We start from the raw sequence: 57,671 nt of genomic DNA, 5'->3' as shown, positions 1-57,671 counted from the left end.
CCTTTCATTCAGCAGGAAGTTTCTTTACAAGATCTCCCTCAGGTTCTTCCTACTTTATTAAAAGGACAAGCTCGAGGACGAACAATTGTGAAGCTATAAAAAAACGGAGAAACCCAGGTTTCTCCGTTTTTTTACGAACAGACGCATGTTATTATGCATCTATTTTTGCTATTAAATCCGTCACTAATTCTTTCATCGTCACATCGGCTAAGACTTGTTCCATGGCATCTTGAGAACGTTTTAAAATCAATTCAAGGACACTTTGAATATTGGCTCCTACAGGACACTCCACATTCGGATTTTCATGCATTTGAAACAATTCTCCTTCTTCCACAGCCGCTACCGCTCGATAAACGTCTAACAACGTTATCTCTTCTAAATCTTTCAATAGATAAGCTCCGCCAGCTCCGGCTTTTACGCCCACAAGTCCAGCTTTCTTTAACATCCCAATTACTCGTCTTATAACAACAGGATTTGTATTTACACTGCTAGCAATCCACTCTGAAGTACTAGGATGACTGCTATCTACTTTAATTAAAGACAGTATGTGAACGGCCACGGTGAATCGACTGCTAATTTTCATTACTCTCACTCCTATTTTGTTGTAATCATTATAGTTACAACATTTATGAAAGTCAAGCGTGCTTTTTTAGGAAAGAATGTCTTCTTCTACCGCCTCATAAAAACGCAGCGTTTTCTTGATTTCCATAGCTTCAGAAAATGCTTTCGTTTTCTTTTTATTCGCTTCTTTATGTTCATTCACATGTTCTTCTCTTGAAATCCAAGCTTGAAAGAACTGTTTTTCTTCCCACTTGGATACAAAGATATATTCGACTTTATCCGCGGAATCTTTTTTCCAGCATTCGAACGATAAATTTCCTTTGGCTTCCTCAATTTCTGTTTTGTTTTTCTTAGCTTTTTGCTTGAGCCGTTCTTCAAATTTCTTTTCCGTTTCAAAACTTGCGTTTACAACAAACATCTTATCTCCCTTTCTAAATGAAAATGATTCTCACCAAATTATTGCATAGTAATTTTATTTTTTCAATTTATATGGATAATAAAATTACAGAAGCACAAAAAGACCGCTATTTAAGCGGTCTCCTTTTTATAAATGTTTTCGATGCACTGTCTTCCCATCATACGTGAAGGCAATTGGCTTGCCTTCCATCATCGTTTCTAAATGAACCGGTCGGCCCCAAAGCTGATGAACGTACGGTACCACTTTTTCTAAGTATTTAACATCTAATTCAATTCCTTCATACCAGTGTTTTAAATAGAGCTCTCCATTTTTTAAATAGTCTCCATTGGTTACTGTGATGTAAGGAAATCCTCCGTTTACGCGCATATTAACAAGCTGATCTCTAACTTCTGTCCACTCTTTATCGACGATTTTATAGTCTTTTCCTTGTTTTTGGAATAAGTACATATCCTCCCGCATAACTAAATCTTTTGTTAAGTAATTGCGGATAAAGGAAATATCTGATTCAACCTCACGTACCTCAAACATCTTCTCTCTTCCTGACCCGGGCTCGACGCCCCGGCGAATCATATCTTCGGTTGGATTGTTGTAGCGTTCTTCAATGTCTTCAAAGATTTTCAATCCCAAATAATATGGATTGATTCCCGTCTTGGACGGCTGCACAACCCCTGCATTTAGCTTCGCGAATTCTATCGCTTCATCACTCGTTAAGTCCATTTCTCGAATAATGCGTTGATGCCAGAAAGAAGCCCAGCCTTCATTCATAATTTTTGTTTCAAGCTGCGGCCAGAAATAAAGCATTTCTTCTCGCATCATCGTTAAAATATCCCGCTGCCAATCCTCTAAATAAGGACTGTATTCTTCAATAAATAATAAGATGTCTTTTTCAGGCTGAGGCGGAAATTTTTTAAAAGACTTTGGAGGTTTTGGTTTTTTCTTTTCTTTATAATCCAAATTCCATAAATCATCATAAGGAGAAGTGATTTCTTCTTCCGATGATTCTACATCATCTATGCTCCAAGAAAGCTTGGCACGCATAAGAGACGGATCAATATGTTCCTGAATCGATAAGACAGCATCCAAAAACTTTTCTACTTCACGCTTACCGTGCTTTACTTCGTATTCTTTAATTCGATCAGCGGTCGCTGCCATACTTTCTACCATATCCCGTTTAGTGTTGGCAAAACGGCTGTTATTTTTAAAGAAGTCACAGTGAGCTAACACGTGAGCTACAATTAATTTATTCTGAATAAGCGCATTGGAATCCAATAAAAATGCATAACAAGGATCTGAATTGATAACTAATTCATAAATTTTACTCAATCCAAGATCGTAGTGTAATTTCATTTTGTAAAATTGTTTTCCAAAGCTCCAATGTGAAAAACGAGTTGGCATCCCATATGCACCAAACGTATAAATAATATCTGCCGGGCAAATTTCATAGCGCATCGGATAAAAATCCAAACCGAAACCGCTAGCTATTTCCGTAATTTCATCAATCGCACGGTATAATTGCTTATAATCTGCTTCTTTCACGACAGCTCCCCCTTTCACTCCTTACTTCAATCTATGTACAAACATGTCAATTCATGTGTTTTCATCAAAAAGAAGCTTTATTTTTTCAAGAAAAGGGGATTTTTATTTAGTTGTCTTAAATAATGGATGTAATGTAACTGTTACGCTTCGTTATTCTTTGCCTTTCTTATCATTTATCCGGTGCTGTACGTTTATTCTTCTTACATAATGACTACAACCTCTTTTAATTATGCACTGGTCTTTTGCCCAACATTTACAGCGTAAGAATTCCCGCAAATATCATACACTAATTTCAACTCCTCAAAAGGAGGAACGTTATTAATGGATGTAATTGATTATGATCGAGCTTTATATTACACACACCGTTCACAATGGGATAACTTATTAATTTTAATGGTTCGAACAGACGACGATTTTCTTTCAAAAAAGATTGAACATTTTTTGCACGCCTACAATTTTGAACGAAACTACCGCATCATTCAAGAAGAGCTTTATTCTTTACTACGCTACATTGATCATGCAACGGAATATTCGGAGCACAACCCGGAGCTTCTGGAAGAATCATTGTACTAGTATTTTTGATACACACACTTGGACAAAGAAGGGATGAATTCCCTTCTTTATTTTTTTATGTTGCATTAAAAATATGCATATTTCATTTCAAAAAACATCAAATAATATATGTAAACATATTTATTTTTATCGTTGACATAAAAGTGAATTCGACGTACAATCTTCAGTACATACGCTAAGATATTTCAGTACATACTGGGAGGAACATATATGAATACTAAAAGGTTTCGCACATTAGATTTAACATTAGCCGGTATGTTTGCAGCTCTTATGGCTATTGGTGCAAACATTACTTCTTGGGCACCTTTTTTACAAGTAGGCGGCGTGCCTCTTTCGCTTCAGCCTTTTTTTGTTATATTAGCAGGACTTTTACTTGGGAGCCGAATGGGTTCTATTTCGATGATTGTATATGTATTAATTGGCATTGCCGGCGCTCCGGTATTTGCTCAATTTAAAGCAGGAATTGGTATTTTATTTGGAAGCACCGGCGGCTTTTTGCTTTCTTATATTGTCGCTGCATTTATCACAGGAAAAATTATGGAAATGCGCGGCAAGCCGACTTTTTCTATCTTTTTAATTTCATCGCTAGTTGGTATTGCAGTTATTTATTTAATTGGTACTACGTATATGTATATAGCGGTTAACTACTGGCTTGAAGCTCCTGCAATGACATATGCAGCTGCTTGGAAGATTATGTCGTGGTTTGCTGTAAAGGATCTTATTTTCACTGTTCTTGGGGCTATGCTTGCTCCGAGAATTTATAAAGCTCTACGATCTTCTTCATATTTGTCAAATACCCAATCAAATAAAGTATCATAAAAGAAGCCTGCTCAAGTTTGAGCAGGCTTTATTTTTATACCGTTTTCACTTTATCTAGTACACGCTCCACTTCACCCATTACAGCTGTTTGTACAGCTTCTAAATGGGCAATGCTCGTTGCTTCATCTTCTGACACAACGCCAAAATAGAACTTCACCTTTGGCTCTGTACCAGACGGACGAAGGCAGAACCAAGAACCGTCCTCTAAGATATATTTTAATACATTTGATTTTGGTAATGTAATCTCTTCTACTTTTCCTGCTTTAATATGCTGGCGCTCACTTAATGTATAATCCTCTACAACCGAAACATTTAACCCTGCAATGTCAGTAGGAGGCTCATTTCTAAATGTAGCCAAAATATGCTGAATTTGCTCAGATCCTTCTTTTCCTTTAAGCGTTAAAGATTTCAGACCTTCACGATAGAAACCATATTTAGTAAACACTTGCTGAAGCGCTTCATATAGCGTCATGCCCTGCTTTTTATAATAAGCACAAGCTTCTACCGCTAGAATGGCTGCTTGTACAGCGTCTTTGTCACGAGCAAAGTCACCAATTAAATAGCCGTAGCTTTCTTCATAACCGAATTGGAATGTATACTCGCCCGTTTGCTCATATTGCTTAATTTTTTCACCGATAAATTTAAAACCTGTTAGAGTGTCAACAACTTGCAATCCAAATGAACGAGCAATTTGTGCGCCGATTTCTGACGTTACAATCGTTTTTAACACAACGCCATTAGCAGGCAGCACGCCTTTTTCTTTCTTTTGAGAAAGCAAATAGTGAAGCAATAAAGCACCGGTTTGATTTCCTGTTAATAACGCATATTCGCCGCTTGGATCTTTGACAGCAATTCCTAAACGGTCTGCATCTGGATCCGTTGCGATTAAGAGATCTGCATCAATTTCTTTTCCTTTACGAACAGCATATTCAAATGCAGCCGGCTCTTCAGGATTCGGAGATTTAACCGTCGAAAAATTCGGATCAGGAAGTTCTTGTTCTTCAATAACCGTAACATTTTCGTAACCGATGGATTGAAGCGCGTTGCGAACTGGCTTATTAGCTGTACCATGTAGAGGTGTAAAAACTACCTTTAAGTTTTTACCTGTTTCAGAAGCTAGCTCTGGGTTAATTAAAATCGTTTTTAGTTTCTCATTGTATGCTTCGTCAATCGCTGAACCAATCATTTCAATAAAACCTTTTTCTTTTAGCTCCGCTTCAGATTGAACAGCTAATGTAAGTTCATTTTCCACAGCATTTACAAAGCCAACTAGTTCATCAGCTTCTTTTGGCGGCAGCTGACCACCGTCTGGACCATATACTTTGTATCCATTATATTCAGGAGGATTGTGGCTCGCTGTAATAACAATACCTCCAAATGCGTTTAACTCACGCACTGCAAATGAAAGTTCAGGTGTTGGTCTTAGCTCTTCAAATACATACGTTTTAATTCCGTGACTTGCTAATGTTTTTGCTGCTTCCATCGCAAATTCAGGCGATTTGTGGCGAGAATCATATGCAATGACTACGCCTTGCTTGATAGCTTCTTCGCCAGCTTGTTTAATGTACTCAGCAAAGCCTTCAGAAGCTTTTCGGATTGTATACGTATTCATACGGTTTGTACCCGCTCCAATTTCTCCACGCATTCCGCCTGTTCCAAATTCCAATGTTTTGTAAAAACTATCTTCTAATTGTTTTTCATCACCTTTGATTGCATCCAAATTTTGACGTAATTCAGGATCTAAATTTGGGTGATTAATCCAAGATGTATACGTTTCTTTCCAACTCATAAAAAAAAAGCCCCCTTATATAAATGTAAATATGTATGAAAAGAGAAAAACGAGTAATCGTCTTTCTCTTTTTTTAACAGTCATATTATATTTCTTCGTCAAAATTTGACTTCCTGCTATTATATTATGGCTGTATTGACAAATTTTGAGGTACTTTTTTATTTTATCATGAAATACCTGTCATACGGTTAACTTTTTCATCTACTGGTACAACTGCGTCATGAAGGTGCTGTTCTAATTCATCGGTATAAGCTTTTGTTTGCTCAGGCGTCCACTTTAACTCTTCGGCCATATGAGCAATCACTTGTTTTTTCCAGCTTCTTACCCAGTTGATATCAAAGAATAAAGCGCCCGTACGTCGAATGAAGAAGTCCACTGGTTTTGAAACCATTTCTTCTTCTATGCCATATTGAATTTGCAAAAATACACTAGCTGGAAGGTCGCTGTTTTTTAGCTGATCCGGACGTTCAATCATGTAGCGGTATACTTTGTCTACGTTTGAGCCATAGCGTTTTACAAGCTTTTCAGCAGCGTCACGTGATAACCCTAGTTTGATGCCTTCTTTGACTTTTTGCTCTACAAACGTTGGGAACCCGCCTGAACCTCCTACATTACCTCCAGAAATCGGTAAATGTTTAGTTTGACAGCTTTCAAATTCGCGTCCTTCTGCTTTAAAATCTTCAGCTACGCGATTTACGACAATTTCAGCCATTTTACGGTACCCAGTTAATTTCCCTCCAGCGATTGTAATTAAACCTGATTCTGATGTCCAGATTTCATCTTTACGCGAAATTTCAGAAGGATCTTTTCCTTGTTCGTGAATAAGTGGACGAACACCCGCCCAGCTTGATTCTACGTCGTCTACTGTAATATCAACCGTTGGGAACATATAGTTAATCGCATCAATAACATATTGACGGTCTTTTACAGTCATACGCGGATGTCTAGCGTCTTCTTTATAGACCGTGTCTGTTGTGCCTACGTATGTTTTTCCATCACGCGGAATTGCAAATACCATACGTCCGTCAGGTGTATCAAAGTAAATGGCTTGTTTTAACGGAAAGCGCTCTTGATCAATAACTAAGTGAATTCCTTTTGTTAATTGAAGCTGCTTGCCTTTTTTTGAATTATCTTTTTCACGCAGCGTGTCCACCCATGGACCTGCAGCATTGACGATTTTTTTTGCATAGATATTATATTCTTTATTCGTAAGCTGATCGCGAACAACAGCCCCTACTACTTTTCCTTTATCGTAGATGAAGTTTTCCACTTTTGTGTAATTGACTAAATCTGCTCCTCTTGCGGCAGCTTCTTTAGCTACTTCAATCGTTAAACGTGCATCATCTGTTTTATATTCAACGTAGTAACCGCCGCCTTTTAACTCTTTAGATTTCACTAGTGGCTCGCGTCTAAGCGTTTCTTCTGCGCTAAACATTTTGCGGCGCTCTGCACGTTTTACTCCTGCTAAGAAATCATATACGCGCAATCCAATTGAAGTTGAGAATTTCCCAAATGTTCCACCCGTATGGAAAGGTAACAGCATCCACTCCGGAGTCGTTACATGAGGGCCATTTTCATATACAATGGCACGTTCTTTACCAACTTCGGCTACCATTTTAACTTCAAACTGTTTTAAATAGCGTAGACCGCCGTGAACAAGCTTCGTTGAACGACTAGATGTTCCTGCTGCGAAATCCTGCATTTCAACTAATGCCGTTTTCATGCCTCGATGAGTCGCATCAAGTGCAATACCTGACCCAGTAATTCCCCCACCAATTACTAATAAATCATATTGATTTTGTGTCATGTCTACCAATTTATTCGAACGTGTTTGACTTGAAAACATACGTCATTCCCCTTTCATTTTTCAAAGATATCAAAATTTTCCAATATACAAAAAGAGAGACCACAAATCACATATATAGTATGCCTACATATGGATCTGTGGTCTCTCCGATTCTCCAACCAATTTATTAACTTGAATACATTATATCATACATGCGTTTTTAATTAAAGGATTTTCATCAAATAATTACTTAAAAGCCATTGTTGCATGTACGGCTTTTTTCCAGCCGCTATATAATTCTTCACGTTGTTCTTCTTCCATATTTGGTTCGAAAGATTTTTCCATATTCCACTGCTGCGCAATTTCATCACAATCTTTCCAGTAGCCGACCGCAAGACCCGCTAAATATGCTGCCCCAAGAGCGGTTGTTTCATTCACTTGAGGACGCTCAACAGGAACATCTAACACATCACTTTGGAACTGCATTAAGAAATTATTTTTAACTGCTCCTCCGTCTACACGCAATGTTTTTAATGTAATTCCAGAGTCTGCTTCCATCGCGCTTAATACGTCTCTTGTTTGATAAGCTAATGATTCAAGCGTTGCACGGATAAAGTGTTCTTTTTTTGTACCTCGAGTTAATCCAAACATCGCTCCACGTACATCGCTATCCCAATAAGGTGTTCCAAGTCCTACGAAAGCTGGCACAATATATACGCCGTCTGTAGACTCTACTCGTGTTGCATAGTTTTCAGTTTCAGCCGCATTTTTAAACATTCTCAAACCGTCGCGAAGCCACTGAATAGCAGATCCTGCTACAAAAATACTGCCTTCAAGCGCGTATTCTACTTTGCCGTTGATCCCCCATGCTAATGTAGTTAACAAACCGTGATCCGACTTAACTGCTTTTTCACCCGTATTCATTAACATGAAGCAACCTGTTCCATACGTGTTTTTCGCCATTCCTTTTTCATAGCACGCTTGTCCAAATAAAGCGGCTTGCTGATCCCCTGCTGCTCCAGCAATTGGAATGTTTTGACCAAAGAAATGATAATCTACGGTATGAGCGTATACTTCAGAAGAAGGCTTTACTTCCGGAAGCATAGATTTTGGTACTCCTAAAATATCTAGTAGTTCATCATCCCATTTTAAATCGTAGATATTGAACATAAGCGTGCGAGAGGCATTTGAGTAATCCGTTACATGCGCTTTTCCGCCTGATAACTTCCAAATTAACCATGTATCAATTGTTCCAAATAACAATTCACCGTTTTCTGCTTTTTCTCGTGCACCTTCTACGTTATCTAAAATCCACTTTACTTTCGTTCCAGAGAAGTATGCGTCAATTAATAACCCCGTTTTGTCGCGGAACGTATCGTTTAATCCTTTTGCCTTTAATTCTTCACAAATACCAGACGTTTGACGAGACTGCCATACGATAGCATTATACACGGGTTTTCCTGTTGCTTTTTCCCATACTACGGCTGTTTCACGCTGATTCGTAATCCCAATTGCTTCAATTTGGTCCGCGTGAACGCCTGACTCAGATAAACAAGATGCGATAACAGCAAGGATAGAACCCCAAATTTCACTTGCATTATGCTCTACCCAACCTGGTTTTGGAAAGTACTGCGTAAACTCTTTTTGAGCTACATGCACAACTTCACCTTTTTTATTAAATAACATTGCTCGTGAGCTCGTTGTTCCTTGGTCTAAAGATAAAATAAATTTTTCCATATCAATATCCCCTATTCTCTGTATAGTGTCGTTTCTTTATTGTACATAGTTAGATGGTAAAGCGCATTCATTTTTTCGGTACTACTGCTGATTGAATTTGGGCTGCTTTTTGTTTAGAAACCGCGTAGATAACCGCTAAAACAATCACTGCAATACTTAAGACAATCCATAAGCTGTTAGACATTTTATTTAAGAATGCTGCTTGATAAAAGACTGCGCCAATTGATCCCCCTAATAGAGGCCCCACTACTGGCACCCAAGCATATTTCCAGTTCGAGCTGCCTTTACCAGGTATCGGCAAGATAGCATGAGCAATACGAGGTCCTAAATCACGAGCAGGGTTGATAGCATACCCTGTTGTTCCTCCTAATGATAAACCAATACTTACGATTAAAAATCCTACTACTAAAGGATTTAATCCATCTGTAAATTTATTTGCTCCAATTGCTAAAATTCCTACTACTAATACAAATGTTCCAATCGCCTCACTTAAAACGTTTGCAAATGGGTTCTCAATTGCTGGCCCCGTTGCAAATACGCCTAGTTTTGTACCAGCATCTTTTGTTTCTTTCCAGTGTGGAAGATAGTGTAAATAAACAACTGTTGCACCAAGAATCGCTCCAATAAACTGAGCTAAAATGTACATCGGTACTTGCGACCATGGAAAATCACCTGTAATAGCAAGCGCTACTGTTAGCGCTGGGTTTAAGTGTGCTCCACTCATATTACCAACCGCATATGCTGCCATGGCTACTGCCATTCCCCACCCCATTGTGATAACAATCCATCCTGAATTAGCAGCAAACGATTTTTTTAAATTGACGCCCGCACATACACCAGCGCCAAGGATAATTAGTATCATTGTTCCAATTACTTCTCCTAAAAATGCTTGCATATAAATACCTCCCCTTTGTATAAACACGGTTAACATTACAAGAAAATAAGAAAATCCACCATACATCCCCCTAATAAAATCATTAAAAGGCTATACCGTGGATCTCCTATTCTCCCTCACAACTATTAACTTATCTAGAAGTTTACTAGATTATGAAAGCGTTGTCAAACAGTTTTTTTAAGTTGAAATACTCCACAGTTCTCTATTTGATGTTGTAACAGCAGAAGCCCCGGCTCCTAAAGCATTACGAACTTCTTCTTCGGTTCGTATTAAACCTCCGGCTAACACCGGAATGCCTGTTTCAGCTTTGACTTCTTGGATTAAAGTGGGCACAATTCCAGGAAGAAGCTCAATATAATCGGGTTTTACTTTCTTCATTAACTCGTAGCTTTTCTTCAAAGCCGTGCTGTCTAATAAAAAGACCCGTTGAATGGCATAGATTCCTCTTTGTTTAGCTTTTAAAATGACGTTTGTTCTTGTCGAAATAATCCCCGCAGGCTTAAACTCCTGACACAAAAAATCAACCGCATACTCATCGTGCTTTAAGCCATGAATTAAGTCTAAATGAATGATTAGCTTTTTTTCATGCTTATGAACCTCTCTCATAATTCCTTTTAGCATGCCCACTTGATTGTCTAAAAGAACTCCGTACTCGTAATTGCTTACTAAAAAATTTTCCAATTGCTTCATATCTCGAACAGCGGGTAATACCGATTGTCCATGAAAACTCATGTTTTCCCCTCTTTTCCATGGTTAGTCCACAAAATTCATTGTAATAGTTTTTATTATGGCAAAAGTTGAAATAAAAAACACCATGCATTTGCATGATGTTTTTAGAAACTGCGTTATTTTTTATATTTAATATTGTAAACGTCATGGCGTCGATCTTTTAATTGACGAACCGTTCCTGATTGACGCTGGCGACGAAGAATTTCTAAATCTACATCTCCAATAACCACCATTTCAATATTAGGGTTACATTCTCCTACAATACCGTCTCGTGCAAATTCAAAGTCAGACGGTGCAAAAATAGCAGACTGAGCGTACTGAATATCCATATTTTCTGTTTCAGGCAGGTTTCCAACCGTACCTGCGATAACCGTATAAATTTGGTTTTCGATCGCACGAGCCTGAGAGCAGTATCTTACGCGCAGATAGCCTTGACGATCTTCCGTACAGAATGGTGTAAAAATAATATTTGCACCTTTATCTGTAGCAATACGAGCAAGCTCAGGAAATTCAATGTCATAGCAAATTTGGATCGCAATTTTCCCGCAATCTGTATCAAACACTTCAACTTTATCTCCTGGGCTAATTCCCCACCATTTTCTTTCATTAGGTGTAATATGCACTTTGTACTGCTTTTCAATTGTTCCATCTCGGCGGAATAGATAGGCAATATTAAAGATATCTCCATTATCTTCTTCGACGAAGTGGGATCCTCCAATAATATTTACGTTATATTTAACCGCTAAGTTAGTAAATAACTCAATGTACTCTTCCGTATATTCTGCTACGCGCTGAACCGCTTTGCTTGGAATCTTTTCATTCAAGAAAGACATGAGCTGAGTTGTGAAAATTTCCGGGAATACGCAGAAGTCGGCTTTTGCATCATAAGCAACATCTGTATAATATTCTACCTGTGTTGCAAACTCTTCAAATGAATTGATCTGTTTCATCATATACTGAACAACACAAATACGCACTGGGAATGATGTTTTAAAATGGCGTTTTGAACGGCGAACATAATCTACGTTGTTCCATTCCATCAGCGTTGCATACTTATTAGAAGCTAGGTCATCAGGAAGATAACCAGGGTTTATACGCATAAGCGTAAATCCGTTCATTAGCTGAAAAGATAGTACTGGATCATAAATTTTATGATGAATAACTTGCTCTACATACTCTCTAGGCGACATTTCAGCTGAATGCTTATGGTAATTAGGAATTCTTCCTCCGATGATGATACTTTTAAGGTTCAATTCACGTGCTAAATCTTTACGCGCTTCATATAAGCGGCGTCCTATTTTCATGCCGCGATACTTTGGATGAACCATTACTTCAATTCCATACAGATTGTAGCCTTCCGGGTTATGATTTGTAATGTATCCTTCGTCTGTAATATCGTCCCACGTATGCTGATCATCGTACTCATCAAAGTTCACAATCAAGCTTGAACAAGATCCGATAATTTCCCCGTCGTACTCTGCACATATTTGTCCTTCTGGAAAAATGGCCAGATGACTTTCAAGCTGTTCTTTTTTCCACGGATCCATTCCGGGGAATGATAGCTTTTGAAGTGCTAAAATTTCATCTATATCGTCCGGTTTGATGTTACGAATAATCATTTTTTTCTCGAATTTTGATAAGTCTATTGTAGACATACGCTCAAACAACCCTTTCTCTCTCTTCATTAGGCAATTAGTTTCCCTGTTTTTTATTATAATAAACATTATTAAAAATTCAAAAAATGAGGTTGAGACATAACGAAATAAATCCAATCTAAAGACGAAAAAATGGATACATTAGCTTGTGACACCACTGTTGACTTCCGTGCAAGACTTCGCTTTCCGCGGGCGGCCGCAGGAGTCTTCACCCTCCCATCAACTGCTAGAAGGAACGAAACAGATGAAATCTGCGTTCACCATAATAAAAAAAACGAACCAAGAATCAAAATTCTGATCAATGGTTCGTTTTTCACTTAGGCTAAAATACTTTTGTCCCAGCCTCATTTTCTATTTGCAAATATCTAATTTTATGGATGTTTTTTTATTAGGATAATTTTCAATAAATCCTGGTCCTAAAGAGACTTTAATGCCATCTATTTTATATACATTATAACGTTCACCGCGATTTAACGTACGAATCTTTACCCATTTTCCTTGTTCTTCTTTTAACAAAACCATCGGTGATTGAATCGTTACAAAACCAATTTGGCCTTTTGAGAGCTTTTTCGTTTTACAAAGATTCTGGGCAACTGGAGTACTGCTTATTTTGTATTTGTTTTTCATAGCGATTGAATCAAAACTTTGAGAATGAAATTGACCAATAACCACTTTTGTACCGGTTTGAACGCGGTCAAACAGCCAGCGTACCTCTTCATCATACATACGAATGCACCCTGAACTTGCGTAGGTTCCGATAGAACTTGGATTATTATTTCCATGAATAGCGTACGTGGTGCCATACGTTCCGCGCGCATTTAATCCTAGCCAGCGATCACCTAGTGGATTCCTAGGATCTCCTCCCCGAATGTTGTCTTTATAATAAGGCCGGTTTTTAATTTTATTCACAATGCTAAAAGTACCCTCTGGTGTATAACTCATCTGCCTCCCTGTCGCAACTTTGAACGTCTTTACTAATTTTCCTCCATTATAAAAAGCAAGGGTGTTAGTAGATTTATTAATGATAATAAGTTGATTTGCCGCCGCAGAAGCATTGCCTGTCAGACCCATCCCTGCGAGTAAAAAAACAAGCCCAACAAAAAAAACAGCCACCTTTTTCATTTATCGACTCCCCCAATTTCTCTTATATCTATATAAGAAAAGTATAGGATGAAAGGCAAACCATCAGAACACTTTTTACCTTATAAGTCAAAATACATTAAAATCTTTCACGCACCCCTTTTTACTGACAAGAAGCAATAAATGTACATAACAAAAAAACGGCCCTTTAAAGGGCCGTTTCATTTGTATTTAAAGCTTCACTTCAACTTTTGCATTTTTCTTAAGTTCTTCAACTTTTTTCTGTAATGCTTCTTGTTTCTTTTGTTGTTCAAGCTGCTGCTTAATTTGAGGCTTTACGTCTTCAAGCTTTGGCATTTGAGATTGTTCTTTACTGCCGCTTGCTTGACTTTGGCTTTGTTTTGCAAATTGATCGTAATAATCTTGAATTTCCTTATCTGTTACTTCAGGTGTTTGGATATCTTTATCTACGTACTGCTGATATTTAATGCTGTCAGCCAGCTCAGACTTTAATTGTGATTGAGTGATTCCTGCATCTTTTAAAGCCGCTTTGAACTGTTTATCTGTTTTGAACTGCTTTTTCGTTTCTTTTAACTTTTTATTTACTTCTTCATCAGTTGCTTTATAGCCTTTGTTTTCAGCTTCTTGCAATAGCAGCGTTTGACCTACTAAATTGTCAATTGTTTGCTGCTTTACTTGTTTAGCTGCTTCTTTAGAAGTTGGGTCTTGTCCCATTTGTTGGTACTGATTTTGTGATGTAGCCAGGGCTGCATTATATTCTTCACCCGAAACTTTTTTACCGTTTACAACTGCTACGGTTTTCTTTTCATCTACTTTTTGTTTATCTAATTTCTTCTGCATTTCTTTTGCTTGCTTTTCCTGCTTTTCCTGAGCCTCTTTTTGCTTCTCAGTTTGTGCAGTTTTTTGATCATCGTTCTTTGATTGCTTTGCATCATCGTTTGAACCACAAGCTGTTAAAGCTGCAGCAATTAACCCAATGAGCAATGTATACATCAGTTTTCTCATGATTAATCTCCTTTCATAATCCCAAACGATTATTAGCTATTCGAAAAAATCATCTAGGGGGCATTGTATATGATATAGGCGTAAAAAGAAACCATTTAGGCTAATTTTAAACATATGTAATAAGATTGAAACGTTTTGTAATCTTATGAAAGGTAAATGCTTTCGTTTATACGACCTGTCTAATCATAACATTATTTAGTATGATTTACATAATTTGCAGTAAGCTATTCATCGTACATTCTTTTCTTTAAAGCTTTCTTTACATTAAAGATGACAGTATTTGATCACATAATCAAAGATGACAGTATTTGATCACATAATCTCATCGTTTTTACATTGTCGCTCCCACTGGAAAGAGGTTCTTGGTCATTTGTACAACACTCAATAAAATGAGCCATCTCTCCAACAAAACCACGAAGGTAAAGATCTCGATAAGCTCCCGACATCGGTGAAGCAGAAGGTGTAAACACACGATCGTTTTCTTTTAATGATTTCCACGGTAATTCATCAAAAGTCTGGGATTCGTGAATAGTTAATGAATTTATTTCGTCAACAAAAGCAAAGCCATCGTCAAATGTCACTAATAAGTTTTCACTTTCTCGAGACCATGCTGTCATGCCAGTAAAATACAGGCTCCCTACAGTGCCATTGTCAAACTTCAGCGAAATACTATTTGAAATATATTCACCATGATTATTTCTGAACCCTGTCACGTGAACGACTTCGCCGAACAAGTGACGGACGAGATCAACAATATGTATGGCAGCAAGCTTCATAAACTGCTCTTCATCTTTACAAAAAGGGGTACTGTCTACAGCAAATCTTGCTTGAAATGAACGGACACTTCCTAGGCTACCTTCTTCAATTAATTCTTTTAACTTCATATAACAAGGCGCATAGCGCTTCATAAAACCTACCATAACTTTTACGCCAGCTTGCTTAGCAGCATCTGAAATCTCTTTCGCTTCTCTTTCATTCATCCCCAAAGGCTTGTCCACATAAACATCTTGTCCTGCTCGAATGCAATCCAGCACCAAAGCAGGATGATCTTCAGGCTGTGCCACAACCACTACTCCATCGCACTTTTCTTGCTTTAGCATTTTCTTATAATCATCGTACGGCGTACCGCTGCTCCCAAATCGTTGAAGAGCAGTTTTTGATCTTTCGATACTGCGTGTGGAAATTGCTTTAATTTCTGCTCCCGCTTCAATAACAGAGGGGTAAATGTTCGTTGATGCGTGAAAGCCTGCACCGATAAAACATAATTTTGCTTTTGTCATGTTTTCGCTCCTATTTATTTTTTGATGGATTTATACAAGTTTGACCATATCACAAGCTCTTTTTGAATGTCCAATAGAAGTCTGAAATATATGATTAAAAAGAGGCCGGTACAGAACTAAATGAATCCAACCTAAAGACGAACAAATCAGATACATGAACTGAACCGCTTATGACACCGCCGTTGATTTCCATGCAAGGCTTCGCTTTCCGCGGGCGGGCGCTGAGCCTCCTCGTCGCTTGCGCTCCTGCGGGGTCTCATCTGTCCCGCTTTTTCCGCAAGAGTCTTCGCCTTGCCCTTCAATCAACTGCTGGAAGGACGAAACAGATGAAGTTGTATTCACCATAAAAAAAACGAACCACTCATCAAACTTGCTGATCAATAGTTCGTTTTTCACTTAGGCTAAAATACTTTTCTCCCAGCCTCTTTAATTTATGTATGAATTATAAAACGATTCATACGAATACGTAATCAAATTGTTTTCTTTTGCAAAACACTCAATGGAAACAGGAAATAAAAACCCGTATTTTTTTAAAATTGCAATATTTTTTTCGAATTGCTCGCAGTCGCTTTCTTCAATCGGCCGATGTTGAATCGCTTCAATTACGGCAATTATTGTCTGAAGGCTACTAATGACTTGCAATGCTTCATCGAGTAAGCCATTATATAAATGGTCTGTACAATAATCTGGATTTAATAATTCATCAGGATTAAGCTTATCTACAGATACATACCGAGGTAACAAGTCATAGCGAAGCTGTTCAGTCAACTCTTCTATGTAATTCTCCATTTCTGGCGGAGCTGCTTGGGCAATTTTCATGGTTACCCCCCCTTTTTTCTCTTAACTTATGTCTCTTTATTTAGCATAACATAAACATAAAACGAGAACTTCAGGTAGTTATTTCCTCCTAATTATTTACAAGTTCTTTTTAAAGATTAAAGGATATTTACTAGTATGTAAGGAAGGGATTAAATATGAGTATACACGGCCAATGGCTAGAAGATAAAATCGCAAAAAATGATGCAGGGCAAACAATTGAAGATTATTTAAAAACGAAATGGCGTATTCCTAAAAAAACGCTGCATCAGTTTCGGATGAATAAAAATGTGCTTATAAACGGTGAACCTTTACCATGGAGGAACACTCTTAAGGAAAATGATAGAGTGTCACTCCCTTTTTTTGAAGCAGAACCTGATGAAATAACACCTTACAATGTTAATATAGAGATTTTGTTTGAAGATGAACACGTGCTAATTGTAAACAAACCAATAAACCTAAATACTCATCCTTCATCAGAGCAGGACCAAAAAACTCTTTTAAATGCTGTAGCTGCTTATTTTCAAAAAATAGGCCTCAAAACAAAGCCTAGACACGTTCACCGTTTGGACAGCGATACATCAGGTGCTATCTTATTCACGAAGCATTTTGTAGCAAGTTCTGTGTTTGACCAGCTGCTGGCTGAACGTAAAATTAACCGGACTTATGTTGCTCTTGTCCAAGGACTCATGAAACAAGAGCAAGGAATCGTTAATGAACCTATTGGACGCGATCGCCATCACGCTACGAGAAGAAGAGTATCTAGAACGGGACAAGCTGCCAAAACATCTTATCGCGTGTTAAAGCGCAATATGGAAAAAAATGAAACGCTTATTGAACTTTCGCTCGAGACCGGACGCACTCACCAAATACGTGTTCATATGAGTCACATCGGCCATCCATTACTTGGTGATACGCTTTATGGCGGAAAGAGATTAAAAGATCAGCAGCAAGCTTTACATGCCATTAAGCTTTCTTTTATACACCCGTTTACACATCAGCGCGTGTCAGCTGTTGCACCTCCAGATCAGCAGGTTTTTTTACCGTACAGCAACTTGTTTTCCTATTAAATAAAAAAGAGCGCCAATATGTTATTGGCGCTCTTTTTTATTTAATTTTAAATTGACGAATCAAGTTCGCCAATTCTTCACTAATCTCTTGCAAATGTTCAGCCGATTGAGAAACAGTAGAAATAGCTCTAATTTGTTCTTCTGTAGAAGCCGTAATTTCTTCCGTTCCTGCTGCTGATTGCTGTGCAATAGCTGCTATACTTTGAATGGCCGCTACCACGTCTTCCTTATGCTCATCAATGCTGTCCATGCTGCTTGTTACATGTTCGACAGCCGCTGCCACCTGCTCAATGGTAGTAGCAATTTCACGAAAAGCTTGTTCTGTGTCTCCTACCACAAAGTCTTGAGATTTTGAAAGTTCTTCTGTCCGGTTGCATTCTTCACGAGCAGCCGCGACTTCCCCTTGAATCGCTGCAATCGTGTGGCGAACTTGTTCAGTAGCCTGAGAGGACTGTTCAGCAAGTTTTCGTACCTCTTCAGCTACTACCGCAAATCCTTTGCCATGTTCTCCTGCACGAGCTGCTTCAATACTAGCATTTAGTGCAAGTAAATTTGTCTGATCTGAAATGCTATTAATTGTAAAAATAATAGATTCAATTTCTTTCATCTTACTTGTTAACTCTTCCATTACCGTTTGAACACCGTGAATCGTCTGAGATGATTCGGTAGTTTGGTTGCGAAGCAGCTGCATTTGTTTTAAGCCTTTTTCATTGATGGTTACAGCTTCAATCGTCATTTTATTAATCTCGGCGTTTTGTTCAATGACTTCTTCAATTTGTGAAGATAAACTCATCGTTTTGTGATTAGTAGAGTCAGCGTCAGAAGCCTGCTGAGTGGCGCCGCTGGCAATCTCATGGATAGCCCGGCCAATTTCTTCACTGGATGCAGTTGCTTCTTCAGATACAGCACTCAAGTCTTCAACAGACGTTTTTACTGTCTCAACAGACGTCTGAACCGTGCCAATCAATGTTTTCATTTTAGCTACCATATCGTTAAATAAATGAGTAAGTTCACCAATTTCATCTTTTGACTTCGTCTGAACCTGAACTGTTAAATCGCCAGCTGTTACTTTGGCTACTTCGTTTTTCAAGCGGCGAATTGGATTCGTAATGATTCTTGAGAAAAAGATGGTTAACACCACTGATAATAAGATGCCAATTAACGCAATCCAGACAATCACATTCAGTAAATGATGAGCGCTTGAGAGCATTTCATTATAAATAAAGGCGTTTCCTATCTTCCAATTCGTTCCTTCGAGAGTATCATATGCCATCACTCTCTCTTCACCTTGAAAGGTATACTTCATGAAATCTTTATTCCGGTCTGCTTCGTACATTTTTTTCATAAATGGCTGATTCATTAAATTTTTTCCAGCTTCTGTTGGATGAACGAGCGCTGTGCCATTTTGATCAAATAAAAATGCATATCCACCGTGATTTACTTCTGCTTTACCTACAATGTTTTTTAATGCATCTAAGTCTAAATCAGTAGCTATAACGCCCAGCACATTTTTAGTATCTGGATCTAAAATAGCCTTTGCAATCGTCACAACCGTCTTTTTCGTTGCTGCATCTTCATATGGATCCGTGTAAATTACTTGATCAGGTAATGCCATTGCTTGTTTGTACCAAACTCTTGAAGTCGGGTCATAACCTGATCCGTACTCTTGCTTAGGAACAGAATACATTCCCTTATTTTTAGTGCCTATGTATTCAAGTGCCAGGTTTGGATATTTTTCTTTAAACTGCGTAAACTCTTTTTGAACCGTATTCCATGTAAAATACGGATTTTTCTCTTGGTTTGTTTGATTTCCTTCCTGCTTAACAAAATTAACAATTACGTCATTTTCACTATACGTCAGCAAAGAACGACTATACATGTCTAAGTACGTATGAATCGTTTCTTTTAACTCTTTCACTTGACTTTGAGACTGAATCTCTACATCTTTTTCTATTTGTGTTTTGGTAAATTGATAAACAGCCCCTGAAACAACTAATAATAAAATAGCTATAAAAATACTAAAAAATACTACGAGCTTTGCACTTAACCTCTTCATTCCCTCACCCTTCTACAAAAATCTTTATATTACTAATAACGGCTTTTCATTTTCATTTTTGAAGAAGTTTTTGTGATTTATTTCAAATTTCTCCAAAAATAAAACCAGCCCATCCTTTCATAACGAAAGAACGTGCTGGTTTTATTTTTGCTTTTCGTATGCATCAGGTTCAATATGAACAAGCGTATCTTTAATCTGATGCTCATCGTTCATCATATGTTCAATTTGATCAGCAATTTCATGGCTTTTAATAACATTTAAATGGGGATCTACTTTAACAGTTACATCAATCACGACTTGATTACCAAGCTTGCGCGCTTTCACATCTTCTACTTCTTTTACACCTTCTACAAGCCCAATGCTTTCTTTGTAGTGCCCTAACTTTTCTTCATCAAATCCGTCCGTTAAGGAGTGAGCCGCTTCTTTAAAAATCTCGATGGCTGTTTTACAAATAATAATTCCCACAGCAAAAGCAGCTACCACGTCCAGCCAGGGCAGGCCGAATTGTGAGCCGAAAATTCCCACAACAGCCCCTATACTCACAAGTGCATCAGACAAATTATCTTTAGCAACCGCATATAAAGACTGGCTATCAAGTTTTTTAGCAAGCTTAATATTATACCGGTAGACACCACCCATAACAGCAGCCGCTCCAAGACCTACCCAAGCAGCCAGTAAATTAGGCGCTTCAGATTTGTCCATAAATAATGACTGACCCGCGTCGACCAATACTTCTAGTCCGATGACCATCATGATAAAAGAAGCAATAAGTGAAGAGATATGTTCCGCTCTGGAATGTCCATAGGGATGATCATTATCGCGAGGTTTTTTAGAGATTTTTAAGCCGACTAAGACGGCAATTGATGCAATAATATCTGTAACATTATTAAGACCGTCGGCTTTTAAAGCAGAGGAAGCGGTGACACCCGCAATAATAAGTTTACATGCTGATAAAAAGATATATGATAAGATACTAACCCAAGCGCCTTTTTGGGCTTGCTCATAGTAGTTCTCCATCCCTTCCACTCCTTTATTCAAAATAAGCAAACTTAGTGTAACAAATGGATTTCGTGTGGGTCTATAGAAACATTATTGGCTGTTAACATACAAATAGAGAATGTTAAACTCTTTAGCTTTCTGCAAAACAAGTTGCCTTTACTCAACACTTTAAACGTTTAAGATCTTTCTAAATGTGGCACTTCATGTAGAAGAACCCTTTTTTAAATCGCCCTGTAAAATTGTTTACTATTTTTTTAAGGGTGTGATTTTTATCACAGCCGAGGGTATTTATTCTTGTTACACTAACATTGTGAAAAACATCACAAAATAAAATTCAAAGGATGATACAAATGAAAACACAATTTACACCAAAGACACGAAAAGTTGCCGTTATCGGAACTGGTTTTGTTGGCTCAAGCTACGCTTTTTCAATGGTGAATCAAGGTATTGCCAATGAATTAGTGTTAATCGATATGAACAAAGAAAAAGCAGAAGGCGAAGCACGCGATATCAATCATGGAATGCCATTTGCCACACCGATGAAAATCTGGGCTGGAGATTATAAAGACTGCGCTGATGCTGATTTAGTAGTTATTACAGCGGGCGCTAATCAAGCTCCAGGGGAAACGCGCTTAGATCTAGTTGAAAAAAACGTTAAAATTTTTGAATGCATTGTAAAAGATATTATGAACAGCGGATTTGACGGCATCATTTTAGTGGCAACAAATCCAGTTGATATTCTCGCACACGTTACACAAAAAGTATCAGGATTACCAAACGAACGAGTAATTGGTTCAGGAACGATTCTTGACACAGCTCGCTTCCGCTACTTGTTAAGCGACTATTTCGAAGTAGATTCTCGCAACGTCCACGCTTATATTATGGGGGAACATGGAGATACGGAATTTCCTGTTTGGAGCCACGCGCAAATTGGCGGTGTGAAGCTCGAACATTTTATCAATACTGCTGCTATTGAAAAAGAGCCGGATATGCAGCATCTATTCGAACAAACACGCGATGCGGCTTACCATATTATTAATCGAAAAGGAGCGACTTATTACGGAATTGCGATGGGACTTGTACGCATAACCAAGGCTATTTTAGATGATGAAAATTCTATTTTAACGGTATCTGCTTTATTAGAAGGACAATACGGTATTTCTGATGTGTATATCGGCGTGCCGGCTATCATTAATAAAAACGGCGTGCGCCAAATTATTGAATTGAATTTAACTCCTCACGAACAGCAGCAGCTCGAGCACTCTGCTAGCATTCTTAAGCAAACTCGCGACAGAGCTTTTGTGTAACATCAAAAGATTTTTGCGGGGGACTCCCCCGCTCCCTTGTTTTAAATATGTAGTAGAGGTGTATGAATATGACGTGGACTCAAGTATATAATCCGTTAAATAATATTTGGCTTTCTGCACTAATTGTACTCATCCCCATCATCTTTTTCTTTATTGCTTTAACTCTTTTGAAATTAAAAGGACACATTGCTGCTGGTATTACGGTACTTCTTTCTATGATTATTGCTATTTATTTTTATGATATGCCTGCCTCAATGGTCTTAGGAGCCACAGGCTATGGGTTTTTGTATGCACTTTGGCCCATCAGCTATATTATTATCGGCGCGGTGTTCTTATACAAGCTAACTGTCAAAAGCGGACAGTTTACTACCATTAGGCAATCTATTATTTCAATAACCGATGACCCCCGCTTGCAAATGCTGCTTGTTGCTTTTTCCTTTAATGCTTTTTTAGAAGGAGCAGCAGGATTTGGAGCTCCAATTGCCATTACAGCAGCGCTTCTAGTTGGACTTGGATTCAAACCGTTAAAAGCAGCGGCGCTATGCTTAATTGCTAATACAGCTTCAGGAGCTTTTGGCGCCATGGGGATTCCTGTCATTGTCGCAGGACAAGTATCTGGCATTGATCCAAAAGAAATTGCTCATTTTCTTGGCACGCAGCTTCCGATTATTTCTTTTCTTATCCCTTTTTTACTTGTCTTTATTATGGATGGGATAAAAGGATTAAAAGACGTATGGAAAGCAACGAGCATCACAGCCATTTCCTATGCACTGACGCAGTATTTAACTGTTACATACATCGGCCCTGAACTTCCAAATATCACATCTTCTATTGTGAGTTTGCTTGCTCTTGCTTTTTATATTAAAAGAACAAGCCCGGCAGCAGCTAAAAGCTTCAGCCTGTCACCAAAACAAATTTTAAAGGCTTGGTCTCCTTTTATTCTATTAACGATACTCGTTACGGCTTGGAGCATTTCTTTTGTCAAAACGGCGCTTGAACATCTGAACCTGCTTATTAACGTCCCATTTTTACACAATCACGTAATTAAAGCAGCGCCTTTAGTAAAAGATCCTACGCCTTACGCTGCTGTCTTAAAAATAGACTTATTTGCAGCAACAGGTACGGCAATTCTTATCGCTTGTATCCTTTCAGTTTTCTTGCTTAACGTATCGGCAAAAGTGGCATGGACCACTCTTTTGGAAACCGTAAAAGAACTATCAAGACCTATTATGACGATTATGATGGTCATTGCTTTTGCTTTTATTTCAAATTATTCAGGACAGTCCTCTACACTTGGATTGGCACTCGCTACATCAGCTGCTTATTTTCCATTTTTATCTCCATTTCTTGGCTGGATTGGCGTATTTCTAACGGGGTCTGTCGTATCGAATAATGCGCTGTTCGGCAACTTGCAGCTAACTACTGCTCAGCAAATTAATGTCTTGCCAATTATTCTCGTAGCGGCTAATACTGCCGGCGGCGTAATGGCTAAAATGCTTTCTCCTCAATCAATTGCTGTCGCTGCTGGAGCAGTAGGTTTAGCCGGAAAAGAGGGTGAACTGTTTAAATACACGCTCAAATACAGCATGGGATTTTTGATACTAGGAGGATTTGTTACCTTTTTATTGGCTTGGTGGTTATGATAAAAAAACTGCTAAAAATCCTGTTATTACCTTGTTTCTTTCATTTAAACAAACGTTTGATTATATAAAAAAGTCCCCAGTTAGCGCCGGGGATTTTTTTATTCTGAAATAAGTAAACCTATATTGCCAAATTGTTTTCCTTTATCTAATCGTTCGCAAGCTGCAGCTGCCTCTGACAGCGGATAGAATCTATCGACGATTGGTTTAATTTGATGTTTCTCTATAAAATCCATCATGTCCACAAATTCTTCCTGACTTCCCATAGATGTGCCAAGTATATTGAATTGAGGATAAAAAATAGTTCTTAGAGGCAATTCAACTTCATTTCCAGAACTCGCACCAAAATTAACAATTCTTCCATTTGGCTTTAGTATTTCAAAATACGTCGGAAATAAAGCTGCCCCCACACTATCAAGTATGATATCTACTTTTCTATCGTTGATTTCTTCTTTTAGGTTACTTCCACTGTCTAATGCATAATCAGCTCCGTACTCTAGGGCTTGCTTTCTTTTTTCATCACTTCTAGAAGTAACCGTTACGTCAGCTCCGATAGCTTTTGCGAATAACAAGCCATAAGTCGCGACTCCGCTCCCTATACCAGGAATAAGTAGATGTTCTCCTTTTTTTAACTGTCCTTTTGTAAAGAGAGCTCTATACGCAGTTAAAGCTGATAATGAAAGAACTCCCGCTTGTTTCCAAGATAGATAAGGCGGCTTTTGCACAACATTATCCGCTTTTATGATTACATACTCTGCAAACGTTCCATTCGATGGACCACCTAAAATTTTAGGCGTAAACGGAATGTCCTCTATACGATCCCACTCCAGACTTGGATTAATGATCACTTCTATTCCAATTTTTAAACCTTTTACGCCTTCTCCCACTTCTTCTATAATACCTGCACCGTCTGAACCGGGAATAAACGGCTTATCTCCTTTGCCTCGATTATTCATAACAAATAAATCTCTCCGGTTTAAACCTGCTGTTTTTAACCTTACTTTTACTTCTCCTCTTTCAGGGGGCATCTCCTGAAGATTTCTGTAATTCATGCCTGCTATACCGCTTTTCTCACTATGTATAATGACTTTCATGATTTCGCCTCCTCTTAATCTACTCTACTAAAAAGCTCAAAACCGCAAAAGAAATATGCCCAAAAAAAGGAAAATAAACTTTTAAAATCGCTTTTTCACCGTTTTATCTTTATTTTTCTGTATCCTAAAAGTATTCAGCTTCTTTTATTACATATTTGTTACAAAAAATATTATTTGTAACAAAACGAATATAAAATAGAAAAATCGGTTTAAAAATCCTGATAAATCAACATTTATCCGCAATTTATTTACTATATCTACTTCAAAAACTAGTAAAAATCTAAAAAAATTTAAGAAAAAAAGACAAAACACTTTCTTTTATTACAGATTTATTGTAATATAAATGTAACAAAAGAAATATAAAACACATAATTGTTACATAAATAAGGTTAATTAATTAGGAGTGAGTTAGAAATGAAAAAAATTGGACTAGTTTTATCATCAATCGCTATTTTCTTTACACTAAGCACTGGAGTTACAGCACAAACAACATCTCCAACACTAACGGATGCAAATGCTGTCAAAATTGCAGCTAGTGCCAGCAATCATTTCTGGAGTGCTCTGCACGGTTATAAAAACAAACCATGTACAGAACGTACATTTGAATATAAAGGAACTGAGTACGTGTACCTTTGCCCTGAATTTGATACAAAAGCTGAGCTATCAAGCTACTTATCTGAGACATTTACAAATAGTGCAGTAGAAAAAGGATTAACAAATTACGGCTATATCACATATAACGGTAAACTTGCACATCCAATCGGCGACGGATTCAGCATGTTAGAGTGGTCAAAAGCAAAAACAAAGCTTGTGTATCAAACAGCAACAGTTCGCTCTTATGAATTCACAGTTCCAACTGTAGATGGCGGCAGTGTAAAACGAACTGTCACATTCTATAAATCTAATTCTCAGTGGAAAGTAAATAAATTTGACGCTGTTCAATAATAAAAAAAGCAGGCCTGCTTGAGCAGACCTGCTTTTTTCTTTTTGATCGATAACATAAATAAAACTTCTACTTACAGCGCTCTAATAGCTGTAAATAGAAGTTGAGATCACAAGTTTAAGTAAATCAAATTTTGTCGAATCCTGTAGAAACAGTGATAAGTTACGTTTTATATTACAGGCTAAACCGCTTGTTGTCAACATGATTTAACAAAAAGATAAATCGACATATACTAAACATATCAAAGACTTTTTGATATCGCAGTTGGCAGACATTATTCTATACATATATCAATGCAAGCAAGAAAGAAGCGCTCTTCATTTCCCATTAAAAATAAAAACATTAGCTTGGATTTTGTTCATGTTCCTTTGGGTTATCATGTACAGGGTGCGCCCCTGGGAATAACCTTTGAGCTTTTTCATGAAGGTTTTTGTTTTCATAATTAAATGCGCTATACGTTCGCTGCCCTTCTTCCCATGAAGTAGATTTCCCCAGTTTTTGATTAACCGGAGAGCCGAAGGGACCGTCTGGAAATTCTTCAGCGGTTATATACTCGTGGCTTTTTTCTACTGTAGAGAAATCACGATACGAGGGCTGTTTGTCTTCTTTCAATGATTTCACCCCTTCTTTCTAGAAGATTCTCTACTAGTATGCACACTTCTTTGTAAAAAACCCTCTTAAATTAGTCTAAATCAGGGTATGATAACTATACATTTACTTTTTAAAGGAGTTGAACAGCTTGGAACCTAGACCTCAGAAAGGAACTTTTTTCCGAGAAAAAATCTTAAATAATAAATTTGTTGTATATACAATTATTATTTTTATTCTCAGCATGACTATTTTTTCGTTATCAAAAATCGGATTTATTTTAATTCCTATCTCTATTTTTATTAAAACAATCGCACTGCCGATTATCTTAGCAGGAATTTGCTTTTATTTATTTAATCCGCTTGTTGACTTTTTAGAACGAAAAGGTGTAAAACGAATTATTTCCATTCTTGTTTTATACATAGTGATTATCGGCGCATTAGCCATTATTATTTCATCGGTTATTCCGCCTCTAAAAAATCAAGTTGACCGTCTTATTGATAATATCCCAGAGCTGACGCATGACGTTCAGCATGCGGTGACGAACCTTTCGAATAACCGATATGTCGAACAAGGCCTTCAGTCGGCTAACACGGACCTAGATAAGATTTCAAAAGATGCATCAAAACACTTGAGTAAATATGTTTCTGGATTTTCAAGCGGTATTGTGAACTTTGTCGGCACCATTACAGAAATTATATTATCGGTTGCCGTTTTACCCTTTATTCTTTTCTACTTATTAAAAGATGGGAAAAACTTACCTAATTACATTGTAAAACTGCTTCCAAACCGCTCTCGTTCTGAAGCTAAATTCATTTTAGCCGACATGAACCACGCATTAAGCGCATATATTCGCGGGCAAATTTTTGTTGCGATTTGTATAGGTGTACTGCTTTTCATTGGCTATCTGATTATTGGGTTAGATTATGCATTACTTCTAGCGATTATCGCCATGGTAACCAATGTTGTCCCTTACCTTGGTCCTATTATCGCCATTATTCCAGCCATTATTATTGCGTTTATTACGTCTCCTTTTATGCTTGTAAAACTGGCCATTGTCTGGGCAGTTGTTCAATTGCTTGAAGGCAAAGTAATCTCTCCGCAAATTATGGGAAGAAGCCTGGATATTCACCCGATTACGGTCATTTTTGTCATTCTAACCGCCGGAAACTTATTCGGAATCATCGGTATTATTTTAGCCGTTCCTGGATATGCCGTTTTAAAAGTTATTATTACGCATATTTACCAATTCATCCGTTTGAACTCTACTATGTATCCAGATAAAAAAGCATAATAAAAAGCCCATCGATTTTCGATGGGCTTAACTTTTTACTTTTGTTCTTCTTCATCTTCACGATCAAACCAAAGGAGCTCTTGATCATCTTCATCTCCATTATAGTTGATGAGAATTTCTTCTCCTGCTTGGATATCCGTATATGCATAAAAATCAAAGGTATGATTGTCAAAATTAATTTCATACGTAGCATTGGGTGTATACGAGTGATTAAACAGCATACCGTATCCCAAAAGAATAGCCGTATGATTCACTCCATATTCAAAAGCATAATCCGCTAGTGTTGTTTTCTCAATAAAATCATGCTCTTTATTAGGATAAGCGATAACAGGAGCTTCGTGAATAAGCGTTCCTTTTTTAATATCTTGCTTAGCAAATACACCTCTGTTAAATTCTCCGTCGCTTATCGTAGACATTTTTATTTCGATCATATTCGTCACCTATATATTCTTTCCTCTAAGATTTTCTTCTTCCCTAAGCTTGACAGTTTATAATGGGGAAATCAACTGTTTTTCATAACCACTTGAATATAAGCTGAAGGAACGCTTATCATACGCACTTGTGTAAGCACTTACCTTGTTAGAAACACGCAATTTGATTTTATTTTAGACATAGAAAAGCAATGACCTGGCGCATAGCGCTTTTTTGAGCCATTCAACATGTGAAGAATCGTTTTTCTCTGTGATATAATCGTTTATGCTGCTTTTTTATGTTAATCTATGACTTTTATTACTGATTTTATCTTATGTTAGAAAGAAGGTTTCACATGAACTTAAATCACGACAGAGATGGTGTGATATATGCGGTCCTTTCTTATCTTATGTGGGGGCTCACGCCAATTTATTGGAAGCTGGTTCACCACGTAGCACCAGGTGAGATTTTAGCTCAGCGCGTTTTTTGGTCTTTTATTTTTATGCTTATTCTTTTATTAATGACAAAGAAATGGCGTACATACATTACGTTTATAAAAGAAATAGTGAAAAAACCATCCTTATTCTGGTCCCTTTTTACTGCGTCTGTACTTATTAGTGCAAATTGGGGCATTTTTATGTGGGCTGTCATTAATGGAAAAATAGTAGAAGCGAGCCTTGGACAATATATTAATCCCCTAACAAGTGTTTTATTAGGTGTTATTTTCTTAAAAGAGAGATTAAGCGGGGCTCAAATTTTTGCATTTATACTAGCAGGAATCGGCGTCTTAACGCTTAGTCTTCATTATGGTGTGGTTCCTTGGATTTCGCTTAGCTTAGCTGTTACCTTCGGATTATATGGTTTGGCAAAGAAAAAGATTAAAGCTGATTCAACGATTGGATTAACTCTTGAAACGATGGTCATCTCCCCTATTGCATTAGCATACATAGGCTACCTTACGTTTCAATCACACTTGCAGTTTTTTGATTCTTTTTCAACAAGTCTTTTATTAATGGGCAGTGGAGTAGTTACAGCTTTACCACTCCTATTATTCACAAAAAGTGCTAAAAAAGTATCATTATCAATGCTTGGTATTCTTCAATATATTTCACCAACCTTGTCTTTGCTAGCAGGAGTCATTCTATACCATGAATCGCTAACAAAAGCTCATGTTATTGCTTTTAGTTTTATTTGGTTAGCTCTTATTGTTTATACGTTCTCATCTATTACTAAATGGGGGAACAGAAAACAAATAAGAAATAAAGTGGAGGCTTAACAGCATCATACACTCTCTTACGCATTATTTTTAAACAAAATAGGCTGAGAGGAGCATTATTTATGAAACGCATTATTGACTCGCATATTCATCTAGATCAATATGAACAGAAAAGCTGGAAAGACATAGTTGAGCAGGATCCTTCGTTACAAGCGCTTATTTCTGTATCTTCTACATTACACTCTTGCCAACTTAATCAAAAAATCAGCAAGTTATATTCCTGCGTGAAACCTGCCTACGGATTTCACCCTGAACAAATGCTGCCTTCTTCAAATGAATTAGCGGAGCTGTTTGCTTGGATTGATCAAAACAATGAAGAAATGATTGCGGTTGGTGAGGTTGGTCTACCTTATTACTTAAGTCAGACCTATACTCTTTCTCTAGAGCCCTATTTGGAGCTGCTTGAAGCTTTTATTATTCATTCAAAAAAATGGGGGAAACCGTTAATTCTTCACGCTGTATATGAAGATGCTGAGATCGTGTGCGACTTGCTAGAAAAACATTCTGTGCCTAAAGCTCACTTCCACTGGTTCAAAGGAGCTAAAAAAACCGTTGAACGAATGAAAAACAACGGCTACTATATTTCCCTTACACCTGATATTGTATATAAACCTAAAATCCAAGCGCTTGCCACAGATTACCCTCTTGACTACTTGATGGTCGAAACAGATGGTCCGTGGCCATTTGAAGGACCTTTTCAAAACCAGACAACGGTTCCATCAATGATGCATCAGTCCGTTCAGGAAATAGCACGTCTCAAAAGGGTTTCTGTAACGGAGACATATGATTTTTTATATCGAAATACAGCTCATTTTTATAATCTCTCCACATAAAAAGCCTTTCCCTAAGGAAAGGCTTTTTATTTATATCTAAATTCGTTTCACAAGTTTTACGATCAGCACAATCACTGCAATGACAAGAAGAATGTGAATGATGCCGCCGCCAATATGAAAAACTAATCCTAATAACCAAAAAATAAATAAAAGTCCAATAATCGTCCACAACATAATTTTTTCTCCTTTTTTATATGTAGTATTTGTTATAATTTTATATTTCCCTAAATGTGCATAAATAAACGCATTTCATATACATCTTTTCACTAAAGAAGGTTCACATAATGTACAAAAAGCAATCATGTTCTCTGTGGTAAAATAAGTATGTAATCTTATTTAATTTAAGCGGAGATGATTAACTATGACATGGATTGTATTACTTTCCATCATTCTTGTAAGTGCACTCAAAATATTAATAACGTGTCTTCCAACTCCAGTGGTCAAATGGCTTATGACTAAATTTCAATTACACCCAACACTTGATGATCAAAACGCTACTGTCACAGTTGATGGGAAACATTTAGAAGGCAAAGACAAAATGCAAGTGATTGATTATTTTAATAAAGCAACATTTTTAAAACAATATTATGTCCATGAAGGAAATAAGGACTATTATAAACACCTAGAAGACAGTGAAACTCCACTTGTTATCGATACGAAAAAAGGGAAAAACGATGTTCGACTATGCGTATATAGCTATCATGATCATGTCGATGTCGTAAAACAGTATAAAAAGAAGATTATCGCCTACAGCCTTCTGTCTGATCACCTTCAAAAGCAGTCCATAACAGCTGACCTAGCTTAAACCAGTCGCCTACAAGGCGGCTTTTTTAGTTTTTAGGTTTAGTTTGAAGTTACCTTATTTAAAAATACCAAACTTTAACATTAATTCTAATGCTATAACATAAATTAATAGAATTTTCTAAATTTTTAAGAGGTGATGGATAATGCTTTCTTTGTTAGGGTTTGGAATGATTGCTACTTTTCTTTCTTTTCAAGTGGGCCTTTGGGACAACTATTATCATGACAATTACAGCCATTTTAACGAACGCTGTTTCCCTTTAGACTTCTACTATAAAAAAAGGAAGCCGACTACCATAAGGCAATCGGCTCACACATGTAGGATATTGATTTAACACTAACAAAGTACAACACAACACTAGTAATTATATAATATATTTCATTATTTTGAAAGCGATTTCATATATATTTTTAAAAATATTTTGTTACTTGTTTTTTATAGAAAAAAACCACGTTTCAGCCAATTCGAAACGTGGTTCTTTTCTGTAAGGACTTGCCCTACAGGCTATAAATGTAAGTTACGTTCATTATAGCATGAGCCCATATACAGATTCCATGGTAATTACTGTATGATCTCGTTACGTTACGACTCGTTGTATTTTTCTGTCCATGTGCAGCGTATTCCATGGTTCGTCCTGTTCAGCTAGCCTTTTGATAAAGCCTTGTGAAGCCCAAAAAGGAATAGCGCCAGGTAAGAAAGGATGAGTATGCAGATACAGCGTGTCATAAAAATGACTTTGGGCAAATTGTTCAACTGCTTTTAACAGCTGCTGTCCAATGCCTAGACGCCGGTACGCTGGATCGACATAGCATTTTACAATCTCAGCTGCAGTTCTATGTTCATATCGCTCTTTTAATGCATGAAACCGTCCATCGTAAGCGTATAAACCAATGGTTCCAATTACTTGTTGATTTTCCGTAACAGCTGCAAAAAAAGCAGCGTCTTTCGCTTGAACGTAATGTTCATTAAAATGAAGCAAATCCACAGGAAGCTGATTTTTTTCCAGCATAGGAAATAGCTCATTCCGCATATTCATGACAAACTGAATCACTTCAGCATCCTTTTCTTTTACTTCTTTAATTTGATACATTTGTACTTCTTGCACGTTTACTGTCACATCCTTTTAGCGATCATTGTATACTTTTTCTTTTCTCTGCTTATGCTGCAATGTTAACTACGGCGTTACGTCTAAGTGCTGAGTCAGCATATAATACTCGCTTGGATTTGTTGTCCAGTTTTTCACTTTTTGATTATAAGCAACAACAATGTTTGGATGTACAATCGATGACGTCAGCATTTTTCTATTAATCAAAGCGGTTGCTTGTTTGGCTAACTGATCTCGTTTTGCGTCATCTACTGTTGAATTTAACTGTTCTATCATTTTTGTTAGCGTATCATCATTAATCCGGCTGGCATTTAAACCACCGCCGGGCAAATAGTTCGTACTTAAATAATAGCTGGCATCTCCTCTAGGTGCTGTGATAAGGCTGTACAATGCTAAATCCCAATCATCTTTTGCCATTACATATTCATCGCTATCTTCAACTAGGTGAATCTTAATAGTAATTCCTAACTCTTTGGCATTAGACTGTATAAGCTGAGCAATTAAAGGCAGTTCTGGCAAAGAACTGTATGTGACAAGAGAGAGCGATAGTGGCTTTCCATTTTTGATTGCTTTGTCATTTTTGATTTGATAGCCTGCTTTCTCTAAATATTTTTTAGCAGATGTCATACCTCTTTGCTCATTAGCAGTACTATCAGCAAAAGGAAATTGGGGTAAAAATGGACCTCCAGCCGCTGCCGCTTGATTGTTCATGATGCTGCTAACAATTTCTTTTCGGTTCAATAAAGTATCGATAGCTTTTCTTACATTTTCGTCTTTTAATGCGTCATTGGTTTGATTGTAAAGCAATAAATGGGTGCGCACACTAGGTACTCCACTTACTTTAAAAGACGGATCTGTTTGTAAAGTGCCCAAGCTTTCTAAAGGCGGGCGATAAATAATATCGGCTGTTCCAGATTGAAGAGCAGCAACTCGCGCATTAGCATCTTCGTTAAATCCAAAGATCGCACTTTTCAATTTCACTTTTCCACCCCAATAATTTTCATATCTTTCTAATTTTACTTGATTTCCTTGATCAAAAGACAAGACGCGAAATGGACCCGTACCAATGGGCTTCTTAGCTATATTAGAAGCATCAACATCTATAATAGCTGTATTTGGATGCACTAATTCAGAAGGAAATTTAGGCATTGTTTCTTTTAATGTAATTGTCAGCGCATGACTGTTCGCTTTCATTTCTTTAATATTTAAAGCGTTTTTCATCGCATAACTTTGGTCTATCGTTCTTTGAAGAGAAGACTTAACGGCATTTGCATCCAGCGCTTTTCCGTTTTGAAACATGATGTTCTTTCTTATCATAAATGTCCATGTAAGGCCGTTATCTTTCGTTTCCCACTTTTCAGCAAGCCAAGGCTTTATTTTTAAATCGTCGTTGATTTTAACAAGCGTCTCCCCTACTCCCCCACGAACTGCTGTATAATTATCGTCCGTATGAGGATCAAGCGTTGCAGATGTAAAATTAAATAAAAACGTCACACTTTTATCCGTTTTCTTTCTTTCTTTTATACTTACACTCTCTTCATTAGGAGCGCAAGCAGTGAGGCAAAGTAACACGAGAAATATCATAGATACAAGTTTTTTATTATTTATCATTCATTTTTCCACCTTCTATTTTAATACACAAAAAAAAGCACTTCTAAAAAGAAGTGCTTGCCTTCACAACAAATTCAGATAAACGTATCCCTTGTTTATCGTATTTTTGATTCTGCCAAAACACCTCCCTATCCTCGTAGGTTATTGCGTGCTGCGATTTATGGCAGGTCTCCTGGCTTCAAGTCATTGCCTTATACCGCCTTCCCGTCTCTAAATAGACAGTGGCTTTTTGACATAAGGCTCCTTGTTACAGTGGCGGGACCGCTCCGGATTTTCACCGGATTCCCTTTTAAGGCAATTGAAAAACAATTGCCACCATAAAAGCTGGTTATTTAATTTAGTAGCGTGCTCTTGAAACTCTAGAAGTGGAAGCTGATGGTGAAATATCTTCATCATCAAATCCAGTGGCAATAACGGTTACCATCATTTCGTCCTTTAAATCTTCATTAATCACAGATCCAAAAATCATATTTAAGTCCTGATCAGAAGCGGACGTGACAATATCTGCTGCTTCCTGTACTTCGTAAAGACTCAGGCTGCTGCCGCTCGTAATGTTCAGCAGCACGCCTCTTGCTCCATCAATCGATGCATCTAGCAGCGGACTAGAAATCGCTTTTTTCGCTGCTTCAATTGCTCGATCTGATCCCGAAGCTCGTCCGATACCCATAAGCGCAAATCCTTGATTAGACATAATTGTTTTTACATCAGCAAAGTCAAGGTTAATCAGCCCCGGAACAGCGATTAAATCTGAAATACCTTGAATACCTTGGCGAAGAACATTATCTGCTTCACGGAATGCTTCAAGCATAGGTGTCTTTTTATCAACGATTTCAAGCAAGCGGTCGTTTGGAATGACAATAAGGGTATCTACCGATTCATTCATCGCAGTAATACCGCCTACTGCTTGCTTGGTACGTTTATTTCCTTCAAACTTAAAAGGGCGAGTAACTACTCCAATTGTTAAAGCATTTAGTTCACGGGCAATTTGGGCAATAACCGGAGCTGCTCCAGTACCAGTGCCTCCCCCCATGCCAGCTGTTACGAATACCATATCTGCGCCTTGCAGTACTTCTTGAATTTGCTCTCTGCTTTCTTCTGCAGCTTCTCTTCCTACTTCTGGATTAGCTCCTGCACCTAATCCTCGCGTTAATGCCGCACCAATCTGCATTTTCACATCTGCTTTAGATAAATTAAGCGCCTGAGCATCCGTATTAACGGCGATAAATTCTACCCCTTGTACACCATGTTCAATCATACGGTTAACGGTGTTATTTCCTCCACCGCCGACTCCAATTACTTTAATTCGCACTAATGGCGATACATCTGCATCAAATCCAAACATTCTAAGTTCCTCCTCAATGATCAAAATTACTTTCTCTTATTATCCGAAAAAACACGTGAAGAACCTTTTACTCCTATGTTTAACGCGTAACTGTTCTTTTGTTTTACAGATTTTATACATTTCTCTTTTAACCTTTAAATCTTTACATCTTTATGTAAAATTATTGTTGTTCTGAAGTTAGTACGCCGAACTCTTTTTTGGTTTTCCCACTCAAAACGGCATATAAGCTTATTGTATCATTCATTTGACAGATGTCTGTATTTAATTTTGAGTAAGATGTGACTAAGAGAATAATATTTTTATAGACAAAATGAGAAAAAGCCCTTAGAAATAAGGGCTTCTCTAGATAATAAACCATTTTATAATTTCCCAGTTAAGAATTGAGCTTCTCCCATACCAAAGCTCCAGTCAGCATTACCGTTTTCAACAATTGAAATCATAATGTCGCTTGGCTGAATTCCGCAGCTTTCTCCCAGCTCTTTTACAATTAATTTGTAAAGAGCTTGTTTTTGCTCTTCTGTTCGCTGTTTGCTCGTCACACTTATAATAACCAAATCCTTGCTTCTCTCAAAGCCAAGACCTGTATCTTCAATAATCATTTCATGAGCAGGATGCTGATGTACAATTTGATAACGATCGCGTTCTGGGACGCCAAAGGCTTCTAGCATCGCTCGATGAGTAGCGTCTAGTAATGCTTTTAACTCTTTTTCGTCTCTTCCTTCTATTACATCAAATCTAAGTAATGGCATACTAAGTAACCTCCAGCTTTTTGTCTAATGTATTATTGCTTTATCATATCACAACTATCATTTGTAAAAAAAAGATATGCTATTCACAATGTGCTCTCTAGTGAAAGAGACCTCAAACTCTTCAATAAAAGCTGAACCTAATAAAAAGAAATGAGCAGCATAACGACTCATTTCATTAGTACAAAAATATTTATAATAAGAGCTAAAATACATGCAGATACAATGGCAATGAGTACGTTCATCACAAGGTTTTGCGAGGATGTTTTAGCTTGTTTTTTCATATCAGCCCGACTCATCTGTTGCTTTTCATGATCACTTTTAGACATCACGTAGCCTCTCCTATTCATCAAAATGTCAGCAGTGTATAAATGATTTTTGAGAAACCTTGATCCAGTTCTTTTGTATAAACAGCAGCACATGCAGGTTATCATCAGTTATTTTAGCATGTTTTGTCAAATAAGTGGACTATGTAGCGCTTCAATTTAGTATTCACAGCCAAATATATTTAAATTCGTTGCTTTTCTCTTCTTTTCTCGCTATTGTTTGAGAAGAAGGATAATTAGATACGATAAAGGATGATACGATATTGAATAACCATACGCAGCTGCCTCAGTATATCTACACATACGCATGCAGCGAAGAGGAACTCTCACTATGTCAATTAGAGAGACGCTCTCTTTTTGAAATTGAAACTGAGAAACCTATCATAAGAAGCGCCGTTAAACTTGATCCAAGCAGAAGCCCTTTTATCAAAGAGCGATTAGATATTATGTATGAATCAGATGACCTTGCAGATATTTGCAAACAAGTAGAAGATATTGACCTTGGAGATCAAACATTTAAACTCATTTTTATGAAAATTAATGACTTAGAAAAAGATCAAAAAATAAGCTATAAAGGTCAGCGTGCGATTGAACGTGATGTGGGTTGGCATTTTGTAGCAGAAGCAGACTTGCATAACCCTGACCATTTGTTTGGAATTGTTCCATTTGAAGGACGCTGGTATTTTGGAAAATATCAAAAAAGCGAAGCTGTATGGCTGCATCATTTGAAGAAACCGCGTGAATACTCTACGGCACTCAGTACCCGCCTTGCAAGAGCTGTAGCTAACATTGCCGTTCCAAAGCCTGAAGGAATCAAAGCGATTGATCCATGCTGTGGTATTGGTACAGTCCTCGTAGAAGCTCTTTCAATGGGCATTGATATTGTAGGACGCGATATCAACCCACTTGTGACCGACGGATCTCGTGAAAATATTGCGCATTTCGGCTTAAAGGGTGATGTCAAAACCGGACCGATTTCGGATGTTACCACTCACTATGACGTAGCGATCATCGACATGCCTTACAATCTCTACACCCACGCGACGCCTGAAGATCAGCTTTCTATTTTAAAACACGCTCGCCGCTTTGCGGATAAAGTAGTCGTGATTACAGTAGACACGATTGACCATATGATTCATGAAGCTGGCTTTTCTATTTCAGATCGCTGCGTAGCGCGCAAAAGCGTATTTTCTAGACAAGTAGTTGTATGCGAATAAAAAAAGACACCAGTCTAACAGGCTGGTGTCTTTTGATTTACCACTCTTTAGGTTCATAGTCTAATTCTTTGAATAGCTGCGTACGCTCTTTTTTCGTTAAATCTCTCCATTGCCCAACAGGCAAGTTGTTTAAGTGAATATTCATAATACGCGTACGCTGAAGTCGGTATACTTCATATCCGAGCACTTCACACATACGGCGAATTTGACGATTTAAGCCCTGTGTTAAAATAATTTGAAACTCGTACTTAGACAGCTGTGTCACTTTACAAGGAAGCGTTTTTGTACCTAAAATTTTTACTCCCTCAGACATGTTTTTGATAAACTCGGGTGTAATCGGCTTATCTACTGCAACAATATATTCTTTTTCATGCTTGTTTTCTGCACGTAAAATTTCGTTAATAATATCGCCGTCATTTGTAAGTAAAATTAAGCCGTCTGAATCCTTATCTAGTCGTCCGACATGATGAATACGCAAAGGGTGATTGACTAAGTCAATGATGTTTCCCTTTACTTTTTTCTCACTCGTACTTGTAATGCCGACTGGTTTATTAAGTGCAATATATACATTATTTCGAGCAATCCGAAGCTGTTGGCCACTTACTCGAATATCATCGCCAGGCTTAACTTGATCTCCGATTTTTGCAACCTTTCCATTAACGGTTACTCTTCCTTCACTAATTAACTTATCTGCCCCGCGTCTTGACGCTTTGCCAGATTCGCTAATAAATTTATTCAGTCTCAGGTGAATCACAACCTTACATTTAAAAATTTTAAAATTTGTCTCTTCTATTAGAAACCGATATGTGTCAATTTCTATACCGTCCCTATCGTAACATGCTATACGCTTCTCGTCTTCTTTTAATTTCATTACTTGACTATATTTTTTTAACAGCAATAGAAGTATAGATCCAAAATACTTTGTAATCTTATTCTTAACATTTTAAGCAATGCTTACACCTGTCAAACTAACGTCAATCTCCACTTCTATGCAAGACCTAAACGTCTAGATTGACTGATCAGTATAGAGTTGCTACCATCAGGTTTTCTTATGCTTCCAGGAGGAGTAACGCTGGCTCTAACAGCTATGGTCGGAGGAAGTTTGTTTGATAAAATTGGATTTAAGCCGCTGCTTTTAACAAGTTTAATTCTTTTAACGTTTATTTTAAGTTTGTTCACTACCATTTCAAGAGAAACAACTACGATGACTGCAGCTATTTTATACGCTGCCTTTAAAATTGGCGTAGGTTTAAGCATAGGACCCGTAATGACGCTTGCTTTAAATCAAGTACCTAAACCGCTTCACGCTCACGGTTCAGCCATTTCAAATACGATTAACCAAGTTTCAGGCGCAATTGGACCCGCTTTGTATACAAGTATTATGACAATGGCTTCTCAGCACTTTATTCAACAATCAAATGAAACGAATAAAACGCTGTTACAAATAAAAAGTATGACAAGCGGGGTCCATACCGTCTATTATGTAGCCATCGCTTTCGCTATCGTTTCGTTCCTGCTCGCTCTTACGTTAAAGAAAAAAGACCAGCAGCTGGAGACGCAATAAATAAGAAACTAACAAGAGCTGCTCAAGTCATGAGCAGCTCTTGTTACATGCCGAATTTATATTACAAATGTAAAAGCAATCATAGATACTATGAAAGCAAGAATAATAATACCTCTCTTTTTTTCTGTTTTCCATGCTTCAATAGCGCCCGCGATACCACCAATGACTAAAATAAAAGTACCTATAATGTGCAGAGGCAGCAGCGATAATACTCTACCTAAACTCGCCATCACTCCTCCAATCAATATAAAGCCTGTTGTTATAATCGATTTTAATGATGTTAAGTCTCGTATAGCTTCTTGTTTTTCAGTCTTACTCAGTTTAAAGTACTCTATTATACTAAAAGCAGCGGGTGTTCCCCATAAAATAAAGAAGCTAACTAATCTATCCGTGTCTACATTCACTGTTTATTCACCACCGCTATTAGTTTCTTATACACTTTTCCTAACCCATTTTTTAGAGATAAAAAAAGCGGCTGTAGCTGCTACAGCGGGAATCATAAAAGCAAAGCTACCAGAATAACTGCCAAACGTTACTTTACTTGATAATCCTTCGATTGAGCTCCACATAGTCGAACTTTCTGGAACATATAAGAGCGTAAGAATCATTCCTGCTAGCAGTTGAAAGCTACCCAAGAAAACGATGAAACTAATGATAAATAGTCCATATCTCTTCACTAAAATCTCCCCCTTGATTTATATACGATTTCACGCTTCATAAGTTCCATCATTTAACAAATCCATGTATTATTCTCGCTTCAAAGATCCTCCAAAAGAAAATTGATGGTAGTCATCGATCTTATTCCAATATCCTATGCACTTTACGTCAGGCTCATCAATAGCTAACGCTTCTTTATTAATTCCTTTATAAGGAAGAAATGCAGTCAACTTTACCTTTTGTTTTGGCTTAATATTTAACTTATTGCCTTCTGCTAACACCTTAAATTTATTTTCAGAATAACCGTTTTTTATTTTTAAAGGATAGGATAAAAAGACATTGTTTTGTTTGATGGTCAAATCGCTCTTGTTTACGAATTCCAATTCATACGAAATCCCTTGCTTCATCTTTTGTTCTTTGATGACGTTAATATGGATCTTTTCTAGTTCTCTTAAAGGAACGTTGTCTTCTTCTTTTGAACACCCGGCAAATAAGATAGCTAACACTAATAAAACAAGAATTCCTAACTTTCTATTCAAAAAATAATCCCCTCTCTCGTAACAAAGATTATTTTACAATTATAACTCAAAAAAGTTATTTAATGGTAAAAATACACAATTAAAAAAGCAAACCTTGTCGGTCTGCTTTTTTAATTGCTACGCATAGGTAATGTGTTGTTGTGCGAAAAACTTTTCGATAAGGAGTTTGCCAACTATATGTATATCGTAACAAAAGAAAAAAGAACGCGCTGTGAGATTTGTCACTTCTTCTTTCAAAATAATCTAATTGAATACTCGCTATTGCGTTACGCAAAAAGAGCAGAACGCAATAGCGACCTGCTCTTTTTACATGCTAGATATGGGTAATTTGTCCATGCGTGAAAAGCTCTTCAATAATAAGGGGTTTATCACTACACTTATAGAATAACAAAGAAAAAAAGATGCGGCTGTGAGATTTATCACAGCCGCATCTTTTTATCCAACTAGCTTATTAAATTGTACACGTTTATTAATGGCCGCCATAATTGGTGCTCCAACAAGCATAACCACAAACTCACCAACAGCTGTTGTTAACCATGTAAAGAAAAATGGTAAATCAAATGCTAGGTGCAGTTCAAACGCAATAATAAACATCGTAAACGTAAACACAAGTGTATTAATAAGCATACGAGCCCACATATTTTTAATGTAGCGCATAGAAAAAATGGTAATGAGTAATGATAGTACAGATTGTCCTACCCCAAACACCAGATCATAAGCGACCATTGGTGAAAAAAACAAATTCGTCAGAAATACCCCTAGTACAATGCCGTACACGTACTTTTTATTAAATACAATCAAATGATTGAACATTTCTGATATACGAAATTGGATATTGGTGAAGCCAAACGGCTGAATTAACATGCTAACAGCAATATACATAGCTGCTAAAAGACCGTTGACGCAAAGTGTTCTTATATTCATCTTACTATTCTCTCCTTAGTTTTTTAACGTGGGATGGTTACGAACCACGTAAACACTCAAAGAATCATACAGCAAGCTTAAGCTTTCGTCAATCTAGCTGTTTGCAAACTACTGCTGCTTTCATGTCTTCCATATTGACTGCTCTTTTTTCTTACTTTTCTTTAGTATAAAATAGAAGACGTATCCGTATACATAGGTGACATAAAGTAGTTAACCCTTTTGATTTGAAATACGAAAGGATTTGTAGCGATGTTAGATAATACAGATAAGCGCATACTAGAAGAGCTATCAAAAAATGGACGTATGAAGATGAAAGAATTAGGAGAAAAAGTGCATTTAACCGGACAAGCCGCTTCTGCTAGAGTATTAAAGTTAGAAGATGAAGGCATTATCAAAGGCTATACAATTAACATTGATGAACGAAAACTTGGCTACACCGTCCATGCATTTTTAAATATCTATACGCAGAGCATTCATCACCACCCCTACCTTACATTTGTAGAAAGTCAGAAGAAGTACGTCATCAACAACTTTAAAATCAGCGGCGATGGCTGCTACTTACTAGAATGTAAATTTCATTCGAATGAAGAATTAAATGATTTTTTGACAGAGCTAAATCAGCATGTGAATTACAAACTTTCAATCGTCATTAACAAATAATTTTTTTAAAAAATAAAGGTATATTAATTTATGAAAATGGCAATTCTAATAACGTATTCCCCCTATTCCAATAAATTTGAAAATCCTTTGCGCCGTCGCAAAGGATTCTTTTTTTATGTAGGAAACCGCCTTCTATTTTTTGAAAAGTTGAACATCTCTCATAGCGTTGACATAGCGGTCAGAGGTTTATATAATCGGTGACATCAAAGCATAGAAAAGCAGACTCAAGACATTATACACGTATCGTAATTCTTCGTCTTAGAAGTTGATCAGTTTTATAACTAGACAATTTCTAAGACGTTTTTTATTTTATCATTTGTGAAACACTAGTAAAAACAAAATTCCACGTGAAAATATCCTAATGATCAGGGAGGTTTGCATATTGAAAACAATCTATAAAGACATCATTTTAATTATTGCCGGAGCGCTTTTAGTTGCTGCATCCATTGATTTTTTCGTCATTCCAAATAAATTAGGTGACGGAAGTACGGTTGGTATTGCTCTTGTTTTATATTATTTATTTCATATCCCTACAAGTATCAGCACATTTCTTGTGAACCTTGTATTCATTGCCTTAGCTTATAAATTTCTAACTAAAAAAACCATTCTCTATACGATTCTAGGAGCTGTCATGACGTCCGTTTTCTTAGGTCTGGTCAGCTATATTCCTTTTCACGTTCACGACATGATTTTAGGAATTGTATTCGGGGCTTTACTAATGGGAACAGGACTGGCACTCATTTTTATCGCGGATGGATCTACCGGCGGCACAACTCTTTTAGCTTATTTATTAAACTACACAAAAGGCTACAATATCTCGAAAAGCATGTTCTACATGGACAGCGTCATTATTTTAGCATCAGTTTTTGCTATTGGCGTCAACAATACCCTCTATACTTTTATATTCGTCTATCTTTGTGCTAAAATCGTCGATGTTGTTATCGAAGGTTTCCACAACAAAAAAGCAATGACGATTATGTCTGATCAGTACAAAGACATTGCGCAAGTTATCACCAGTGAATTTGGAAATGCAGCTACCATCTTTTACGGATATGGCTACTACGCCAACAAAGATAAACGCATTATCTACGTTGTTATTAAAAAGAACGAGTTATTAAAAATTAAAAAGAAAATCCAGCAAATTGACCCGAATTCTTTTATTGTCATCCACGAAGTAAAAGAAGTTGTCGGCGGAAAATTTGGATTTATCGGCAATTCGCCTCATGAAACAAAAGCCGCTGCTAAATAAAAAAATCCACCTCTTGGTGGATTTTTTTATGAAAAAACCGTTAAGAAAAACGAAAAGATCCCTGCTAAAAAGTAAACTGACCCTAACGCAATTGCTCCTGTAACGACCGTAAATACACTTAATCCGATAGCCACCTTCATTTTCATCCACATCCCTTTTTAGATTAGTAGTATAAGTATGTCCAAGAATAGAAGATTTATAACTATGCCACCCTATTTATTTCATATATCGATGCAACAATTGTCTATTCAACGTGTTCTAAAACCACCCCTGACGACATAACGTATAGGAAGGATTTCATATACACATCTTTGTATCACACATATCATATGAAATTAGGTGAGATAAAATGGTGGCTGTCCACTTTTTTGAAAACAGAAAGCTTCTATTAAGCCAGCTGAGGGAAAACATTCCTTCTACGGGTGATGATTTAAAGATTAAAGGACGAAAAGGAACCGTCGTGCTTGTGAATGACATCGATGAAAAAAATGTTCACGTAGAAGTTGCTTTAGAAAAAGTAGTAAAAAAGAACTTAGCGTTAGATAATGCTAAAAAGAAAAGGAGATAAGCGGCTACGCTTATCTCCTTTTTTTTGATTGACATACGATCTCTTGCTTCTGTTTAGAAAAAAAGAGACTCCTAAAAAAGGAATCTGCCAAAAAGAGCGATATCATCGCCTGAATATTAATACAAGCTATACTTTAACATATAAAAACAAATTTTACAAAAATAAACTATTATTTTACGCATAATTATTTTTCATTCGAGGTTTTTCAACATTTGAAACCCATTTCGTATAAAGAGTTTTATTTATTTTTCAGGCCAAATTTTTGCATCCGGCTCTAATAACCACTTATGCTGTTCTTCCATAATACGGTCTGTCCATGGATTATTGTCAAGATGGCGAATCATCCAGCAGAAGTACATCGCATAGCCGGGAGCCGTTGCTTGAGGATGATCTAATTCACCTGGAATTGTAATAAAACTATTATCAACTACACGGTATGCATCTTCTCCAACCATTGCACAGCCAAATCCTTGCGGCTTGTCAAAACGATAGTAATATACTTCAGGCTGATCATGATGATGAGGCGGATAGCTCGACCATCTTCCTGGATAAGAAATAACTTCTCCAATAACAAGGTTAGAATAAGGAGCGTTATTATAATCAAAGATTGTCCGAATGACACGCTGAGCGGTACCTTCCCATACTCCTTCACCAGCTACTGTATTTTGACAGTCTTCAGGCGTATATAATTTTGATGAAAATTCTTTTTCATTATCCGTTTTTTGAACTAGTACTTCACTATTGGCAAGCGCGGTAATTTTAACCTCCACATTTTTCGAAACGTGCAAACACCAAGGCTCTTCTTCAAAAAGAGACTCACGCTGAATTTCTTTCGAATGTCCTTCCCACTCTAGCTTTACCTTTCCTTCTAGTAAAAGAATAGCCGTTTCATTGCTGCTGTCTAGTAAAGTTTCCTCTTTTCCTTGAGACATATTATAAATCCCAATATCCATCAGCATATCTTTGTGCTGACCGGCCATTTCTGTAAGTACGTTGTATCCTTTATTTAATTCACCTAATTTACCTAGCATGTTTAACTTCCTCCTTTATGTAGTAGCACAATCAGAATTTACTAATCACTCATTTTTTCTTCATAGACTTTATACATTCTTTTGAATATGTGACTGTGAAGAGTTTTTATTAACAGCAATACTCTTGATTGTATTCAATTATTTGCAGATGCTGTGGCGTTTCTTCGTAACGGAGCCGTCGATTTCCGGACAATCAATTTCGGCTCAAGAAGTAAATGTTCTTTATGCATCGTTGAGTATTCCATTTCTCTAACCAGCAAATCCACTACGTTTACAGCCATTTCTTTTGTCGGTTGTGCTACCGTCGTCAACATGGGCGTGATGGTAGTAGAAAGAACGGTATTATCAAAGCCAATCACTGATAAGTCATTCGGCACATCAATGTTGAATTCTTTTGCCGCTTGTATGACGCCAATAGCCAGTAAATCGTTACAAGCAAAAATAGCCGTCACTTTCTCCTTCATTAAAAAAATTTGCTTAGCACTTTCATATCCTTTTTGAATACTTGCTTCGGTCGTAATAACGTGCTGAGGTAACACAGTGATTCCATTTTCTTGCATGGCATCTCGAAAAGCATCTAAACGGGCGTGATTACTTTTTGCATTTTCTGTAATAATCGCAATTTTTTTATGATGCAAAGATAGCAAATAATCAGTCGCCAAATAGCTTCCCTTATAGTCATCCACTGTCACTGTATTAACAGATATGTGAGGGATTTCTGAAGCAATAACGCTAATGGGTATATCTTGCTTCAGCATATTTTTTAAAAGATTAGCATTGCGAAAAGCAGATGCTACAATTAAACCGTCGATTCTCTGACGAATTAACAGCGATAGATATTTTTTCTCTTTTTCCGCATCGTTATCGGTATTACACATTACAACATGGAAACCTCGCTCATGACTTCGGTCTTCTATGCTTCTTGCCAAATCGGCAAAAAAAGGGTTGGAGATGTCGGGTACGAGAAGCCCAATCGTTTTAGTAGGCTTTCCTGTTAAAGCAGATGCTACGACGCTTGGATGGTAATTCAACTGCCCCATAACCTCAATTACTTTTTGTCTTGTTCTTTCACTAATGTGACCGGTTTGATTGATAACTTTTGATACGGTGGAAATTGATACACCTGCTTCTTCAGCCACACTATAGATGGTTGGCTTCATTTCATCTCCTCCTTTCCTTTCATAAACATATAAAAGGCGTAAAACCTTTTACAATAGAAATTAAAGACCGCTTTTTTCTTTAATAAAGTTTCTTGCTTTTAACGCATATTCAAAAGGATTAGCAAGCGCTGGATCCTGTTCTGCTTCTACGACAAACCAGCCGTTATAATCAGAAGCGGCAAGCGTAGTAAATACTTCATCAAATTCAATAACTCCGTCGCCTGGAACAGTAAAGGCTCCTTCTTTTACCGCTTGCAAGAAGCTCAGGTCTTGTTGTTTGACTCGATCAACTACTTCTTGGCGAATATCTTTCAAATGAACATGTTTAATACGATGAAGATATTTTTTTAAGATATAAAGAGGTTCTTCGCCTGAAAAAACAAGATGACCGGTATCAAATAGGAGCGAAACAAGCTCTGGATTGGTAAGCTCCATTAGCTGCTCAATTTCTTCTGTTGTTTGGACGCCTGTTCCCATGTGATGATGATAGACAATATGCATATCTTTCTCTCTTGCTAGTTTCCCAAGATAGTGCAGGCCTTCTATAAGGCTGCTCCACTCTGTTGGCGTGAACACGGGCTTTTCTTTGAATAAAGGTACATCCATCATCCCTTGAATGCTGTGTCCTTGTTCAGATACAACAATTACTTTTGCTCCCATTTCGTATAAAAAATCGCGATGTTCAATAAATGGCGTCACCGTTTCTTCCAGCGGCTTTGTCGTTAAAAATGTACTAAACCATGCGCTTGCAATTTCTAAATTCCGAAGTGATAATGCCTTCCTTAAGATCGAAACATTTCGCGGATATTTGTTTCCTACCTCACTTCCTTTAAAACCGGTTAAAGCCATCTCACTGATACACTGTTCAAATGTATTTTCAGCTCCTAGTTCAGGCATGTCATCATTTGTCCAAGCGATTGGAGCAATCCCCAGTTTGACCGTGTTTTCCTTGAACATGTCTTCCTCTCCCCTATATCAAATTGAAAACGCTATTATATTCACCGAATGTTTCCCCTCAACATCGGCCATTTCTCTTGCTTGTTAATAACCTCTGGCCATTTCAAGATTTTTCACTTTATCCTTATAGGCTTCTTGTACATGGTGATTTTCAGATACCTCTGCTACTCCTACATGCCACCACGATTCATAACCGTTTGTCATAGTTTTGGGTAGCACTTTAATATCAATTAATGTAGAAGTCTCTTGTTTTTGTGCATCTTCCATTGCCGTTTTTAGTTCTTCAAGAGAGCTTACACGATATGTTTTTACACCGTAGCCTGCGGCGCTGGCTGCAAAATCAATTTTCATCACGTTTCCGTTTAATTTTCCTGTTTCATCGTTTCGATAGCGAAACTCTGTTCCAAAACTCCCCATTCCATTTGACATTTGAAGATTATTAATACATCCAAATCCGGAGTTATCAAACAGTAAAATATTTATCTTTTTTCTTTCTTGAAGGCTTGTAATGAGCTCTGAATGCAGCATTTGATAGCTTCCATCTCCAACCATCGCATACACTTCTTTAGCTGGTTCAGCCAGCTTAACTCCAAGTGCACCTGATACTTCATATCCCATACATGAATATCCATATTCCATATGATAGGTATTGGGTTTATTAGACTTCCACATTCTCTGTAAGTCACCTGGAAGACTTCCAGCTGCACCAACAATGACGGAGTTGTCATCAAGGAGCTTATTCACCTCTCCAATTACTTCTGTTTGCGTTAATTGAGTACCAAGTGATTCTGCATATTCAGCTAAGCTTTCATCTAAATGACCTTTTATTTCTGGAATAAAATCTGCCCCTGTAAAACGTATGCTATGTAGACGCTCTAATTCTGCTTCCCATGCGTCTTTTGCACTTGCAATTTCTGTCGTGTAACCAGACTGATAGCCAATTGACATGAGCTCTTTCCTAAGAGCAAACAACCCTTCTTTTGCATCAGCTACAAGCTTCACGGCATCCAGTTTATTTGCATGAAATTCAGACGTGTTAATAGTAAGAAATTGCACGTCGGGATGTTGAAAAAGCTGTTTAGATGCTGTTGTAAAATCAGTAAATCGAGTGCCTACTCCAATTACTAAATCCGCATCTTTAGCGATTGTATTAGCAGCTGAGTTTCCTGTTACACCTATTCCGCCAAGATTATAGCGATAGTCGCTTTCAACGGCACTTTTCCCAGCTTGAGTTTCTCCAAATGGAATATGGAACTCACTAGCAAATTGTTTTAACTCTTTTGCAGCTTCTGAATACCGAACGCCTCCTCCGCAAATGATGATTGGCTTTTTCTTTGTTTTTATTGCTTGAATTGCATCTGCTAGACTGTCCCTAGTCGGAAGGCGACGCTCAATGCGGTGAACGCGCTTTTGGAAGAAATAAGCTGGAAAGTCCCATGCTTCTCCCTGCACATCTTGAGGCAAACAAATAGTTACAGCTCCCGTATCTGCAGGATTCGTTAACACACGTATCGCATTAATCATAGCTGTCATCAATTGTTCAGGGCGGCTTACGCGATCCCAGTACTTACTCACTGGACGGAAAGCATCGTTTGTAGAAATAGATAAATCATATGTCTGTTCAATTTGCTGCAAAACAGGATCAGGCTGTCTAGTTGCAAATACATCGCCGGGAAGCAACAAAACTGGAATGTTATTAGCTGAAGCTGTTGCTGCCGTTGTAACCATATTTGCCGAACCTGGTCCTACTGAAGATGTGCAAGCCATAATCTGCTTTCGATGTTTTTGTTTTGCAAAAGCCATCGCTGCATTGGCCATTCCTTGTTCATTACGTCCTTGATATACATCTAGATTTCCTGGGTCTTCTTCCAAAGCTTGCCCAAGACCTACTACATTTCCGTGCCCGAAAATTGTAAAAATCCCTTTAATAAACTGATGCTGCTTTCCATCAAATTCAACATACTGCTGATTTAAAAACTTCACTAATGCTTGTGCCGTCGTCATTCTAACTGTTTCCATGCTTCTTTCTCCCTTCTAATACTAGATTGCGATTTTAAAAAAGGAAGCATAAGGAATATCTTTAATTCCTGATACCTCCTTTTAAAATGGAATGCGATTTTTAATGAATCACTTACCAGCGCGTTGTTACCATTTTCTTTCTTGTATAAAACTCCACGCCGTCCGTACCATTTGCATGAAGATCACCGTAAAAAGAATCTTTCCAGCCAGAGAATGGGAAGAATGCCATAGGTGCCGGTACCCCTACATTTACTCCTAACATACCAGATTCAATATTTTCACGGAACTCACGTACGCTTGCGCCGCTATCTGTATAAATACAAGCACCGTTTGCAAATCGAGAGTTATTAGCTACTTCAATAGCTTCTTCTAATGTTTTCACACGTACAATAGACAGCACAGGTGCAAAAATTTCATCTTGCCAAATTTTCATTTCTTGCGTAACATGATCAAAAATCGTTGGTCCGACAAAGTAGCCCTTGCCATTTACTGCTGCATCTGTGCGACCGTCACGAATAAGCTCCGCTCCTTCTTGCACGCCTGATTCAATATAGCTGAGCGTACGCTCTTTATGATTTTCACGAATGACTGGTCCTAAGAAGACGTTTTCTTCTAAGCCGTCGCCAATTACAATATCATTTGCTTCCTCTACTAATCTTTCAATTAGCTGATCCGCAATTTCTTCTTGTACAGTAACAACAGATGCTGCCATACAGCGTTCACCTGCTGAACCAAAAGCGGCTCCGATAATTTGTTTTGTTGCTACGTTCAAATCTGCATCATTTAATACAATTGAATGGTTTTTAGCACCGGCTAAAGCTTGAACACGCTTTAAGTTTTCCGTACCTTTTTTGTACACGTACTCAGCTACAGGCTGGGAACCTACAAACGAAATAGCTTTCACTAATTTATGTTCAAGAAGACCGTTTACCACATCATGCGCGCCGTTTACAATATTTAATACACCTTTTGGCAAACCAGCTTCTTCAAACAGCTCAGCTAATCTTGCAGCTAACAGCGGCGTACGCTCAGAAGGCTTTAACACAAATGTATTGCCGCAAGCGATCGCAAGCGGGAACATCCAGCAAGGAACCATCATTGGAAAATTGAACGGTGTAATTCCTCCAATGACGCCAATTGGATAGCGGTACATGCCAGACTCAATATCTGTTGCAATATCAGGAAGCTGTTTCCCCATCATTAACGTAGGAGCTCCTGCCGCGAATTCTACGCATTCAATTCCACGCTGCACTTCACCTCGCGCTTCGTTAAAGCTTTTTCCGTTTTCAACTGTCACTAACTTTGCTAATTCATCCCAGTTATCTACTAATAGCTGCTGATACTTGAATAAAATTCGTGCACGTTTAGGCACAGCTGTTTTTGCCCACCCTTTGAACGCTTCATTTGCTGCTTGCACCGCTTGATCTACGTCTTCTTTTGTAGAAAGAGGTACCTGTGCGATTAATTCACCTGTTGCTGGGTTATACACAGGTTCCGTTTTTGATGCAGCTGATTCAATCCATTGTCCACCAATATAGTTTTTTACTGTTTTTACTGCTGTTTGCGTCATAGAATATCTCTCCCTTTATCTGATTTTAATAAGCTTCTATTCCTTTAATCTCTCAAGATTTTCCCTTGGTTTATTAGGCTTCCTGCAAAACTTCAGTTGCTGTCTCCATAAAGTTGAAGAGCTCAACGCTTGTCGGCATAGCATCTGAACAACTGTGTCTTGAAATGACAATCGAAGCGGAGGCCCCCCCCAATCGCATTGCCTGTGGAATTTCCAGTCCTTGCATCAATCCATAAATAAAGGCTGAAGCATAGGAATCACCAGCACCAAACGTTTTCAGAACTTTTGTTTTAAATATTCCTCCACGGTGAGACTTACCATCTCTTGTATAGGCAATAGATCCTTCTCCACCATGCTTAATCACGACGATTTGAGCATGGTGAGAAAACCAGCGCTCTGCTGTTACTTGATCATTAGATTCTTTATAATTTAAAAGTTTTTCCATCATGTCAAACTCTTCTCGCGTACCAATAATCACATCTGATTTTTCAGCAGCTAAATTAAAATAGACTGCCGTTTCAGCTTCCGATTCCCATGTATATGGACGATAGTCAATATCAAAAAACACTACAACTTCATGCTTGCGTGCGTATTCTAATGCTAGAAATACAGCTTCACGAGAAGGACTTTGTGCAAGAGCGGTTCCAGATATTAAAAGAGCCTTTGACTTCTTAATATATTCTTCTGATACTTCTGTAGGATCTAGTTTTAAATCCGCTACGTTATCTCGATACATTAAGATGCTGCAATCTGTAGGGCTCTTGATTTCCGTAAAAGCAAGCCCCGTTACAGCCCCTGTTTTATCGACAGCAATACTATCTGTATTAATCTTATTTTTTTGAAGATACCCAGTAATGAAGCGGCCCATTTGATCATCTGATACTTTTCCGATAAAACCGGTTTTTAAGCCTAGCCTTGCTGCTCCAATCGCAATATTAGCTGGAGAGCCTCCTACATATTTAGTGAATGTTTTAGTCTCTTCCATTGGACGCTGTGTTTCATTTGCATTTAAATCAATACATAAGCGACCGATAGCGATAAAATCTAACTCACGATTTTCTTTAAAAACAAGCGGATTCATCTTTACTCCTCCTTAGTTAAGCGCTTTCCTAAAAAGGCGAAAAGAGCAAGATATTCTCTTTCAGCCCACATTTCTATCATTAATTCACTGCGTATTTTTTATGTTCAATCTTCACTGGCTGCCCTGATAGTAAAGATTTTTTTGCTGCTTTAGCAATTCGTTCTGCCTGTAATCCATCGTTACCTGTACAAATTACGCTTTGATTTTCCATAATTGCTCTTGCAAACTGTGTTACTTCATCTATATATGCTTGTGTATAGCGTTCAAGGAAGAAATATAGCGGCTTCTCTTTCACTACAGTTTCGCCTGTTGATATTTCTACTGTAGTTGGACGGCAATTATCAGCAGTAGCGGAACCTTTTTCACCAAAAACTTCAAGGCGCTGGTCGTAACCGTAGACAGCTTGACGACTGTTATCAATCACGCCTAAAGCTCCGTTTGCAAATTTTAATGACACAATTGCCGTATCTATATCCCCTGCTTCTTCAATAGCAGGATCGATGAGCGTCGTCCCGTAAGCCGATACTTCAATTACTTCACTGTCCATTACATAACGAGCCATATCAAAATCATGAATCATCATATCCATGAACAATCCTCCTGAAGCGCGGACGTATTCTGGACTCGGAGGCTGAGGATCTCTGGAGGTGATTTTTAAAATGTGCGGCTGTCCTACTTCTCCCTGCTGTACAAGATCATGCACTTTTTTAAAGTTGGGATCAAATCGTCGGTTAAAGCCAACTTGAAGCTGTACGCCGTGTTCTTTTACTACTTCTAACGCTTGGATTGTTTCTTCTACTGAAAAACTAACGGGCTTTTCACAGAAAATATGCTTTTTCGCTCGAGCAGCTTCTTCAATAATCGATGCGTGCGTATTCGTTGGCGAACAAATGAAAACGGCATCAATTTCTGAATCTGCTAATAAATCTTGATAATTTGTTGTTAACGTTGAAATTCCTTTACTTGCAGCCCACTCGTGCAAATGATCTACCACTACGTCTGAAACCGCTTTAATTTTTATTTGCGGCATTAATTTTAAATTATCAACATGTAATTTACCTATTCGTCCAGCACCAATTATTCCAATTGTAAGAATCCCCATCTTATTTTCCCCTTTAATTAAAAGTTAAGAAAACATTCGCTCAAACCTATTTTTAGGTTAAGCGCTTTCCTATTTCCAATTATACATACTGTTTTTTGAAATGCAACATTTTTTATAGATTATTTAGAATATTTGTTTTTTATTCATCTGATGGTACAGTATGAAAAACCTTATTTTTATCTATTTATGCTTAAAATTAAGGGAATTCTCTATATTTAAGTATTCTTATAATAAGGGCAAGTTATTATAATCTTATCTACTACTATTTCCACTGTTGAAATCATTTAATTGAAAATTAGATATATTTAAAATTTTAATTGACGTTTAAAAAATGTAAGCGTATACTTTTTATCAAATAGATTAAGCGCTTAACCAAATTAGTTTGATGTTTTCAACAAAATAATCGATCTGGTGGTGTGGAAAAATGAATGAATTTATTTCCAGAAAAACAGCTCTTGACAGGATTGGGATCCCTTCTCATTTAACGTGGGGATACATAGGTATTATTGTTTTTATGATTGGCGATGGCTTAGAACAAGGATGGTTATCTCCTTATCTTGTAGAAAGAGGTTTAACCATTGAACATGCTGCTTTACTTTTTACCGTTTACGGTATTACGGTCTCTATTTCTTCCTGGTTCTCCGGCGTACTGGTTCAGCTGTGGGGTCCTAGAAAAGCAATGGCATTCGGCTTGATATCCTTTATTATTGGTTCAATTGGATTTATAGGTATAGGACTTCATATTATGAATTACACAATTATATTAATTTGTTATGCTCTTAGAGGATTTGGCTACCCTTTATTTGCTTACTCATTCTTGGTCTGGGTGTCTTACCGCACGCCCCAGAAAATGCTTTCAAAAGCAGTAGGCTGGTTTTGGTTTGTCTTCCAGCTTGGTTTAAGCGTAATCGGAGCTTTTTATTCCAGTTACATGGTTCCTAAAATCGGCGAAATTGCTACCTTGTGGAGTGGTTTACTTTTTGTTTTGATCGGCGGAATCTTTTCAATTATCATGAATAAAGACAGATTTACCGTTCAAAAAGTAAGCGATAACAAAACAAAAGAATTAATGAAAGGGATTACAATTGCATTTGAGAACCCTAAAGTAGGAATCGGTGGAGTTGTAAAGATTATTAACTCCGCTGCTCAATTTGGATTTGTTGTCTTCTTGCCAACCTATATGATGAAACACGATTTCACAATGAGCGAATGGCTTCAAATCTGGGGCACTCTGTTTTTTGTGAATATGGCTTTTAATATTATTTTTGGTATTGTTGGAGATAAATTTGGCTGGGTAAATACAATCAAATGGTTTGGTGGAGTAGGATGCGGAATTGTAACACTCGCTCTTTACTATGTACCTCAATTCGTAGGACATAATTATTGGGTAATGATGATTGTCGCATGCTGTTACGGTGCAACACTAGCAGGATATGTCCCTCTTACAGCGTTAGTGCCTTCCTTAGCTCCGGAGAATAAAGGAGCTGCGATGTCCGTATTGAATTTAGGATCTGGACTTTCTGCTTTTGTAGGCCCTTTAATTGTAACTATTTTCATAGGTCTTTTAGGCACGGGCGGCGTAATCTGGATCTTTGCTTGCCTATATTTCTTTGGAGCTTTTTTAACGGGTTTCCTTACAATTCCAACAGAAACAACAGTCAAAGGCGAAACAATAAACGAAGTCAAAAATCCGGTCTCTCTATAAATATTATTAAGTAAAAAAGCTGCATGTGCCCAGGCACATGCAGCTTTTTCTTTTCTCTGTTTTATAGCTTTTTTACCGACGCACGTTCTACTAGTTCTGGAATAATTGTTATTCGCTGCTTTGCATGCTCTTCTTTTTTCATAGACTTTAACAGCTGTTCGAACGTACTAGTTGCCATCTGCGAAATAGGTTGTTCAATCGTTGTCAAACCAGGCTCAGCAATATCGGCATAAATTGTATTATCAAATCCAATTACCGACAGATCTCCTGGAATTGAAAGCCCCTGCTTTCTTGCCTCATTTATGAGGGATATTCCAATTAAGTCCGTACATGCAAAGACTGCTGTCGGCCTATTAGGCAAAGAAAGCAGCTGTTTACTTGCTCTTCTGCTATCTTCTACTGTTGAATAACAGCTGATAATGGACTGATTTTCTAGTGATAAATTTGCCTCTGTGAGCGCTTGTTTAAATCCTGCTAATCGCCCCTCACTGCTTTTTCTATCTTTTTCGGTGATAATCGTTACCGATTGATGACCTTTTTCTATTAAATACGTACCTGCGATATATCCTCCGCGAACGTTATCAATTGTCACTACATGCGTTGAGATAGAAGGATGATCAACTGAAAACAATACAAGTGGTACATCATGCTTCACAATTTTCTTTACGAGCTTCGTATCATTTAGTTCGGTTGCGATAATAATTCCATCTACTTGCTTTTTGAATAAAAGATCTATGTATTCATGCTCACGTTCTGTTTGATGATCCGTACTGCATAAAAAAAGCGTGTATCCCGCTGCTCTGGCACTATTCTCAAAAGCTCTTGCTACCTCTGCGAAAAAAGGATTAGAGATGTCAGGAACTAGCACGCCAATTGTATATGTCTTTTTCCCAGTTAACGCAGCTGCAACACTGCTAGGCTGATAATCTAATTCCATCATTACTTCATTTACTTTTTTTATCGTTTTTTCACTAATACGGCCTGTCTGATTGATTACTTTGGATACAGTGGCTATCGATACCCCTGCTTTTTTCGCAACATCGTAAATGGTTGGTTTCACTTTCACTGTTCCTTTCTTCGTGATCTCTTTCCTTATTTTATCACGAAAGTATTCAATCGTTTATTTTAGATATATGCTTTAGCTTTAAAAGAGACATAAAAAAGCTGCTCTACTTGAAACAGCTTTTTTATAAATGATTAATTGTTGTTCAACGATTGCTTGCTCATCCATTTCATTATGGTTGTTGTAGCTCCATTTATTTTAGCGTTGGGTTCATTATTATACAGATATATCCAAGATGAATGCCCGTTATACTGATAGGGCGAACCATCATTATTTTTGTATAAACCCGTGGTGTCATGCACATCTTCAAATAGTGATAAATAAGCATTATTTGCATGGCTTTTCACCAAACGTTCATAAGTTGGAAGAGTGTTAATCGTTGGTGGAAGAACCGTATCATTTTTAGCGGCTACGAACCAAATAGGCGTTTCTTTCATCTTTTCAAGATCTTGATCCGTAATTAATCTATCATTTAGTCCTTCACATACTGGAAATGCTGCTGCAAAATAGTTTGGATAATCACGAATCATAAGCATAGTCATATATCCGCCGTTAGATGCTCCTCCGATATAGATTCTATTGGGATCAATATCAGGATTTTTAGCAACATATTCTTGAATTAGTGCCATCAGTGATTCTTTATAAATAGAATAGGAATATTAACATTCTCATTCTATTTCGAATAATATGTAACCGCTTACTTACTTGTGTTCTATTTTACGTGACCTCTCTCTCTTTCTACACATAATTATTTTCCGTTACCTAGTGGAAAACTTTGTAACTATATTCCAATAAGCATATTCTATAAGTCCTTGAAAAAATTTTTTTATTTTATGTATAAAAACTATCTATTAATCAAATCATAATCTTAACCTTATAAAAGGAGTTGATTATGATGGCAAACAGCAGAAATAAGAGCAGCAACGAATTAGCAGTACACGGTGCTCAACAAGCAATCGATCAAATGAAGTATGAGATCGCTAGCGAATTTGGCGTAACTCTTGGTCCTGACACAACTGCACGCGCAAACGGCTCAGTAGGCGGAGAAATCACAAAACGCCTTGTGCAAATGGCTGAACAGCAACTTGGCGGCGGACGTTTCTAAATCACTATCATAAGCAATACGGCTGGAGGAAGAGCGAATGACCGTTCTTCCTTTTTCCCATTTTTATATAATGTCTTATCGCGTTCCTTCTCATCTATATGTATCTAAAACAAAATCACTACCCCCCATAACGTTCACATCCCGTTATATAAGATTCTCTTTCTCTCACAATAGACTGTGTATAATAAAACATAAAAAGAAGTTCCTTTTATAGGAACTTCTTTTATCTCACTTTATAAATGTGCAAGCTCTTCAGATATCTTTTCGGTCTTTGCTTTGAGCTGTTCTTGCTGACCTTCTAAATCAGCGATTACAGCTAACACTTCTGTATTGGTCGGTTCTTCTTCATACTGTTTTAACGTAGCGACAAGAGACTGTGAAACTTTGATGAGCTCTTGATTAACTTCTTGCTGCTGTTTTAAATAGTCAAGTTCATATTCCGTTTTTTCTAGATTTCTCATCGGTCCCCTTCCTTTCGTTAACTAGCTTTTATTTAAGAACGCAGTCTTTTATTATCTTATTTAGTTCCTTCAACATTACCTTATTTTATTTTCGTGATTGCCGTATAACATTTTTTCATTCATTGGGTCAGCTGATTTTTCAGCAGGTGTCACGGTTTGTCCTAGAGCTGAATTGTGTTTATCATGCTCAACTGCGTCTACCATCAGCAAAACTTTTCCGTTTTTAAGATCAGATACATACGAGGAAGCTTCCGCAGCAGGTACACCATATTCGGTTAATTGATTTTCGATTTGATTAACATCTTGATCCATTTTTTCTTCAGACGAAGTAAAAGCATTTTTTATTTTCTCCATAAAGGATTGATGGTGCTTTGAGTGTTGATCTGTATCAACTGTTTGCACATCGATTCCTGCAGAACGCTCAATCACTTCTGTATTTTCATGATGAGGACCACTGTTTGTCAAAACAGAAAGTGCACTGTCCGGATATCCCTGTGTTTTTAAATTTCGAATCGCTGTAATAACGGCCTCTTCTGAATCATACGTACCTACTACATTTTTTGTCATTTTCTATTCCTCCTAGGTATTATCATTTTTTAGCTTGTTATAGTATTAATACCCTTGGATTTTTTGGTAAAACTTTTTAACTTTATCTCTAGCTCTCCTTACAAGGAGAAACCAATAAAACAACAGACCTGAATCTAAAAATTCAAGTCTGTTTCATGATATCAATGATTTTTATTATAAAATTGGTGACAGTAAGCGAGATACCGCTTCTTTAAATTTTATAAGAAGAGAGCGCTCTTTATATCGTTCAAACGTTAATTTTGAACTGCATTGCACATCTTCAAGAAACAGGTTCTGCAACTTTTTGGAAATAGGCTGGTCATATACAA

60 protein-coding genes and 2 riboswitches (2 of these 62 cut by a window edge) are annotated in these 57,671 nt (G+C 37.5%); of the genes, 18 read left to right on the top strand and 42 right to left on the bottom strand.

Annotated elements, in window-relative coordinates; all coding sequences use genetic code 11:
- Positions 1–99, top strand: partial view of an NADPH:quinone oxidoreductase family protein gene (locus MKX72_RS02760; RefSeq protein WP_028412585.1) — the 3' end only. The gene continues 897 nt to the left of window position 1, outside the view; the window shows 99 of its 996 coding nt (coding positions 898–996); the start codon falls outside the window, past its left edge; its stop codon occupies positions 97–99.
- A gap of 52 nt (positions 100–151) precedes the next feature.
- Here MKX72_RS02760 and MKX72_RS02755 read toward each other — a convergent pair whose 3' ends face one another.
- From MKX72_RS02755 to MKX72_RS02745, 3 genes are all read right to left on the bottom strand, one after another.
- Entirely contained in the window at positions 152–583 is a 432-nt protein-coding gene (locus MKX72_RS02755; protein ID WP_013081642.1) for an Rrf2 family transcriptional regulator, read from the bottom strand.
- A 66-nt stretch (positions 584–649) separates the two neighbouring features.
- Positions 650–979 carry an antibiotic biosynthesis monooxygenase family protein gene (locus MKX72_RS02750; RefSeq protein ID WP_033580661.1) on the bottom strand — a complete coding sequence of 110 codons (330 nt, stop codon included), beginning with the start codon at positions 977–979 and terminating at the stop codon, positions 650–652.
- Between the two features lie 126 nt (positions 980–1,105).
- Complete coding sequence (locus tag MKX72_RS02745) at positions 1,106–2,515, bottom strand: SpoVR family protein (protein ID WP_033580662.1); 1,410 nt, start codon at positions 2,513–2,515, stop codon at positions 1,106–1,108.
- Between the two features lie 321 nt (positions 2,516–2,836).
- Between MKX72_RS02745 and MKX72_RS02740 the strand changes: the two genes are divergently transcribed.
- Positions 2,837–3,088: a YhdB family protein gene (locus MKX72_RS02740; RefSeq protein WP_013055267.1), complete on the top strand. Its 252-nt coding sequence runs from the start codon at positions 2,837–2,839 to the stop codon at positions 3,086–3,088.
- A gap of 210 nt (positions 3,089–3,298) precedes the next feature.
- Entirely contained in the window at positions 3,299–3,907 is a 609-nt protein-coding gene (locus tag MKX72_RS02735) for a biotin transporter BioY (RefSeq protein ID WP_014461709.1), read from the top strand.
- Between the two features lie 34 nt (positions 3,908–3,941).
- Here the strand turns inward: MKX72_RS02735 and MKX72_RS02730 are convergent, their stop codons facing one another.
- The 11 genes from MKX72_RS02730 to MKX72_RS02680 all read right to left on the bottom strand — a co-directional run bounded on the left by MKX72_RS02730 (position 3,942) and on the right by MKX72_RS02680 (position 16,703).
- On the bottom strand, positions 3,942–5,696 hold the full coding sequence (locus MKX72_RS02730) for a phospho-sugar mutase (RefSeq protein WP_034268064.1): 1,755 nt from the start codon (positions 5,694–5,696) through the stop codon (positions 3,942–3,944).
- A gap of 166 nt (positions 5,697–5,862) precedes the next feature.
- On the bottom strand, positions 5,863–7,542 hold the full coding sequence (locus MKX72_RS02725) for a glycerol-3-phosphate dehydrogenase/oxidase (RefSeq protein WP_034268068.1): 1,680 nt from the start codon (positions 7,540–7,542) through the stop codon (positions 5,863–5,865).
- Between the two features lie 186 nt (positions 7,543–7,728).
- The gene (gene glpK, locus MKX72_RS02720) at positions 7,729–9,219 is read right to left on the bottom strand and encodes a glycerol kinase GlpK (protein ID WP_033580665.1); all 1,491 of its coding nucleotides are present in this window, start codon (positions 9,217–9,219) and stop codon (positions 7,729–7,731) included.
- A 67-nt stretch (positions 9,220–9,286) separates the two neighbouring features.
- The gene (locus tag MKX72_RS02715) at positions 9,287–10,114 is read right to left on the bottom strand and encodes an MIP/aquaporin family protein (protein ID WP_155008654.1); all 828 of its coding nucleotides are present in this window, start codon (positions 10,112–10,114) and stop codon (positions 9,287–9,289) included.
- Positions 10,115–10,291: 177 nt separating this feature from the next.
- Positions 10,292–10,846 (bottom strand): glycerol-3-phosphate responsive antiterminator, encoded by a 555-nt coding sequence (locus tag MKX72_RS02710; protein ID WP_033580667.1) that lies wholly within the window; start codon positions 10,844–10,846, stop codon positions 10,292–10,294.
- A gap of 113 nt (positions 10,847–10,959) precedes the next feature.
- Positions 10,960–12,498, bottom strand: coding sequence for a carbon-nitrogen hydrolase family protein (locus tag MKX72_RS02705; RefSeq protein WP_013055260.1), 1,539 nt, complete (start codon positions 12,496–12,498; stop codon positions 10,960–10,962).
- 351 nt (positions 12,499–12,849) lie between these two features.
- Positions 12,850–13,620 (bottom strand): L,D-transpeptidase, encoded by a 771-nt coding sequence (locus MKX72_RS02700; RefSeq protein ID WP_155008652.1) that lies wholly within the window; start codon positions 13,618–13,620, stop codon positions 12,850–12,852.
- A gap of 189 nt (positions 13,621–13,809) precedes the next feature.
- On the bottom strand, positions 13,810–14,604 hold the full coding sequence (locus MKX72_RS02695) for a SurA N-terminal domain-containing protein (protein WP_033580669.1): 795 nt from the start codon (positions 14,602–14,604) through the stop codon (positions 13,810–13,812).
- A 284-nt stretch (positions 14,605–14,888) separates the two neighbouring features.
- On the bottom strand, positions 14,889–15,884 hold the full coding sequence (locus MKX72_RS02690) for a Gfo/Idh/MocA family protein (RefSeq protein ID WP_155008651.1): 996 nt from the start codon (positions 15,882–15,884) through the stop codon (positions 14,889–14,891).
- Positions 15,885–16,052: 168 nt separating this feature from the next.
- Positions 16,053–16,280, bottom strand: coding sequence for a hypothetical protein (locus tag MKX72_RS02685; protein WP_047751692.1), 228 nt, complete (start codon positions 16,278–16,280; stop codon positions 16,053–16,055).
- A 30-nt stretch (positions 16,281–16,310) separates the two neighbouring features.
- Complete coding sequence (locus MKX72_RS02680; RefSeq protein ID WP_013081630.1) at positions 16,311–16,703, bottom strand: YhcU family protein; 393 nt, start codon at positions 16,701–16,703, stop codon at positions 16,311–16,313.
- Between the two features lie 155 nt (positions 16,704–16,858).
- Between MKX72_RS02680 and MKX72_RS02675 the strand changes: the two genes are divergently transcribed.
- Positions 16,859–17,770, top strand: a complete 912-nt coding sequence (locus MKX72_RS02675; protein ID WP_155008650.1) for an RluA family pseudouridine synthase — start codon at positions 16,859–16,861, stop codon at positions 17,768–17,770.
- Positions 17,771–17,807: 37 nt separating this feature from the next.
- Here the strand turns inward: MKX72_RS02675 and MKX72_RS02670 are convergent, their stop codons facing one another.
- Positions 17,808–19,826, bottom strand: a complete 2,019-nt coding sequence (locus tag MKX72_RS02670) for a methyl-accepting chemotaxis protein (RefSeq protein ID WP_033580672.1) — start codon at positions 19,824–19,826, stop codon at positions 17,808–17,810.
- A 141-nt stretch (positions 19,827–19,967) separates the two neighbouring features.
- Entirely contained in the window at positions 19,968–20,843 is an 876-nt protein-coding gene (locus MKX72_RS02665; RefSeq protein WP_028414323.1) for a cation diffusion facilitator family transporter, read from the bottom strand.
- A gap of 332 nt (positions 20,844–21,175) precedes the next feature.
- Between MKX72_RS02665 and MKX72_RS02660 the strand changes: the two genes are divergently transcribed.
- Both MKX72_RS02660 and MKX72_RS02655 read left to right on the top strand, forming a co-directional pair.
- Positions 21,176–22,132 carry an L-lactate dehydrogenase gene (locus MKX72_RS02660; protein WP_013081626.1) on the top strand — a complete coding sequence of 319 codons (957 nt, stop codon included), beginning with the start codon at positions 21,176–21,178 and terminating at the stop codon, positions 22,130–22,132.
- 62 nt (positions 22,133–22,194) lie between these two features.
- Positions 22,195–23,775: a lactate permease LctP family transporter gene (locus MKX72_RS02655; RefSeq protein ID WP_186808545.1), complete on the top strand. Its 1,581-nt coding sequence runs from the start codon at positions 22,195–22,197 to the stop codon at positions 23,773–23,775.
- Between the two features lie 98 nt (positions 23,776–23,873).
- On the opposite strand, the gene MKX72_RS02650 is transcribed toward MKX72_RS02655, so the two are convergent.
- Complete coding sequence (locus MKX72_RS02650) at positions 23,874–24,866, bottom strand: zinc-binding dehydrogenase (protein ID WP_049162821.1); 993 nt, start codon at positions 24,864–24,866, stop codon at positions 23,874–23,876.
- Between the two features lie 414 nt (positions 24,867–25,280).
- On the opposite strand from MKX72_RS02650, the gene MKX72_RS02645 reads away from it, so the two are divergent.
- Entirely contained in the window at positions 25,281–25,811 is a 531-nt protein-coding gene (locus tag MKX72_RS02645; protein WP_028414327.1) for an IseA DL-endopeptidase inhibitor family protein, read from the top strand.
- A gap of 340 nt (positions 25,812–26,151) precedes the next feature.
- Here the strand turns inward: MKX72_RS02645 and MKX72_RS02640 are convergent, their stop codons facing one another.
- Positions 26,152–26,421 (bottom strand): hypothetical protein, encoded by a 270-nt coding sequence (locus MKX72_RS02640; protein ID WP_028414328.1) that lies wholly within the window; start codon positions 26,419–26,421, stop codon positions 26,152–26,154.
- 127 nt (positions 26,422–26,548) lie between these two features.
- On the opposite strand from MKX72_RS02640, the gene MKX72_RS02635 reads away from it, so the two are divergent.
- Positions 26,549–27,691 (top strand): AI-2E family transporter, encoded by a 1,143-nt coding sequence (locus tag MKX72_RS02635; RefSeq protein WP_013081622.1) that lies wholly within the window; start codon positions 26,549–26,551, stop codon positions 27,689–27,691.
- A gap of 35 nt (positions 27,692–27,726) precedes the next feature.
- On the opposite strand, the gene MKX72_RS02630 is transcribed toward MKX72_RS02635, so the two are convergent.
- Positions 27,727–28,122: an SET domain-containing protein gene (locus MKX72_RS02630; protein WP_028414329.1), complete on the bottom strand. Its 396-nt coding sequence runs from the start codon at positions 28,120–28,122 to the stop codon at positions 27,727–27,729.
- A 335-nt stretch (positions 28,123–28,457) separates the two neighbouring features.
- Between MKX72_RS02630 and rarD the strand changes: the two genes are divergently transcribed.
- Positions 28,458–29,378 (top strand): EamA family transporter RarD, encoded by a 921-nt coding sequence (gene rarD / locus MKX72_RS02625; protein WP_033580677.1) that lies wholly within the window; start codon positions 28,458–28,460, stop codon positions 29,376–29,378.
- A 62-nt stretch (positions 29,379–29,440) separates the two neighbouring features.
- Positions 29,441–30,211 carry a TatD family hydrolase gene (locus MKX72_RS02620; RefSeq protein ID WP_048020647.1) on the top strand — a complete coding sequence of 257 codons (771 nt, stop codon included), beginning with the start codon at positions 29,441–29,443 and terminating at the stop codon, positions 30,209–30,211.
- A gap of 36 nt (positions 30,212–30,247) precedes the next feature.
- Here the strand turns inward: MKX72_RS02620 and MKX72_RS02615 are convergent, their stop codons facing one another.
- Complete coding sequence (locus MKX72_RS02615) at positions 30,248–30,385, bottom strand: lmo0937 family membrane protein (protein ID WP_013055244.1); 138 nt, start codon at positions 30,383–30,385, stop codon at positions 30,248–30,250.
- Positions 30,386–30,572: 187 nt separating this feature from the next.
- On the opposite strand from MKX72_RS02615, the gene MKX72_RS02610 reads away from it, so the two are divergent.
- The gene (locus MKX72_RS02610) at positions 30,573–31,016 is read left to right on the top strand and encodes a YfmQ family protein (protein ID WP_028414332.1); all 444 of its coding nucleotides are present in this window, start codon (positions 30,573–30,575) and stop codon (positions 31,014–31,016) included.
- A gap of 574 nt (positions 31,017–31,590) precedes the next feature.
- Here the strand turns inward: MKX72_RS02610 and MKX72_RS02605 are convergent.
- The 5 genes from MKX72_RS02605 to MKX72_RS02585 form a co-directional block, all read right to left on the bottom strand.
- The gene (locus MKX72_RS02605) at positions 31,591–32,118 is read right to left on the bottom strand and encodes a GNAT family N-acetyltransferase (RefSeq protein ID WP_051137139.1); all 528 of its coding nucleotides are present in this window, start codon (positions 32,116–32,118) and stop codon (positions 31,591–31,593) included.
- 69 nt (positions 32,119–32,187) lie between these two features.
- Positions 32,188–33,729 carry a nickel ABC transporter substrate-binding protein gene (gene nikA, locus MKX72_RS02600; protein WP_155008648.1) on the bottom strand — a complete coding sequence of 514 codons (1,542 nt, stop codon included), beginning with the start codon at positions 33,727–33,729 and terminating at the stop codon, positions 32,188–32,190.
- A gap of 144 nt (positions 33,730–33,873) precedes the next feature.
- Positions 33,874–34,064: riboswitch (cobalamin riboswitch) on the bottom strand.
- A gap of 2 nt (positions 34,065–34,066) precedes the next feature.
- On the bottom strand, positions 34,067–35,071 hold the full coding sequence (ftsZ, locus tag MKX72_RS02595) for a cell division protein FtsZ (protein WP_014461739.1): 1,005 nt from the start codon (positions 35,069–35,071) through the stop codon (positions 34,067–34,069).
- A gap of 359 nt (positions 35,072–35,430) precedes the next feature.
- Complete coding sequence (locus tag MKX72_RS02590) at positions 35,431–35,820, bottom strand: tautomerase family protein (protein WP_033580680.1); 390 nt, start codon at positions 35,818–35,820, stop codon at positions 35,431–35,433.
- A 167-nt stretch (positions 35,821–35,987) separates the two neighbouring features.
- A complete protein-coding gene (locus MKX72_RS02585; protein WP_165635927.1) occupies positions 35,988–36,146 on the bottom strand; it encodes a hypothetical protein in 159 nt (52 codons plus the stop codon).
- Between the two features lie 260 nt (positions 36,147–36,406).
- Between MKX72_RS02585 and MKX72_RS02580 the strand changes: the two genes are divergently transcribed.
- Positions 36,407–37,360 carry a TRM11 family SAM-dependent methyltransferase gene (locus tag MKX72_RS02580; protein ID WP_033580681.1) on the top strand — a complete coding sequence of 318 codons (954 nt, stop codon included), beginning with the start codon at positions 36,407–36,409 and terminating at the stop codon, positions 37,358–37,360.
- 37 nt (positions 37,361–37,397) lie between these two features.
- Here the strand turns inward: MKX72_RS02580 and rluF are convergent, their stop codons facing one another.
- Positions 37,398–38,114: a 23S rRNA pseudouridine(2604) synthase RluF gene (gene rluF / locus MKX72_RS02575; protein WP_014461744.1), complete on the bottom strand. Its 717-nt coding sequence runs from the start codon at positions 38,112–38,114 to the stop codon at positions 37,398–37,400.
- A 276-nt stretch (positions 38,115–38,390) separates the two neighbouring features.
- Between rluF and MKX72_RS02570 the strand changes: the two genes are divergently transcribed.
- On the top strand, positions 38,391–38,924 hold the full coding sequence (locus tag MKX72_RS02570; RefSeq protein WP_268952908.1) for an MFS transporter: 534 nt from the start codon (positions 38,391–38,393) through the stop codon (positions 38,922–38,924).
- 56 nt (positions 38,925–38,980) lie between these two features.
- On the opposite strand, the gene MKX72_RS02565 is transcribed toward MKX72_RS02570, so the two are convergent.
- The 4 genes from MKX72_RS02565 to MKX72_RS02550 all read right to left on the bottom strand — a co-directional run bounded on the left by MKX72_RS02565 (position 38,981) and on the right by MKX72_RS02550 (position 41,044).
- Positions 38,981–39,328 (bottom strand): hypothetical protein, encoded by a 348-nt coding sequence (locus tag MKX72_RS02565; protein ID WP_028414339.1) that lies wholly within the window; start codon positions 39,326–39,328, stop codon positions 38,981–38,983.
- 27 nt (positions 39,329–39,355) lie between these two features.
- Positions 39,356–39,601 carry a hypothetical protein gene (locus MKX72_RS02560; protein ID WP_155008647.1) on the bottom strand — a complete coding sequence of 82 codons (246 nt, stop codon included), beginning with the start codon at positions 39,599–39,601 and terminating at the stop codon, positions 39,356–39,358.
- A 69-nt stretch (positions 39,602–39,670) separates the two neighbouring features.
- Positions 39,671–40,120: a hypothetical protein gene (locus MKX72_RS02555; protein WP_155008646.1), complete on the bottom strand. Its 450-nt coding sequence runs from the start codon at positions 40,118–40,120 to the stop codon at positions 39,671–39,673.
- Between the two features lie 435 nt (positions 40,121–40,555).
- Positions 40,556–41,044 carry a QueT transporter family protein gene (locus MKX72_RS02550; RefSeq protein ID WP_028414342.1) on the bottom strand — a complete coding sequence of 163 codons (489 nt, stop codon included), beginning with the start codon at positions 41,042–41,044 and terminating at the stop codon, positions 40,556–40,558.
- A 9-nt stretch (positions 41,045–41,053) separates the two neighbouring features.
- Positions 41,054–41,098: riboswitch (PreQ1 riboswitch) on the bottom strand.
- 195 nt (positions 41,099–41,293) lie between these two features.
- On the opposite strand from MKX72_RS02550, the gene MKX72_RS02545 reads away from it, so the two are divergent.
- The 3 genes from MKX72_RS02545 to MKX72_RS02535 all read left to right on the top strand — a co-directional run bounded on the left by MKX72_RS02545 (position 41,294) and on the right by MKX72_RS02535 (position 43,521).
- On the top strand, positions 41,294–41,704 hold the full coding sequence (locus tag MKX72_RS02545; protein WP_028414343.1) for an Lrp/AsnC family transcriptional regulator: 411 nt from the start codon (positions 41,294–41,296) through the stop codon (positions 41,702–41,704).
- A 382-nt stretch (positions 41,705–42,086) separates the two neighbouring features.
- Positions 42,087–42,953 carry a YitT family protein gene (locus tag MKX72_RS02540; RefSeq protein WP_028414344.1) on the top strand — a complete coding sequence of 289 codons (867 nt, stop codon included), beginning with the start codon at positions 42,087–42,089 and terminating at the stop codon, positions 42,951–42,953.
- A 349-nt stretch (positions 42,954–43,302) separates the two neighbouring features.
- The gene (locus MKX72_RS02535; RefSeq protein WP_013055227.1) at positions 43,303–43,521 is read left to right on the top strand and encodes a hypothetical protein; all 219 of its coding nucleotides are present in this window, start codon (positions 43,303–43,305) and stop codon (positions 43,519–43,521) included.
- A 242-nt stretch (positions 43,522–43,763) separates the two neighbouring features.
- On the opposite strand, the gene MKX72_RS02530 is transcribed toward MKX72_RS02535, so the two are convergent.
- From MKX72_RS02530 to iolG, 7 genes are all read right to left on the bottom strand, one after another.
- On the bottom strand, positions 43,764–44,552 hold the full coding sequence (locus MKX72_RS02530; protein ID WP_155008645.1) for a 5-deoxy-glucuronate isomerase: 789 nt from the start codon (positions 44,550–44,552) through the stop codon (positions 43,764–43,766).
- Between the two features lie 134 nt (positions 44,553–44,686).
- Positions 44,687–45,712, bottom strand: coding sequence for a LacI family DNA-binding transcriptional regulator (locus MKX72_RS02525; RefSeq protein ID WP_033580685.1), 1,026 nt, complete (start codon positions 45,710–45,712; stop codon positions 44,687–44,689).
- Between the two features lie 60 nt (positions 45,713–45,772).
- Complete coding sequence (gene iolE, locus MKX72_RS02520) at positions 45,773–46,669, bottom strand: myo-inosose-2 dehydratase (RefSeq protein ID WP_028414347.1); 897 nt, start codon at positions 46,667–46,669, stop codon at positions 45,773–45,775.
- A gap of 84 nt (positions 46,670–46,753) precedes the next feature.
- Positions 46,754–48,688: a 3D-(3,5/4)-trihydroxycyclohexane-1,2-dione acylhydrolase (decyclizing) gene (gene iolD / locus MKX72_RS02515; protein WP_155008644.1), complete on the bottom strand. Its 1,935-nt coding sequence runs from the start codon at positions 48,686–48,688 to the stop codon at positions 46,754–46,756.
- Between the two features lie 112 nt (positions 48,689–48,800).
- Entirely contained in the window at positions 48,801–50,258 is a 1,458-nt protein-coding gene (locus MKX72_RS02510; RefSeq protein WP_028414349.1) for a CoA-acylating methylmalonate-semialdehyde dehydrogenase, read from the bottom strand.
- A gap of 73 nt (positions 50,259–50,331) precedes the next feature.
- On the bottom strand, positions 50,332–51,339 hold the full coding sequence (iolC, locus tag MKX72_RS02505; RefSeq protein ID WP_028414350.1) for a 5-dehydro-2-deoxygluconokinase: 1,008 nt from the start codon (positions 51,337–51,339) through the stop codon (positions 50,332–50,334).
- A 79-nt stretch (positions 51,340–51,418) separates the two neighbouring features.
- On the bottom strand, positions 51,419–52,441 hold the full coding sequence (gene iolG / locus MKX72_RS02500; protein WP_155008643.1) for an inositol 2-dehydrogenase: 1,023 nt from the start codon (positions 52,439–52,441) through the stop codon (positions 51,419–51,421).
- Between the two features lie 424 nt (positions 52,442–52,865).
- On the opposite strand from iolG, the gene MKX72_RS02495 reads away from it, so the two are divergent.
- Complete coding sequence (locus tag MKX72_RS02495; RefSeq protein WP_155008642.1) at positions 52,866–54,146, top strand: MFS transporter; 1,281 nt, start codon at positions 52,866–52,868, stop codon at positions 54,144–54,146.
- 61 nt (positions 54,147–54,207) lie between these two features.
- Here MKX72_RS02495 and MKX72_RS02490 read toward each other — a convergent pair whose 3' ends face one another.
- Both MKX72_RS02490 and MKX72_RS02485 read right to left on the bottom strand, forming a co-directional pair.
- Positions 54,208–55,206 (bottom strand): LacI family DNA-binding transcriptional regulator, encoded by a 999-nt coding sequence (locus MKX72_RS02490; RefSeq protein WP_028414353.1) that lies wholly within the window; start codon positions 55,204–55,206, stop codon positions 54,208–54,210.
- Positions 55,207–55,343: 137 nt separating this feature from the next.
- Positions 55,344–55,838 (bottom strand): carboxylesterase family protein, encoded by a 495-nt coding sequence (locus MKX72_RS02485; RefSeq protein ID WP_231099221.1) that lies wholly within the window; start codon positions 55,836–55,838, stop codon positions 55,344–55,346.
- Positions 55,839–56,104: 266 nt separating this feature from the next.
- Here MKX72_RS02485 and MKX72_RS02480 point away from each other — a divergent pair, with 266 nt between their 5' ends.
- Positions 56,105–56,314, top strand: coding sequence for an alpha/beta-type small acid-soluble spore protein (locus MKX72_RS02480; RefSeq protein WP_016762907.1), 210 nt, complete (start codon positions 56,105–56,107; stop codon positions 56,312–56,314).
- A 233-nt stretch (positions 56,315–56,547) separates the two neighbouring features.
- Here the strand turns inward: MKX72_RS02480 and MKX72_RS02475 are convergent, their stop codons facing one another.
- The 3 genes from MKX72_RS02475 to cls all read right to left on the bottom strand — a co-directional run.
- Positions 56,548–56,775, bottom strand: a complete 228-nt coding sequence (locus tag MKX72_RS02475) for a hypothetical protein (protein ID WP_028414355.1) — start codon at positions 56,773–56,775, stop codon at positions 56,548–56,550.
- A gap of 75 nt (positions 56,776–56,850) precedes the next feature.
- Positions 56,851–57,342, bottom strand: a complete 492-nt coding sequence (locus MKX72_RS02470; RefSeq protein ID WP_154990767.1) for a general stress protein — start codon at positions 57,340–57,342, stop codon at positions 56,851–56,853.
- Positions 57,343–57,516: 174 nt separating this feature from the next.
- On the bottom strand, positions 57,517–57,671 hold the end of the coding sequence (cls, locus tag MKX72_RS02465; RefSeq protein WP_028414357.1) for a cardiolipin synthase. 1,297 nt of this gene lie beyond the right edge of the window; the window shows 155 of its 1,452 coding nt (coding positions 1,298–1,452); its start codon lies off the right edge, out of view — the gene reads right to left on this strand; it ends in the stop codon at positions 57,517–57,519.

The organism is Priestia sp. FSL R5-0597 (assembly GCF_038006305.1).
Lineage (GTDB): Bacteria > Bacillota > Bacilli > Bacillales > Bacillaceae_H > Priestia > Priestia zanthoxyli.
Note: the sequence above shows the minus strand (reverse complement) of the source record. Positions and strands in the feature narration are given on the sequence as shown.

What these genes read in the sequence shown, in the direction of transcription:
- MKX72_RS02755 (WP_013081642.1), bottom strand. Translation starts at nt 583, where the DNA reads ATGAAAATTAGCAGTCGATTCACCGTGGCCGTTCACATACTGTCTTTA.
- MKX72_RS02750 (WP_033580661.1), bottom strand. Translation starts at nt 979, where the DNA reads ATGTTTGTTGTAAACGCAAGTTTTGAAACGGAAAAGAAATTTGAAGAA.
- MKX72_RS02740 (WP_013055267.1), top strand. Translation starts at nt 2,837, where the DNA reads ATGGATGTAATTGATTATGATCGAGCTTTATATTACACACACCGTTCA.
- MKX72_RS02735 (WP_014461709.1), top strand. Translation starts at nt 3,299, where the DNA reads ATGAATACTAAAAGGTTTCGCACATTAGATTTAACATTAGCCGGTATG.
- MKX72_RS02730 (WP_034268064.1), bottom strand. Translation starts at nt 5,696, where the DNA reads ATGAGTTGGAAAGAAACGTATACATCTTGGATTAATCACCCAAATTTA.
- MKX72_RS02725 (WP_034268068.1), bottom strand. Translation starts at nt 7,542, where the DNA reads ATGTTTTCAAGTCAAACACGTTCGAATAAATTGGTAGACATGACACAA.
- glpK (WP_033580665.1), bottom strand. Translation starts at nt 9,219, where the DNA reads ATGGAAAAATTTATTTTATCTTTAGACCAAGGAACAACGAGCTCACGA.
- MKX72_RS02715 (WP_155008654.1), bottom strand. Translation starts at nt 10,114, where the DNA reads ATGCAAGCATTTTTAGGAGAAGTAATTGGAACAATGATACTAATTATC.
- MKX72_RS02710 (WP_033580667.1), bottom strand. Translation starts at nt 10,846, where the DNA reads ATGAGTTTTCATGGACAATCGGTATTACCCGCTGTTCGAGATATGAAG.
- MKX72_RS02705 (WP_013055260.1), bottom strand. Translation starts at nt 12,498, where the DNA reads ATGTCTACAATAGACTTATCAAAATTCGAGAAAAAAATGATTATTCGT.
- MKX72_RS02700 (WP_155008652.1), bottom strand. Translation starts at nt 13,620, where the DNA reads ATGAAAAAGGTGGCTGTTTTTTTTGTTGGGCTTGTTTTTTTACTCGCA.
- MKX72_RS02695 (WP_033580669.1), bottom strand. Translation starts at nt 14,604, where the DNA reads ATGAGAAAACTGATGTATACATTGCTCATTGGGTTAATTGCTGCAGCT.
- MKX72_RS02690 (WP_155008651.1), bottom strand. Translation starts at nt 15,884, where the DNA reads ATGACAAAAGCAAAATTATGTTTTATCGGTGCAGGCTTTCACGCATCA.
- MKX72_RS02680 (WP_013081630.1), bottom strand. Translation starts at nt 16,703, where the DNA reads ATGAAAATTGCCCAAGCAGCTCCGCCAGAAATGGAGAATTACATAGAA.
- MKX72_RS02675 (WP_155008650.1), top strand. Translation starts at nt 16,859, where the DNA reads ATGAGTATACACGGCCAATGGCTAGAAGATAAAATCGCAAAAAATGAT.
- MKX72_RS02670 (WP_033580672.1), bottom strand. Translation starts at nt 19,826, where the DNA reads ATGAAGAGGTTAAGTGCAAAGCTCGTAGTATTTTTTAGTATTTTTATA.
- MKX72_RS02665 (WP_028414323.1), bottom strand. Translation starts at nt 20,843, where the DNA reads ATGGAGAACTACTATGAGCAAGCCCAAAAAGGCGCTTGGGTTAGTATC.
- MKX72_RS02660 (WP_013081626.1), top strand. Translation starts at nt 21,176, where the DNA reads ATGAAAACACAATTTACACCAAAGACACGAAAAGTTGCCGTTATCGGA.
- MKX72_RS02655 (WP_186808545.1), top strand. Translation starts at nt 22,195, where the DNA reads ATGAATATGACGTGGACTCAAGTATATAATCCGTTAAATAATATTTGG.
- MKX72_RS02650 (WP_049162821.1), bottom strand. Translation starts at nt 24,866, where the DNA reads ATGAAAGTCATTATACATAGTGAGAAAAGCGGTATAGCAGGCATGAAT.
- MKX72_RS02645 (WP_028414327.1), top strand. Translation starts at nt 25,281, where the DNA reads ATGAAAAAAATTGGACTAGTTTTATCATCAATCGCTATTTTCTTTACA.
- MKX72_RS02630 (WP_028414329.1), bottom strand. Translation starts at nt 28,122, where the DNA reads ATGATCGAAATAAAAATGTCTACGATAAGCGACGGAGAATTTAACAGA.
- rarD (WP_033580677.1), top strand. Translation starts at nt 28,458, where the DNA reads ATGAACTTAAATCACGACAGAGATGGTGTGATATATGCGGTCCTTTCT.
- MKX72_RS02620 (WP_048020647.1), top strand. Translation starts at nt 29,441, where the DNA reads ATGAAACGCATTATTGACTCGCATATTCATCTAGATCAATATGAACAG.
- MKX72_RS02615 (WP_013055244.1), bottom strand. Translation starts at nt 30,385, where the DNA reads ATGTTGTGGACGATTATTGGACTTTTATTTATTTTTTGGTTATTAGGA.
- MKX72_RS02610 (WP_028414332.1), top strand. Translation starts at nt 30,573, where the DNA reads ATGACATGGATTGTATTACTTTCCATCATTCTTGTAAGTGCACTCAAA.
- nikA (WP_155008648.1), bottom strand. Translation starts at nt 33,729, where the DNA reads ATGATAAATAATAAAAAACTTGTATCTATGATATTTCTCGTGTTACTT.
- ftsZ (WP_014461739.1), bottom strand. Translation starts at nt 35,071, where the DNA reads ATGTTTGGATTTGATGCAGATGTATCGCCATTAGTGCGAATTAAAGTA.
- MKX72_RS02590 (WP_033580680.1), bottom strand. Translation starts at nt 35,820, where the DNA reads ATGCCATTACTTAGATTTGATGTAATAGAAGGAAGAGACGAAAAAGAG.
- MKX72_RS02585 (WP_165635927.1), bottom strand. Translation starts at nt 36,146, where the DNA reads ATGTCTAAAAGTGATCATGAAAAGCAACAGATGAGTCGGGCTGATATG.
- MKX72_RS02550 (WP_028414342.1), bottom strand. Translation starts at nt 41,044, where the DNA reads ATGAATATAAGAACACTTTGCGTCAACGGTCTTTTAGCAGCTATGTAT.
- MKX72_RS02545 (WP_028414343.1), top strand. Translation starts at nt 41,294, where the DNA reads ATGTTAGATAATACAGATAAGCGCATACTAGAAGAGCTATCAAAAAAT.
- MKX72_RS02535 (WP_013055227.1), top strand. Translation starts at nt 43,303, where the DNA reads ATGGTGGCTGTCCACTTTTTTGAAAACAGAAAGCTTCTATTAAGCCAG.
- MKX72_RS02530 (WP_155008645.1), bottom strand. Translation starts at nt 44,552, where the DNA reads ATGCTAGGTAAATTAGGTGAATTAAATAAAGGATACAACGTACTTACA.
- MKX72_RS02525 (WP_033580685.1), bottom strand. Translation starts at nt 45,712, where the DNA reads ATGAAGCCAACCATCTATAGTGTGGCTGAAGAAGCAGGTGTATCAATT.
- iolE (WP_028414347.1), bottom strand. Translation starts at nt 46,669, where the DNA reads ATGTTCAAGGAAAACACGGTCAAACTGGGGATTGCTCCAATCGCTTGG.
- iolD (WP_155008644.1), bottom strand. Translation starts at nt 48,688, where the DNA reads ATGGAAACAGTTAGAATGACGACGGCACAAGCATTAGTGAAGTTTTTA.
- MKX72_RS02510 (WP_028414349.1), bottom strand. Translation starts at nt 50,258, where the DNA reads ATGACGCAAACAGCAGTAAAAACAGTAAAAAACTATATTGGTGGACAA.
- iolC (WP_028414350.1), bottom strand. Translation starts at nt 51,339, where the DNA reads ATGAATCCGCTTGTTTTTAAAGAAAATCGTGAGTTAGATTTTATCGCT.
- iolG (WP_155008643.1), bottom strand. Translation starts at nt 52,441, where the DNA reads ATGGGGATTCTTACAATTGGAATAATTGGTGCTGGACGAATAGGTAAA.
- MKX72_RS02495 (WP_155008642.1), top strand. Translation starts at nt 52,866, where the DNA reads ATGAATGAATTTATTTCCAGAAAAACAGCTCTTGACAGGATTGGGATC.
- MKX72_RS02485 (WP_231099221.1), bottom strand. Translation starts at nt 55,838, where the DNA reads ATGGCACTAATTCAAGAATATGTTGCTAAAAATCCTGATATTGATCCC.
- MKX72_RS02480 (WP_016762907.1), top strand. Translation starts at nt 56,105, where the DNA reads ATGGCAAACAGCAGAAATAAGAGCAGCAACGAATTAGCAGTACACGGT.
- MKX72_RS02475 (WP_028414355.1), bottom strand. Translation starts at nt 56,775, where the DNA reads ATGAGAAATCTAGAAAAAACGGAATATGAACTTGACTATTTAAAACAG.
- MKX72_RS02470 (WP_154990767.1), bottom strand. Translation starts at nt 57,342, where the DNA reads ATGACAAAAAATGTAGTAGGTACGTATGATTCAGAAGAGGCCGTTATT.